This window comes from Parvibaculum sp., from assembly GCF_045863935.1.
Taxonomy (GTDB): domain Bacteria; phylum Pseudomonadota; class Alphaproteobacteria; order Parvibaculales; family Parvibaculaceae; genus Parvibaculum.
The window spans coordinates 1-55,549 of sequence record NZ_BTVP01000024.1; the positions used below are offsets into that span (position 1 = coordinate 1).

At 62.2% G+C, this 55,549-nt stretch carries 59 protein-coding genes (1 of these 59 cut by a window edge); 27 read left to right on the plus strand and 32 right to left on the minus strand.

Annotated features, from left to right (window positions below; all coding sequences use genetic code 11):
* Nucleotides 1-354, minus strand: a 354-nt coding sequence (locus ACKUUH_RS11180) for a thiamine pyrophosphate-dependent enzyme (RefSeq protein ID WP_407950000.1), incomplete at its 3' end; no start/stop codon positions are given.
* Here ACKUUH_RS11180 and ACKUUH_RS11185 point away from each other — a divergent pair.
* Nucleotides 314-520: a hypothetical protein gene (locus ACKUUH_RS11185; protein WP_407950054.1), complete on the plus strand. Its 207-nt coding sequence runs from the start codon at nt 314-316 to the stop codon at nt 518-520. The genes ACKUUH_RS11180 and ACKUUH_RS11185 overlap by 41 nt on opposite strands.
* Here the strand turns inward: ACKUUH_RS11185 and ACKUUH_RS11190 are convergent.
* The 3 genes from ACKUUH_RS11190 to ACKUUH_RS11200 all read right to left on the minus strand — a co-directional run bounded on the left by ACKUUH_RS11190 (nt 517) and on the right by ACKUUH_RS11200 (nt 2,972).
* Entirely contained in the window at nt 517-870 is a 354-nt protein-coding gene (locus tag ACKUUH_RS11190) for an FtsB family cell division protein (protein WP_407950001.1), read from the minus strand. The genes ACKUUH_RS11185 and ACKUUH_RS11190 overlap by 4 nt on opposite strands.
* Nucleotides 871-941: 71 nt before the next feature.
* Nucleotides 942-2,216: a phosphopyruvate hydratase gene (gene eno / locus ACKUUH_RS11195; RefSeq protein WP_407950002.1), complete on the minus strand. Its 1,275-nt coding sequence runs from the start codon at nt 2,214-2,216 to the stop codon at nt 942-944.
* Nucleotides 2,217-2,423: 207 nt separating this feature from the next.
* The gene (locus tag ACKUUH_RS11200) at nt 2,424-2,972 is read right to left on the minus strand and encodes a PadR family transcriptional regulator (protein ID WP_322313101.1); all 549 of its coding nucleotides are present in this window, start codon (nt 2,970-2,972) and stop codon (nt 2,424-2,426) included.
* 386 nt (nt 2,973-3,358) lie between these two features.
* Here ACKUUH_RS11200 and ACKUUH_RS11205 point away from each other — a divergent pair, with 386 nt between their 5' ends.
* The 5 genes from ACKUUH_RS11205 (at nt 3,359) to queF (ending at nt 6,874) form a co-directional block, all read left to right on the plus strand.
* Nucleotides 3,359-4,546, plus strand: a complete 1,188-nt coding sequence (locus tag ACKUUH_RS11205; RefSeq protein WP_407950003.1) for a DUF1302 domain-containing protein — start codon at nt 3,359-3,361, stop codon at nt 4,544-4,546.
* A 119-nt stretch (nt 4,547-4,665) separates the two neighbouring features.
* Nucleotides 4,666-5,379, plus strand: a complete 714-nt coding sequence (queC, locus tag ACKUUH_RS11210) for a 7-cyano-7-deazaguanine synthase QueC (RefSeq protein WP_407950004.1) — start codon at nt 4,666-4,668, stop codon at nt 5,377-5,379.
* A gap of 4 nt (nt 5,380-5,383) precedes the next feature.
* Entirely contained in the window at nt 5,384-6,016 is a 633-nt protein-coding gene (gene queE, locus ACKUUH_RS11215) for a 7-carboxy-7-deazaguanine synthase (RefSeq protein WP_407950005.1), read from the plus strand.
* Entirely contained in the window at nt 6,016-6,384 is a 369-nt protein-coding gene (locus ACKUUH_RS11220; protein ID WP_322313105.1) for a 6-carboxytetrahydropterin synthase, read from the plus strand. Before queE ends, ACKUUH_RS11220 begins: the two co-directional genes overlap by 1 nt.
* 13 nt (nt 6,385-6,397) lie before the next feature.
* Nucleotides 6,398-6,874, plus strand: coding sequence for a preQ(1) synthase (queF, locus tag ACKUUH_RS11225; RefSeq protein WP_407950006.1), 477 nt, complete (start codon nt 6,398-6,400; stop codon nt 6,872-6,874).
* 19 nt (nt 6,875-6,893) lie between these two features.
* Here queF and ACKUUH_RS11230 read toward each other — a convergent pair whose 3' ends face one another.
* Nucleotides 6,894-7,475 (minus strand): TetR/AcrR family transcriptional regulator, encoded by a 582-nt coding sequence (locus ACKUUH_RS11230; RefSeq protein ID WP_407950007.1) that lies wholly within the window; start codon nt 7,473-7,475, stop codon nt 6,894-6,896.
* A gap of 92 nt (nt 7,476-7,567) precedes the next feature.
* Nucleotides 7,568-8,278, minus strand: a complete 711-nt coding sequence (locus tag ACKUUH_RS11235; RefSeq protein WP_407950008.1) for a crotonase/enoyl-CoA hydratase family protein — start codon at nt 8,276-8,278, stop codon at nt 7,568-7,570.
* 188 nt (nt 8,279-8,466) lie between these two features.
* Between ACKUUH_RS11235 and ACKUUH_RS11240 the strand changes: the two genes are divergently transcribed.
* Entirely contained in the window at nt 8,467-8,934 is a 468-nt protein-coding gene (locus ACKUUH_RS11240) for a DUF1348 family protein (RefSeq protein ID WP_407950009.1), read from the plus strand.
* Between the two features lie 9 nt (nt 8,935-8,943).
* A complete protein-coding gene (locus ACKUUH_RS11245) occupies nt 8,944-9,534 on the plus strand; it encodes a TetR/AcrR family transcriptional regulator (RefSeq protein WP_407950010.1) in 591 nt (196 codons plus the stop codon).
* 67 nt (nt 9,535-9,601) lie between these two features.
* Here ACKUUH_RS11245 and ACKUUH_RS11250 read toward each other — a convergent pair whose 3' ends face one another.
* The gene (locus tag ACKUUH_RS11250) at nt 9,602-10,393 is read right to left on the minus strand and encodes a cysteine hydrolase (protein WP_407950011.1); all 792 of its coding nucleotides are present in this window, start codon (nt 10,391-10,393) and stop codon (nt 9,602-9,604) included.
* Nucleotides 10,394-10,550: 157 nt separating this feature from the next.
* Here ACKUUH_RS11250 and ACKUUH_RS11255 point away from each other — a divergent pair, with 157 nt between their 5' ends.
* The 6 genes from ACKUUH_RS11255 (at nt 10,551) to ACKUUH_RS11280 (ending at nt 16,312) form a co-directional block, all read left to right on the plus strand.
* Nucleotides 10,551-11,465 (plus strand): helix-turn-helix domain-containing protein, encoded by a 915-nt coding sequence (locus ACKUUH_RS11255; RefSeq protein WP_407950012.1) that lies wholly within the window; start codon nt 10,551-10,553, stop codon nt 11,463-11,465.
* Between the two features lie 119 nt (nt 11,466-11,584).
* Entirely contained in the window at nt 11,585-12,397 is an 813-nt protein-coding gene (locus ACKUUH_RS11260; protein WP_407950013.1) for a crotonase/enoyl-CoA hydratase family protein, read from the plus strand.
* 68 nt (nt 12,398-12,465) lie between these two features.
* Nucleotides 12,466-13,053, plus strand: a complete 588-nt coding sequence (locus ACKUUH_RS11265) for a TetR/AcrR family transcriptional regulator (protein ID WP_407950014.1) — start codon at nt 12,466-12,468, stop codon at nt 13,051-13,053.
* A 127-nt stretch (nt 13,054-13,180) separates the two neighbouring features.
* Nucleotides 13,181-14,461 (plus strand): cytochrome P450, encoded by a 1,281-nt coding sequence (locus ACKUUH_RS11270; protein ID WP_407950015.1) that lies wholly within the window; start codon nt 13,181-13,183, stop codon nt 14,459-14,461.
* A gap of 327 nt (nt 14,462-14,788) precedes the next feature.
* Nucleotides 14,789-15,400, plus strand: a complete 612-nt coding sequence (locus ACKUUH_RS11275) for a TetR/AcrR family transcriptional regulator (protein WP_407950016.1) — start codon at nt 14,789-14,791, stop codon at nt 15,398-15,400.
* A 3-nt stretch (nt 15,401-15,403) separates the two neighbouring features.
* Nucleotides 15,404-16,312: a phytanoyl-CoA dioxygenase family protein gene (locus ACKUUH_RS11280; protein WP_407950017.1), complete on the plus strand. Its 909-nt coding sequence runs from the start codon at nt 15,404-15,406 to the stop codon at nt 16,310-16,312.
* Between the two features lie 18 nt (nt 16,313-16,330).
* Here the strand turns inward: ACKUUH_RS11280 and ACKUUH_RS11285 are convergent, their stop codons facing one another.
* The 8 genes from ACKUUH_RS11285 to tpiA all read right to left on the minus strand — a co-directional run bounded on the left by ACKUUH_RS11285 (nt 16,331) and on the right by tpiA (nt 21,176).
* The gene (locus tag ACKUUH_RS11285; RefSeq protein ID WP_407950018.1) at nt 16,331-17,959 is read right to left on the minus strand and encodes a CTP synthase; all 1,629 of its coding nucleotides are present in this window, start codon (nt 17,957-17,959) and stop codon (nt 16,331-16,333) included.
* A 115-nt stretch (nt 17,960-18,074) separates the two neighbouring features.
* Entirely contained in the window at nt 18,075-18,479 is a 405-nt protein-coding gene (secG, locus tag ACKUUH_RS11290) for a preprotein translocase subunit SecG (protein WP_407950019.1), read from the minus strand.
* 175 nt (nt 18,480-18,654) lie between these two features.
* A complete protein-coding gene (locus tag ACKUUH_RS11295) occupies nt 18,655-18,843 on the minus strand; it encodes a hypothetical protein (RefSeq protein ID WP_407950020.1) in 189 nt (62 codons plus the stop codon).
* 2 nt (nt 18,844-18,845) lie between these two features.
* Nucleotides 18,846-19,043, minus strand: coding sequence for a hypothetical protein (locus tag ACKUUH_RS11300; RefSeq protein ID WP_322314408.1), 198 nt, complete (start codon nt 19,041-19,043; stop codon nt 18,846-18,848).
* 4 nt (nt 19,044-19,047) lie between these two features.
* Nucleotides 19,048-19,272: a hypothetical protein gene (locus tag ACKUUH_RS11305; protein WP_407950021.1), complete on the minus strand. Its 225-nt coding sequence runs from the start codon at nt 19,270-19,272 to the stop codon at nt 19,048-19,050.
* Nucleotides 19,273-19,322: 50 nt separating this feature from the next.
* A complete protein-coding gene (locus ACKUUH_RS11310; protein ID WP_322314410.1) occupies nt 19,323-19,532 on the minus strand; it encodes a cold-shock protein in 210 nt (69 codons plus the stop codon).
* A 276-nt stretch (nt 19,533-19,808) separates the two neighbouring features.
* Nucleotides 19,809-20,342, minus strand: coding sequence for a PAS domain-containing protein (locus ACKUUH_RS11315; protein WP_407950022.1), 534 nt, complete (start codon nt 20,340-20,342; stop codon nt 19,809-19,811).
* Between the two features lie 78 nt (nt 20,343-20,420).
* Nucleotides 20,421-21,176, minus strand: a complete 756-nt coding sequence (gene tpiA, locus ACKUUH_RS11320) for a triose-phosphate isomerase (RefSeq protein ID WP_407950023.1) — start codon at nt 21,174-21,176, stop codon at nt 20,421-20,423.
* 636 nt (nt 21,177-21,812) lie between these two features.
* Between tpiA and ACKUUH_RS11325 the strand changes: the two genes are divergently transcribed.
* From ACKUUH_RS11325 to lexA, 11 genes are all read left to right on the plus strand, one after another.
* A complete protein-coding gene (locus tag ACKUUH_RS11325) occupies nt 21,813-22,154 on the plus strand; it encodes a hypothetical protein (protein WP_407950024.1) in 342 nt (113 codons plus the stop codon).
* A gap of 168 nt (nt 22,155-22,322) precedes the next feature.
* A complete protein-coding gene (locus ACKUUH_RS11330) occupies nt 22,323-24,224 on the plus strand; it encodes a SurA N-terminal domain-containing protein (RefSeq protein ID WP_407950025.1) in 1,902 nt (633 codons plus the stop codon).
* Complete coding sequence (gene trpE / locus ACKUUH_RS11335; protein ID WP_407950026.1) at nt 24,221-25,732, plus strand: anthranilate synthase component I; 1,512 nt, start codon at nt 24,221-24,223, stop codon at nt 25,730-25,732. The genes ACKUUH_RS11330 and trpE overlap by 4 nt, the downstream gene beginning before the upstream one ends.
* A gap of 217 nt (nt 25,733-25,949) precedes the next feature.
* Entirely contained in the window at nt 25,950-26,543 is a 594-nt protein-coding gene (locus ACKUUH_RS11340) for an anthranilate synthase component II (protein ID WP_407950027.1), read from the plus strand.
* 17 nt (nt 26,544-26,560) lie between these two features.
* Entirely contained in the window at nt 26,561-27,586 is a 1,026-nt protein-coding gene (gene trpD, locus ACKUUH_RS11345) for an anthranilate phosphoribosyltransferase (RefSeq protein WP_407950028.1), read from the plus strand.
* Nucleotides 27,579-28,376 (plus strand): indole-3-glycerol phosphate synthase TrpC, encoded by a 798-nt coding sequence (gene trpC, locus ACKUUH_RS11350; RefSeq protein WP_407950029.1) that lies wholly within the window; start codon nt 27,579-27,581, stop codon nt 28,374-28,376. Before trpD ends, trpC begins: the two co-directional genes overlap by 8 nt.
* Nucleotides 28,377-28,532: 156 nt before the next feature.
* Nucleotides 28,533-29,042 (plus strand): GNAT family N-acetyltransferase, encoded by a 510-nt coding sequence (locus ACKUUH_RS11355; RefSeq protein ID WP_407950030.1) that lies wholly within the window; start codon nt 28,533-28,535, stop codon nt 29,040-29,042.
* A 35-nt stretch (nt 29,043-29,077) separates the two neighbouring features.
* The gene (gene kdsA / locus ACKUUH_RS11360; RefSeq protein WP_407950031.1) at nt 29,078-29,926 is read left to right on the plus strand and encodes a 3-deoxy-8-phosphooctulonate synthase; all 849 of its coding nucleotides are present in this window, start codon (nt 29,078-29,080) and stop codon (nt 29,924-29,926) included.
* A 36-nt stretch (nt 29,927-29,962) separates the two neighbouring features.
* On the plus strand, nt 29,963-30,448 hold the full coding sequence (gene moaC / locus ACKUUH_RS11365; protein ID WP_407950032.1) for a cyclic pyranopterin monophosphate synthase MoaC: 486 nt from the start codon (nt 29,963-29,965) through the stop codon (nt 30,446-30,448).
* A gap of 3 nt (nt 30,449-30,451) precedes the next feature.
* Entirely contained in the window at nt 30,452-31,663 is a 1,212-nt protein-coding gene (glp, locus tag ACKUUH_RS11370) for a gephyrin-like molybdotransferase Glp (protein ID WP_407950033.1), read from the plus strand.
* A 114-nt stretch (nt 31,664-31,777) separates the two neighbouring features.
* Entirely contained in the window at nt 31,778-32,491 is a 714-nt protein-coding gene (gene lexA, locus ACKUUH_RS11375) for a transcriptional repressor LexA (protein ID WP_322314424.1), read from the plus strand.
* On the opposite strand, the gene ACKUUH_RS11380 is transcribed toward lexA, so the two are convergent.
* Nucleotides 32,485-34,641, minus strand: coding sequence for a ComEC/Rec2 family competence protein (locus tag ACKUUH_RS11380; RefSeq protein WP_407950034.1), 2,157 nt, complete (start codon nt 34,639-34,641; stop codon nt 32,485-32,487). The genes lexA and ACKUUH_RS11380 overlap by 7 nt on opposite strands.
* Before the next feature lie 252 nt (nt 34,642-34,893).
* Between ACKUUH_RS11380 and gltX the strand changes: the two genes are divergently transcribed.
* A complete protein-coding gene (gene gltX, locus ACKUUH_RS11385) occupies nt 34,894-36,306 on the plus strand; it encodes a glutamate--tRNA ligase (RefSeq protein ID WP_407950035.1) in 1,413 nt (470 codons plus the stop codon).
* A 111-nt stretch (nt 36,307-36,417) separates the two neighbouring features.
* The gene (gltA, locus tag ACKUUH_RS11390) at nt 36,418-37,734 is read left to right on the plus strand and encodes a citrate synthase (RefSeq protein ID WP_407950036.1); all 1,317 of its coding nucleotides are present in this window, start codon (nt 36,418-36,420) and stop codon (nt 37,732-37,734) included.
* 55 nt (nt 37,735-37,789) lie between these two features.
* Here gltA and lpxB read toward each other — a convergent pair whose 3' ends face one another.
* From lpxB to dnaE, 16 genes are all read right to left on the minus strand, one after another.
* Complete coding sequence (gene lpxB, locus ACKUUH_RS11395) at nt 37,790-38,956, minus strand: lipid-A-disaccharide synthase (RefSeq protein WP_407950037.1); 1,167 nt, start codon at nt 38,954-38,956, stop codon at nt 37,790-37,792.
* On the minus strand, nt 38,953-39,831 hold the full coding sequence (locus ACKUUH_RS11400) for an LpxI family protein (RefSeq protein WP_407950038.1): 879 nt from the start codon (nt 39,829-39,831) through the stop codon (nt 38,953-38,955). The genes lpxB and ACKUUH_RS11400 overlap by 4 nt, the downstream gene beginning before the upstream one ends.
* Before the next feature lie 11 nt (nt 39,832-39,842).
* Nucleotides 39,843-40,643 (minus strand): acyl-ACP--UDP-N-acetylglucosamine O-acyltransferase, encoded by an 801-nt coding sequence (gene lpxA / locus ACKUUH_RS11405; protein ID WP_407950039.1) that lies wholly within the window; start codon nt 40,641-40,643, stop codon nt 39,843-39,845.
* On the minus strand, nt 40,640-41,116 hold the full coding sequence (gene fabZ / locus ACKUUH_RS11410) for a 3-hydroxyacyl-ACP dehydratase FabZ (RefSeq protein ID WP_407950040.1): 477 nt from the start codon (nt 41,114-41,116) through the stop codon (nt 40,640-40,642). Before fabZ ends, lpxA begins: the two co-directional genes overlap by 4 nt.
* Nucleotides 41,117-41,150: 34 nt before the next feature.
* Nucleotides 41,151-42,212, minus strand: coding sequence for a UDP-3-O-(3-hydroxymyristoyl)glucosamine N-acyltransferase (gene lpxD / locus ACKUUH_RS11415; protein ID WP_407950041.1), 1,062 nt, complete (start codon nt 42,210-42,212; stop codon nt 41,151-41,153).
* Nucleotides 42,213-42,260: 48 nt separating this feature from the next.
* On the minus strand, nt 42,261-42,863 hold the full coding sequence (locus ACKUUH_RS11420; protein WP_407950042.1) for an OmpH family outer membrane protein: 603 nt from the start codon (nt 42,861-42,863) through the stop codon (nt 42,261-42,263).
* A gap of 52 nt (nt 42,864-42,915) precedes the next feature.
* Nucleotides 42,916-45,216, minus strand: coding sequence for an outer membrane protein assembly factor BamA (bamA, locus tag ACKUUH_RS11425; RefSeq protein ID WP_407950043.1), 2,301 nt, complete (start codon nt 45,214-45,216; stop codon nt 42,916-42,918).
* Nucleotides 45,217-45,391: 175 nt separating this feature from the next.
* Nucleotides 45,392-46,561 (minus strand): RIP metalloprotease RseP, encoded by a 1,170-nt coding sequence (gene rseP / locus ACKUUH_RS11430; protein WP_407950051.1) that lies wholly within the window; start codon nt 46,559-46,561, stop codon nt 45,392-45,394.
* Nucleotides 46,562-46,688: 127 nt separating this feature from the next.
* A complete protein-coding gene (locus tag ACKUUH_RS11435; protein WP_407950052.1) occupies nt 46,689-47,906 on the minus strand; it encodes a 1-deoxy-D-xylulose-5-phosphate reductoisomerase in 1,218 nt (405 codons plus the stop codon).
* A complete protein-coding gene (locus ACKUUH_RS11440; RefSeq protein WP_407950044.1) occupies nt 47,903-48,700 on the minus strand; it encodes a phosphatidate cytidylyltransferase in 798 nt (265 codons plus the stop codon). The genes ACKUUH_RS11435 and ACKUUH_RS11440 overlap by 4 nt, the downstream gene beginning before the upstream one ends.
* Nucleotides 48,701-48,763: 63 nt before the next feature.
* On the minus strand, nt 48,764-49,519 hold the full coding sequence (locus ACKUUH_RS11445) for an isoprenyl transferase (protein WP_407950045.1): 756 nt from the start codon (nt 49,517-49,519) through the stop codon (nt 48,764-48,766).
* Nucleotides 49,520-49,574: 55 nt separating this feature from the next.
* Complete coding sequence (frr, locus tag ACKUUH_RS11450) at nt 49,575-50,138, minus strand: ribosome recycling factor (RefSeq protein WP_407950046.1); 564 nt, start codon at nt 50,136-50,138, stop codon at nt 49,575-49,577.
* A 25-nt stretch (nt 50,139-50,163) separates the two neighbouring features.
* The gene (gene pyrH, locus ACKUUH_RS11455; protein WP_407950047.1) at nt 50,164-50,889 is read right to left on the minus strand and encodes a UMP kinase; all 726 of its coding nucleotides are present in this window, start codon (nt 50,887-50,889) and stop codon (nt 50,164-50,166) included.
* 136 nt (nt 50,890-51,025) lie between these two features.
* Entirely contained in the window at nt 51,026-51,949 is a 924-nt protein-coding gene (gene tsf, locus ACKUUH_RS11460) for a translation elongation factor Ts (RefSeq protein WP_407950048.1), read from the minus strand.
* 93 nt (nt 51,950-52,042) lie between these two features.
* Nucleotides 52,043-52,810, minus strand: coding sequence for a 30S ribosomal protein S2 (rpsB, locus tag ACKUUH_RS11465; RefSeq protein ID WP_407950049.1), 768 nt, complete (start codon nt 52,808-52,810; stop codon nt 52,043-52,045).
* A 222-nt stretch (nt 52,811-53,032) separates the two neighbouring features.
* Nucleotides 53,033-55,549, minus strand: the 3' portion of a protein-coding gene (gene dnaE / locus ACKUUH_RS11470) for a DNA polymerase III subunit alpha (RefSeq protein WP_407950053.1). Its footprint extends 891 nt past the window's final position; only the last 2,517 of its 3,408 coding nucleotides appear in the window; its start codon lies beyond the right edge, outside the window; the stop codon is at nt 53,033-53,035.

Sequence of the window (55,549 nt, forward strand, 5' to 3'; positions counted from 1 at the left end):
CGAGCGCCCGGTGAGTTCGGCCATGACGCCTTTCGGGTCCATGCCGGTAGCGAGCATGTGCCCATGGTCGCGATAACCGGTGATGACCTGGTCGCCTTCCTTGATCGCGCCCTGCATGCCGACAACGACGGCCTCCTGCCCGATATAGAGGTGGCAGAAGCCGCCAATCAGCCCCATGCCGTACATCTGGCCCGCCTTCTCCTCGAAGCGGCGGATCAGCAGCATGTCGCGATAGGCCTGCAATTCCTCATCCTTCGAGAGTGGCGCAGGACCGCCCCCGGCTTTCTTCGGTTGTTTTTTCTGGGCAGGTTTCGTGGCGGCTTTCGCCGGCCGGGAAGATGATCTGGACGCCATTCAATGGGCCTCGACGCCGGAAATTGAAGACAGGCACGAACATAGTGGCACGAAAAGCCACCCGCACCACACTTTTGAAGTGGCTCATAAATATTTGGTTTCAATGACAAAAAGAGAAATTAACCGGATATCGGTTAAGTGCCGCTGGGGCCACGTCGCCGATTAGCGGGGCGTCTGCACCCGGCCTGGCTGAGGCTCAAGAAAAATCACCACCTCGTTCGGGCCGCCATAGCCCAGCGCCGCACGGGCGCGCTCGTCGAGAAGATCGGGGTCGAGGCTTTCCGGCCGCAGCAGCGCGACCTGCCTGTCGAGCTGCTCGCGCATCCCCTCCACCTCGGAAAGCTGGTGCTCCAGCGTGTCGATGCGGTTCTGGATGTCGAGCCAGGAAATGAATCCGTGCCGGCCATAGACAGCGTGATAGGCGAAATAGCCGAGCACGACGATGCAGACGAACGGGATCAGCGCCTGTCTGAGGCGGAGCGGTTCGGAGGTGCGAATCATCGTGTAGCTGTCCATGACCGGCAGGGAATCACATAGCGATTCCAACGGTCAAGCCGGATTTGCGAAATTCGTGCGCCGGGCGTGACTCAGGCTTTCAGAATGCCCCGGCCGGCATATTCGGCGGAGGCCCCCAGCGCCTCTTCGATGCGGATGAGCTGGTTGTATTTCGCAAGCCGGTCCGAGCGCGCGAGCGATCCCGTCTTGATCTGACCGCAATTCGTCGCAACCGCGAGATCGGCAATCGTCGCGTCTTCCGTTTCGCCGGAGCGATGCGACATGACGGCGGTGTAGCTCGCCTTGTGCGCCATCTCGACGGATTCGAGCGTCTCGGTGAGCGAACCGATCTGGTTCACCTTCACGAGGATCGAATTCGCGACGCCCTTCGCGATACCGTCGGCGAGGCGGCGCTTGTTGGTGACGAAGAGATCGTCGCCGACGAGCTGCACTTGTCCACCGATGCGGTCGGTGAGCGCCTTCCAGCCTTCCCAATCGTCTTCGGCCATGCCGTCTTCGATGGAGATGATCGGATACTTGCCGACGAGGTCGGCCCAATAATCGACCATGCCGCCGGCATCGAGCTTCTTGCCCTCGCCTTTCAGGTCGTAGACGCCGCCCTTGAAGAATTCGGTCGAGGCCGCGTCGAGCGCCAGATAGATGTCGTCGCCCGGCTTGTACCCGGCCTTTTCAATCGCCTTCATGATGAAGCCGATGGCTTCTTCCGTCGAAGCGAGGTTCGGCGCGAAGCCGCCTTCGTCGCCCACATTCGTGTTGTGGCCGGCGGCCTTCAATTCGCCCTTCAGCGTGTGGAAGACTTCCGAGCCCATGCGCACGGCATCGGCAATCGAGCCTGCCGCCACCGGCACGATCATGAATTCCTGAATATCGATCGGATTGTCGGCGTGTTCGCCGCCATTCACGATGTTCATCATCGGTACGGGAAGCACCCGCGCGGCGGGGCCGCCGACATAGCGGAAGAGCGGCTGGCCAAGCGAAGCGGCTTGCGCCTTCGCGACCGCGAGCGACACGCCGAGGATTGCGTTCGCACCGAGACGGGACTTGTTGTCGGTTCCATCGAGCGCGATCAGGGCGCGGTCGATCTGGATTTGCTCGGAGGCGTCCATGCCGCCGATCGCGTCGAATATCTCGCCATTCACCGCGCCGATGGCGTTCAGCACGCCCTTGCCCTTGTAGCGCGCGCCGCCATCCCGGAGTTCCACCGCTTCATGCGCGCCCGTCGACGCACCCGACGGCACGCCCGCGCGGCCAAGCGCTCCGTCTTCCAACAGTACGTCCACCTCGACCGTCGGATTGCCCCGGCTGTCCAGAATTTCGCGACCGATGATGTCGATGATGGCGGCCATGTCGTCCCGTCTCTCGTTTGAAATGATGTGGCAAGCCGGACGTGAACCCGGTGGCGGTTACATAGCGGAGAGGCGCGCGAGACGAAAGGGGCTATTCGCCCGACGCGGCGCCGGGGACCGCTCTTTTCCACCGTTCGGACGTGCGCTTCCTGCGCCCGGCCCGAGCCGGACGAGCGAACCTTACCCGAAGTCAGTGCGGCTGGAAGATCAGCCGTGCAAGGCCATCGCCAGGGGGACGTCCTCCGGGCAACCGCTCAGAAGCTCGGCCCCGTGCTTCAGGATGTAGTCGCGCTGCGCCTCCATCATGACGCGGCCGAAGCCGATGCAGAACTTCTGCCCCACCTGAAGTGCTTCCCGTTCCCGCCTGTCCAGGTCGCGCAACACCTCGTTGGTGTCGGCGAGCCGCTGATCCAGCAGTTCCTTCACCCGCCAACGCGGCAGAAAGGGCGCGAAGCTGAGGATGAAGATGAACTCGGAACGAAGCCGATGCCGGGCGTCGCCGGACATCAAGGCCTTCAGGCAGGCGGTCCGTCCCGCCTCGGTCAGTTCATAGACCTTTTTGTTAGGCCGGCTGTCCTGTTCGACCTTCCGATAGGTCACCAGTCCTTCCGCAGCCAGCTCATTCAGCGCCGGGTAGAGATTCGAGAGACTCACGTCGAGCAACGTCGAGACCTCGTTCTCCATGATCTTCTTGATGTCATAGCCCGTGGCAGGGCCCCCCATGAGGACACTGAGCAACAGTTCCTTCGTATTCAATCCGCTTCCTCCCCCGTCAGCAGATCCAGCACTTGATACCTGTGCTGTTTCATTATAAGGCAACAGTTATTAGGTTTTTTTCACCTATTATAAACAACAACAACAATTAACCTGAAGCGAACTCCCTCCTCGATCCTTCGCAAAAGGCCAGCATCCCTCACCAACTCGTGGCCGGTTCCGGCGGAGTCGGCCGCTACTTCCCAATCCGCCAAAAGTCTAAGGGGCAGACCAAGAATCCATCCACGCGGGGGGGAACCTTCAAAATGATAGTATCGGCAGAACGTACGCCTGTCACGAATGAACGGGCGTATCGACGCATTCGCCGTTCGGGGCGCAACTTTCCTAGCGGCAGCCTTTGCTACCACACTTCTTTTCCGGCTCGGCGAGTGCCGAGCCAGTTCAGCGATCTCGACCTCAGCGTCGACACGACCATCTCGGCCGGCGTGACGTTGCGCGCGAGCGACCGCGACTGCACCAAGATCAGCCCGATCAATGGCGGCTGTGCGAATGGCGACGGCCGGACCACCGGCGTCAACTCCGACAATGGCAATCTCAACTTCGACCAGGGTGACTTCGTCAACCAGACGGTGAAGGCCACGGTCGACACACAGGGCACGTGGGAAAATTACGGCTTCTTCCTCCGGCCCACCGCCTTCTACGACGTCGTCTATGCGGACAACGATCTCGATTTCCGCAATCTCGATTCCGAGGGCAAGGACCAGCTCGACTACGACATCGATATTCTCGACGCTTTCGTCTACGGCAACTGGGATATCGACGGTCACTACACGATGCTTCGCTTCGGCAAGCAGGCGCTGAACTGGGGCGAAAGCCTCTTCATCCAGGGTGGCGTCAATGCCTTCCAGGCGCTCGACGTGACGCGTATCCGCACCCCCGGCGCGGAACTCAAGGACGCGCTGACGCCGATGCCGATGATCTTCGCCTCGACGATGGTCACGCCGAACTTCTCCGTCGAAGCCTTCTGGCAGTTCGCCTATGAGGAGACGGAACTCGATCCGGCGGGCTCGTTCTTCTCGCCCGACATGCCCTTTGGCGTGTCGGACCTCGAGCAGAACGCCTCGCAGCTCTGGGGCACCAGCGATCCGATCCCCGAATTTCTCGGTTCCGACACGGCCGTCTTCGTCGTCAACGCCGGCTTCGTCTATGTGCAGGGGGCCAGCAACCACCCGCTCAATCGCGTGGGACCGGAAGGGGCCATCCGCAATCCTTTTGCGGCGGCCCTTCTCACCAATGGCGTCACGAATGCGGAATATGCCGACGATGTGTCCTACGGCTACCGCCTCGTCTTCGCACCGGCCTACAACAACGCCTTCGGCACGCCGGTCACGCTGACACCGAGCATTTCGTGGCGGCATGACCTGCAGGGCAACTCGCCGGGTCCGAACACGGCGAACTACCTGCAGGGAATGAAGCAGGTCTCCATCGGCATCGACGCCGACTATCAGAGCACCTATCGGGCCAGCCTGAGCTACACCAACATCTTCGGTGCCGGCTTCAACAACCCGACCTTCGACCGCGACTTCGTCATGGCCAGCGTCTCCTACGCCTTCTGACGAAGCCTTAGAACAAGACGATAAGACCCCGGAAAGCCACCGCTTTCCGGGGTTTTTCTTTGTCGGCTTGACGCAGGCCTGCGGCTCCTGTTCAACACGCCCGACGGAGCGTCTCGACGATGACAGAAACGGCAAACGGCAAGGCACTCGTGCTTTTCTCGGGCGGGCAGGATTCAACGGTCTGCCTCGCATGGGCACTTGCGCGCTTTGCGCAGGTGGAGACGGTCGGCTTCGACTACGGTCAGGCCCATGCCGTCGAACTCGAATGCCGCAAGACGCTGCGCGAACGCCTCGCCGCCCTCTTTCCAAATTGGGCCGCGAAGCTCGGTCCCGACCACATGCTCTCCCTGCCTGAACTCGGCCGGATCAGCGAGACCGCGCTCACCCGCGATGTCGAGATCGAGATGGGCGAGAACGGGCTGCCGACCACCTTCGTGCCCGGCCGCAACCTTCTCTTCTTTACCTATGCGGCGGCGCTGGGCTACCGGCGCGGGGCGCAGGTCCTCGTCGGCGGTATGTGCGAGACGGACTATTCAGGCTATCCAGACTGCCGCGCCGGAACGATCTCCGCGCTCGAACAGGCGATCTCGCTCGGCATGGACAAGCCATTCACCCTCGCGACACCGCTCATGCGGATCGACAAGGCGGCGACCTGGAAACTCGCGGAGGAGCTCGGCGGCAAGGCGCTTGTCGACCTCATCGTCGAGGAAAGCCATAGCTGCTATCGCGGCGACCGCTCGAAGCGCCACGACTGGGGCTATGGTTGCGGCGCCTGCCCCGCCTGCGCGTTGCGCGCCCGGGGCTACGCCGCCTATATCTCGGGCGAGGCGTGAACCCATGTATTCGGTGAAGGAAATCTTCTACACGCTGCAGGGCGAAGGTGCGAATGCCGGGCGCCCGGCCGTGTTCTGCCGTTTCGCGGGCTGTAACCTCTGGACCGGCCGCGAGCAGGACCGCGCAAGTGCGGTCTGCACCTTCTGCGATACGGACTTTGTCGGCACGGATGGCGAGGGCGGCGGCAAATTCGCCGATGCCGGGGGGCTGGCGGATGCGGTCGAAGCGGCATGGGCGAGCGGCGCCGGAGACGACCGCTTCGTCGTCTGCACGGGGGGCGAGCCCCTGCTGCAACTCGACGCGGCGCTCATCGCGGCCCTTCATGCTAGAGGTTTCGAGATCGCCGTCGAAACCAACGGCACGATCGCGGCGCCTGAGGGCATCGACTGGGTCTGCGTCAGCCCCAAGGCGGACGCGGACCTGAAACAGCTACGGGGCGACGAACTGAAGCTGGTCTATCCGCAGCCGCAGGCACAGCCGGAGCGTTTCGAAGGTCTCGCTTTCCGGTATTTTTTCCTGCAGCCGATGGACAACGCAGAGCAGGAAGAAAACACACGCGCGGCGACCGCCTATTGTCTCGCGCATCCGAAATGGCGGCTCAGCCTCCAGACGCACAAGCTGATCGGTATTCCCTGATGAGAATCTACAAAGAGTTCTTTTTCGACGCGGCCCACTTCCTGCCTTATGCGGCGGAAGGCCATCCCAACCGGCGGATGCACGGGCATTCCTTCCGCGTCGTCGTCTGGCTCGCGGGCAAGCCCGCGGCGGAGACCGGCCTCGTCCGGCATTTCGAGGATGTCGAGCGCGAGGTCATGGCCGTGCGCGAGAAACTCGATCACCATCTGCTCAACGAAATCGAGGGCCTCGAATTCCCGACGCTTGAACACATCGCGGCGTGGATATGGCGCGCGCTCGAAAAGCCATTGCCGGAGATCGCGCGTGTCGAGGTGCATCGCGCCTCCTGCCGCGAGGGTTGCGTCTACGACGGTCCGGACAGTGAGTAAGGGAGCTTCGCGCATGGCAAGGACACCGAAGAAGACCGGCAGCAAGGGATTGACGCAGCTCGGCTCCGCGACGCCCGTACCCGCCTCTCCCGAGGCAGCGAAACTCGAGCGCGTGCCGAACCCGCATCCGGACACGAATTATGTCGCGCGCTTCACCGTGCCCGAGTTCACCTCGATCTGCCCGGTGACGGGCCAGCCCGACTTCGCGCATCTCGTCATCGACTACGTGCCCGGCAAATGGCTCGTCGAATCCAAGTCGCTGAAACTCTATCTTCAGTCCTTCCGCAATCACGGCGCCTTCCACGAGGATTGCACCGTCGCCATCGGCAAGCGGATCGCTGAACTCCTCGCACCGAAATGGATCAGGATCGGCGGCTACTGGTATCCGCGCGGCGGCATTCCCATCGACGTGTTCTGGCAGAAAGGCAAGCTGCCCGCAGGCGTCTGGGCGCCCGATCAGGCCGTCGCGCCCTATCGCGGACGCGGTTGAGCGCGGAGAAGCCGAAGGGTCACTCGCGCGCGGCAATCATCGCGGACAGCTCGTCGATCAGGGCGGCTTCGCTCGGGAGGTCCAGAATTCCCGCGGCGAAAAGCGAAAGACCGCCATGCATCAATATGAAGTCCTTCATGACGGCTCGCCGGCGCAAGCCGGGGTCCGCGTCCGCCGGCGCGGAGACCCGCATCGCTTCCGAAATCACGAGATGAACGGCGCTCTGAAGCTCCGGTTTGTTCTTCATCGTCGCGTGCGGCCTGCTCGTCATCAGGCCATAGATGTGCCGGTTCTTGAGCGCATAGCGTGCGTAAATCCGGGTGAAGTCGGCCGAGGTGGCGGCGCGCTTCAGCCTGGCTGCGAGTTTTGTGAAAGCTTCGGTCGCCACGGCGTCGAGCAGTGCGTCGCGATCCGCGAAATGATTGTAGAGCGAGCGGTGCGCGATCCCGAGTTCGGTGGCGACCTGCCGAAGGCTCAACTTCTCGTGCCCCTCGCGGGCGACCATTCGATAGGCAGCGTCGACCGCATCGGCACGGACATTGCCGTGCCGATACGTCGCCCGGTTCGAAACCCGGCCGGTCTCTTTTTCCGTCTCGCTCATCGGATTGACACAGATTTGAATCCACTTGCGGCTTCATGTACCGCGCGATGAAAGATACAGCGATCTATGAGCGATGACGAGCGCGGTAACCGTCATTGGCCAAGACGGCGCTTGTAGTTCTCCAGAGTGATTTCGCTGTCGATCGCTCCTCTCACCGCCGCAACGGCCTGCGCCCTCACCCGCCTCTTCGTGGCGGTGAAATGGGTCATGTCTATACCGGTGAAGGAAGCAGCGGCGAACCTTGCCGCCGGCAGCAGATCGTCCGCTGTGATGAGGCGGTCGAAATACCCCGCATCCAGAGCATCGGCTGGCGCAAGAACCTCGCCCGTCACGATCCTGTTGAAATAGGGCGCCGTTAGTCTGTGACGCGCAATCTCGATTGCGAAATGGGGTATCGTCAGGCCGATCATCACTTCGTTCAGGCCGATGCGGAACGGCCCGTCGACGCCGAGGCGCACATCCGAGGTGAGCAGGAGGAAGGCCCCCATCGGCAGGGCATGGCCGCTGCACGCTGAAATGACGGGCCGTGGGTATTCGAGCAGCCGGAACGCCAGTTCCGCACCCTGCTTGAGCATGCCGTAACTTTCCTCCGCGATGTTCTTCGCGAAGACCTTCAGGTCGAAGCCCGCCGAGAAGATGCCCTCGCGTCCGGCGAGAACGACAATCGCCTTGTCGCTCTCCGCCCGGTCGAGCGCGGCATGCAGTGCGCTCAGCATGGCGGGCGACATGACGTTCGCCTTCCCGTCATCGAAGGTGATCTCGGCAACACCCTCCGCAATTTCGTATTTCACCAACTCTGTCATTTCAATCTCCAAAACATCCGGTGGATGGATATAGAGGCGCAGGGCGCGGAGCCGCAACCCGCTTTGAAGCAATGTCCTTTGCAAAAAGAGATATCCGGAACGAACCCTGGTCCGCCGATTGACTCTTTTGGGAAAAATTGTATCGTTCGGTACAGTTTTTACTGTTTGGTACATTTTCTGGAGGTTCCATGTCCGTCCGTCCGCCCTTGCCGCCCTTCACGGAAGACACCGCCGCGCAAAAGGCCCGGATGGCGGAGGACGCATGGAACAGCCGCGACCCTGCGCGCGTCGCCCTCGCCTACACGCCGGACAGCCGCTGGCGAAACCGCTCGACGTTTCTTCGGGGCCGCGAAGCGATTGAGGCCTTCCTGCAGCAGAAATGGGAACGCGAACTCGACTACCGCCTGATCAAGGAAGTGTGGGCGTTCAGCGGCGATCACATCGCGGTTCGCTTCGCTTATGAATGGCGCGATAGCGAGGGAAGCTGGTTCAGGAGCCACGGCAATGAGCAATGGGCCTTCGACGGCACGGGGCTGATGCGGCGGCGGGAGGCAAGCATCAACGACGTGCCCATCCGTGCCGAAGACAGGCTTTTTCACTGGCCTCTCGGGGTTCGTCCGGCCGAACATCCCGGCCTCGAACAACTCGGACTCTGAAAGGACAACATGGCCAGAACGGTTTCCGAAAGATCGGATGTCCTGCCCCTCCTCGCGGAAGCATTTCGCGAGCATGGATATGAAGGCGCGAGCCTCGCGCTCATCGGCGAGGCGACCGGCCTCGGCAGGGGCAGCCTTTACCACTTCTTCCCCGGCGGAAAGGAAGAAATGGCCAGCGCCGTGCTCGGCGAAATCGAAGCCTGGTTCGAGACCAACATCTTCAAAGTCCTGCGCACGGCCGAGCATCCCGAAAGCGCGCTGCTGCAGACGCTCGATGCAACGGAAGAATATTTTCGTTCCGGCCGGCGCATATGCCTTGTCGGCGCCTTCGCGCTCAGCGACACACGCGACCGCTTTTCACGCGCGCTGCGCCACTATTTCAGCGAATGGCGGGCGGCCGTTGCGGCTGCCCTTGCGAAGACGGGACAAACACCGCCGGAGGCGGCTGGGAATGCCGAAGAGATCGTGCTCGGCATTCAGGGCGCGCTCGTTCTGGCGCGCGCGCTCGACGATCCCGGCATCTTCTCCCGCGCCATCGGCCGCATTCGTTCGCGCCTTCCAAAAGTGCGCGCGAAACGGCGCCGAAGCGGGAATGGCTGAGCCTCTGCGGACAGGTTTGGGGCGGGCCGGTTCGGTGTCTCGCGGAACCGGCCCCGCTCCCGTCTTGTTACAGCGCTTCGATGCGGCGGACAGCCTCGTCGGTGGTCCACAGCGCATTGGCGACATAGCGGAAATTCACCAGAGCCGCATGATACCCGTCGCCCTCCGGAATCTTCGCCGCGGCGGTCGCGTCCCGCACCACAGCGACTTCGTAGCCGCGTTCCAGAAGGTTATAGAGATGCGCCTGAACGCAGAGATTGGCAGACATGCCCGCCAGAACCACCTTGTTGACGCCACGCTTGCGCAACTGGAGGTCGAGGTCGTTCGTCTCCGGGCCGTAGACCTTGTGCGGGCTCGTCACGATCGTCTTGCCGTCGAGGATCATGTCCTTGTATTCGGGCATGAAGTCGGCGCCCGATCCCTCGAATCCGGCAAGGTTCAGCGGCCCCGCGCGGTCGAACATGCCGATGGCATGCATGAGCTTTTCGAGCGGGCCGGAAAACTTCCAGCCGTGATCGGTCGGATAGTAATAGTGCGGCGAAACGGCAACGACCAGATCGGCCTTTTTGGACGCTCTGAAGAGCCGCCCTATATTCTCGACGGTCTTTTGCTCCGTCACGCTCTCGCCGACGACACCCCAGGCCACACCCTTCGGGCTGAGAAAGTCGATCAGCGGGTCGACGACGACAAGCGCTGTGTCGTCCCGCCCGAGAACGACGTCCGAAGCAGGAAGCACCGGCTCGGCGGGGTCGGCATAGGGCGAAGCGTCTTGCGCCCGCGCGGCTCCCGCATCGGTGGCAACGGCTGCGGCGGCAATCGAGGCGGCGGCGCCGCCACGGAGAAGGTTGCGCCGGCTCATCTGGCCGCCGGCGGAGTTTTGTTCATGATGGTCGCACATGGTCCGGTCCTGGGGTTGGTTGGATATGCCGCAACCATGCCCTCTCCCTTGTGCCTTATCGTCTGAAAGGCGTGTCGCCCGGCCTCATGCCGTTCAGCGGCTCTCAATCGAAAGACATATGAAACTCATGAACCTGGATCAGGTGCTGGATGCGGTCGACGTTTCCATCGAACCCTTTGCGCTCTGCGAAATCAGGGGCGCGTCGTCGCTCGGACTGGGGCGCAAGCCACATGCGGTCCTGCATTATGTGCTCGGTGGCGAAGGGGTAATAAGCATCGACGGGCAGACGCCAATCCCGGCAAGCGCCGGGTCCGTCATTCTCATCCCCGCATTTGCCGCCCACAGCATTCATGCTTCCGGCACAGGCTTCATCTCTCTTCCCGAATGTCATCCGCTTGAGATTTCAGTCGAGCACATGCAGGCCGGCTCCGGTCAAGGTACCTTCGCCGCTATATGCGGCCGCGTATCGGTCGTCTATCGCGGTCTCAGCGGCACCATGGACCTCCTGAAGGAGCCAATTGTCGAAACCTTCGCACCGGAAGACCGCGTCCGGACCGCACTGGAGGATCTCATCAACGAGCTCGCCAATCCGAATGTCGGCACCCGCGCGCTTGCGAGAGCCCTCCTGCTTCAATGCATCATCCTCCTGTTCCGCCGCAGGTTGCAGATCGGCGACGGGTCGCTCTCATGGATGCGTGGTCTGGCCGACGAGGAATTGTGGGGCGCCCTTCGCATGATGCTCGATCACCCGGATCGCAGCCATACGGTCGACACACTCGCGGAAGTGGCCGGCATGAGCAGAGCGGTCTTCGCGGAACGCTTCAGCGCCGCCTACGGAACCGGACCGATCGACATGCTTCGCTGCATCCGCCTTCGGCGCGCCGCCGAACTGCTGGCCAATTCCCAGATACCAGTGAAGAGGATCGCGCATTTAGTCGGCTACGAAAGCCGGACCTACTTCTCAAGGGCCTTCAAGAGCGAACTTGGCCTTTCGCCCGATCTGTTCAGACGGCGGGTCACGTCGGGAGGCTGACCGGCGGGTACCCCTGACGCCGGGTAATCCGGCCCGTCTACCGGGCAGTCTTGTATTCCTCCGCCGGCCCGCTATGACTCTTGCAACAAGACTTGCAGAACCATTCGGGAGACGGACACATGGAAGAGCGCATCAAAACCACGATTACGGAAGGTGTCGCCGATGTCCGTCTTGTCCGCGCCGACAAGATGAACGCGCTGGACGATGCGATGTTCATGGCGCTGCTCGAAACCGGCGAAAGGTTGAAGTCCGACAAGTCGGTGCGCGCTGTCGTCCTCTCGGGCGAAGGCCGTGCCTTCTGCGCCGGGCTCGACATGAGCAATTTCGGGCGCATGGCGAGCGGCGAGCGCAATGCGAACAAGTCGGAAGTGACGGGCCGCCTCGAACAGCGCACCCATGGCGTCGCCAACCGCGCGCAATATGCCGCGCTCGTCTGGCGCGACGTGCCCGTCCCGGTCATCGCCGCCGTTCACGGCGTTGCCTTCGGCGGCGGCTTTCAGGTCGCGCTCGGCGCCGATATGCGCTTCGTCGCGCCCGGCACGCGCTTCTCCGTCATGGAAATCAAGTGGGGCCTCGTGCCCGACATGGCGGGCATGTACCTGATGCGCGGCCTCGCCCGCGAGGACGTCATCCGCGATCTCACCTATACGGGCCGCATCTTCGAGGCCGACGACGCACTCGCCTATGGCTTCGCCACGCGCCTCTGCAACGATCCCTACGCCGAGGCGCTCGCCACCGCCCGCGAGATCGCCGACAAGAGCCCGTCGGCCATTCGCGCCGCCAAGCGCATTCTCAACGACGCGCCGGACGGCGATGCCGCCACGATCCTTCTTGCCGAGTCCGTCGAGCAGGACAAGCTCATCGGCGGGGCGCACCAGAAGGAAGCGATCATGGCGAACCTCGAAAAGCGCCGGCCGGCCTTCGCGGACTGAGCGCCATCGGGATCGTCCGCCTAGGGCACTCCTGCGCCTCGAACTGCGCCGTTCGACAGGATTGAAGCATGAGCACCGACGTCAAATCCGGTCCAGGGGAAATCGGGAGCCCGAGAGCAAAGGTTCTTTCCGCTGCGATGCAAATTCTGTCCGCACAGGGCGCGGAGAAACTGAGCCTGCGCGCGATAGCGGAGAGCGCGGGGATCGGCATCGCGTCGATCTACCACTACTTCGAGAACAAGGAAGAGCTGCTGCTGAATTTGGCGATTATGGGATTTGGCGAGCTGAGCCGGCACATAATTTCCTTCCAGGAGAAAGGGGAGTACCCCTCCGCCATGCAGGCGAGCGCCCGCGCCTATTTCGACTTCGCCGAGAAAAATTCGGCGCTCTTTTCCCTGATGTTCGGCGAACAATTGATGGCCCGCCACGAAGCCTTGCGCGACGCCGCGTACAAGACATTCCAGGTCTACGAGACCGCGGTGAAGGCAGATGACCGGTTTCCGGCCGAGCACCAGGAAAATGTCGCCCTGGTTTTTTGGGCGCTCGGACGCGGCATGGCCGCGATCACCTCCTCCTATCCAAATGGCGAACTTCCTCCCGAGATGTCCGAAAAGCTATATGCCGGCATTTCCTATCTGATTGTCCGCCCCGAATAGCCCCGAATAGCCGTTGTCCCTTCGCACCTGCAGCAGCGAACGCTGTCCGAGAGGGATTGCAGAACGCCGTTCGAAACCCTCTGATGTAGCCAAAAGCAGGTGAATCAATGCCTTGTGGAGGAACGGGATGAACGCGATAGCTGCGAAATACGTAGAGGCCCAGGAAGCGGCCTATGCAGAGCCCCTGGAAACGCTCAATCCGGCGCAACCGGCGCTTTTCCAGTCGGATACGTTGTGGCCCTATTTCGAGCGCCTGCGCCGCGAGGATCCGGTGCACTACACGCCCGAGAGCGAGTTCGGCCCTTTTTGGTCGATCACCCGCTGGCACGACATCATGGCGGTCGACACCAACCATGAAGCGTTTTCCTCGGCCGACGGCATCACGCTGGCCAATCTGGAGGCAAGGGCGGAGCAGGAGAAGATCATGGGCGTGCGCCGTGGCGGCGCCGGGTTCATCACAATGGACGAGCCCGAGCACACGCCCGCGCGCAAGGCCGTGACCCCCGCGGTCGCGCCCGCGAATTTGCTCAAGATGGCGCCGATCGTCCGCGAGCGCGCCGGCCTGATTCTCGATTCCCTGCCGATCGGCGAGGAATTCGACTGGGTCGATCTGGTGTCGAAGGAGCTGACCGCCATGACGCTGGCGACGCTCTTCGATTTCCCCTTCGAGCAGCGGCGCAAGCTGCCCTACTGGTCGGACATGATCACCAATCTGCCAGGTCACGGGCCGGTGGAAAGCTGGCAGCAAAAAGGCGAGGCGATGTTCGAGTGCTTCGACGCCTTCCAGGAATTGTGGAACCAGCGCGTCAACGCCGAACCCAGCTTCGACATGATCTCGATGCTGGCGCACACGCCGGCAACGCGAAACATGTCGAAGGAAACCTATCAGGGTAACGTGATCCTGCTGATCGTCGGCGGTAACGACACCACGCGCAACACGATCTCGGGCAGCGTCTATGCGCTGAACAAGAATCCGGATCAGTATGCCAAGTTGCGGGCCAATCCCGACCTGATCGTGTCGATGGTTTCCGAGACGATCCGCTGGCAGACGCCGCTGGCGCATATGGCGCGTCTGGCGACGCGCGACGTCGAGATCGGCGGCAAGACCATCAAAGCCGGCGACCGCGTCGCCATGTGGTACGTATCGGGAAATCGCGACGAAGAAGTCATCGAGCGGCCCAACGACTACATCATCGACCGCGAGCGGCCGCGCCAGCACATGTCGTTCGGCTTCGGCATCCATCGCTGCGTCGGCAATCGCGTTGCCGAGCTGCAGCTGACCATCATCTGGGAAGAAATTCTCAAGCGCTTCCCCGAAATCATCCTGGTGGAAGAGCCCAAGCGTACCTTCTCCAGCTTCGTGAAGGGGTACGAGTCGATGAAGGTCGTCATTCCGCACCGCAACTGAGCGGTCGTCAGCCGCCGCGAAAGCTCCCCTTTATATGAGGAGCTTTCGCTGGCGCCCCTCAAATCCCTGGTTCGTGCCCCCGCCCCAAACCGCTTGCAGCGGTTTGACCCTCCCCGAGGGGAGGGTGGGCGGTTGGTTCGGCATTGTGTGGCGACTTCCCGGATTCTCCTGACCGCCCGGTGAGAAAAACAGATAAGGGCGTTTCTTCCCACCCTCCCCTCGGGGAGGGTCGAAATTTGGAAGCGAAGCGCACCAAATTTCGGGGCGGGGGCGAACATGTGATGCCACCCCCTTGCATCCCGAGGTGATTTTTATATAATCACCATTATGCCAAAAAAGATCGACCATGATGAGCGCCGTCGAGACATTGCCCGAGCCGCGATTGCGGTGATCGGCGATCTGGGCATCGACAATACCCGCCTTGTCGATGTCGCCCGCGCCGCGAATGCGACGACAGGCACGATCACCCATTATTTCGAGGACAAGGACGCGGTGCTGCTCGCCGCGCTCGACCATGTCGCGCAGAATATTCTCTTCATGCTGCGGCATCCGGAGAAGCCGGACGACATCGTGGCGCTCGCGGAACTCATCCTGCCCATCGACGAGGACGCCATGCGCGACTGGCGCGTCTGGATGAGCTTCTTCGGCCGCGCCGTGGGCGACCCGGCGCTCGCCCGCATCAACAAGGCCTATTACGACGAATTCCGCGACGGGCTCGCCACGATCATCCGCCGCCATCAGGCGGAGGGAAAACTTGCCTCCCGTATCGCCCCCGACATCACCGCCGACGCGATTATTTCCGTCATTGACGGCTTCTGCATTCGCGCCACGCTCGAACGCGAGGAGTGGCCCGCCGAACGCCAGAAAGCCCAACTCGAAGCCATGCTGCGCCCGCTGCTTCCAAAGCCGGAAAAGCGCCGCGCCGGAAAGGGAGGATAGATCATGCCGAAACTCGTAACGCTGCCCGCAACGGCAAGCACAGACGAAATCCTTGCCGTGCTGAAGCGCGACGGCGCGCTGATCCTGAAAGATGCGCTGACGCCCGCGCAGCTCGAGCAGGTGCGTGCCGAGACCATGCCCTATATCGAGGCGACCGATTTCGGCCGCGACGACTTCACCGGCAACCTGACGACGCGTACCGGCGCCCTTGTCGCGCGCTCGGCCGCCTGCCGCGACATGGTTGCCAACAACACCATTGTCGACGCCGCCAACGCTTTCCTCAAACCCTTCTGCGAACGCATCCAGCTTCACCTGACGCAGGTCATCCGCATCACGCCCGGCCAGAAGAAGCAGCAGATCCATCGCGACCGCTGGGCCTGGGGCACCTATCTCAAGGGGCTTGAGCCGCAGTTCAACACGATCTGGGCGATCACCGATTTCACGAAGGAAAACGGTGCCACGCAGGTCTGCCCCGGCAGCCTCGACTGGCCGGACGATTATCAGCCGACGGACGATCAGATCGGTTATGCCGAAATGAGCGCGGGCTCCGTCCTCGTCTATTCCGGCGGCGTCTTCCATGGCGGCGGCGAGAACGTGTCGAATGGCGACCGCATCGGCATCAACATCACCTACACGCTCGGCTGGCTGCGCCAGGAAGAGAACCAGTATCTCTCCTGCCCGCCCGAAATCGCGAAGACGCTCTCGTCCGAGCTGCAGGCGTTGATCGGCTATTCGATGGGAAGCTATGCGCTCGGCTACTACACGCCGCCCCTGCCCGCCGGTCAGGGACCGGAAGTCGTGCCGCCTGAATACGCGCTCGGGAAAATGGATGCAGGTGCCGCCCAGTTCGGCAATGCCGAACTGCTGGCCGAAGTCTCGGCGTCGATCAGGGGCGAGAAGCAGACGGCGTAAGCCGTCTGCCCTACCCCGTCAAACCAGCCGGCTCTGCTCAACCGCCGCTTCCACGAAGGAGCGGAACAGCGGGTGCGGTTCGAAGGGCTTCGACTTCAGTTCCGGGTGATACTGCACGCCGATGAACCAGGGATGGTCCGGCAGCTCGACGATCTCCGGCAGCAACCCGTCGGGCGAGACGCCGGACATGACGAGCCCGGCTTTCTCGATCTGGTCGCGATAGGTCATGTTCACTTCGTAGCGGTGGCGGTGCCGCTCGCTGATGCGCGTCGAGCCGTAGATCTGCGCGACGCGGCTTCCTTCCTTCAGCACCGCTTCATAGGCGCCAAGGCGCATGGTGCCGCCGAGATCGCCATTCGCCGCACGCGTTACGAGTTCGTTCTCGCGCATCCATTCGGTCATCAGGCCGACGACCGGTTCGTTCGTCGGTCCGAACTCCGTCGAGCTTGCGCCGGTGAGCCCACCGATATTCCGCAGCGCCTCGATCACCGCCATCTGCATGCCGAAGCAGATGCCGAAATAGGGCACGTTGCGCGTGCGCGCGAATTCTGCCGCGCGGATCTTGCCCTGGCTGCCGCGCTCGCCGAAACCGCCCGGCACGAGAATGCCGTCGACATCCTCGAGATAGAACGCGGTGTCCTCGGTGTCGAAGATTTCCGACTCCACCCATTTCACGTTGACGCGAACCTTGTTCGCGATGCCGCCATGAACGAGCGCCTCGGAGAGCGACTTGTAGGCATCTTTCAGCCCGGTGTACTTGCCGACGATGGCGATGGTCACGTCGCCTTCGGGCTCGCGGATATTGTGCGTGATGGTCTGCCAGCTCGCGAGGTTCGGCTCCGGCGCATCCTTGATGCCGAAGACGGAGAGCACTTCCTCGTCCAGCCCTTCGCGGTGATAAGCGTTCGGCACGTCGTAGATCGTGTCGACGTCCATCGCCTGGATCACAGCGCTTTCGCGCACATTGCAGAAGAGTGCGATCTTGCGCCGCTCGTCCTTCGGGATCGGCCGGTCGCAGCGGCACATCAGCACGTCGGGCTGGATGCCGATGGAGCGCAGCTCCTTCACGGAGTGTTGCGTCGGCTTCGTCTTCATTTCGCCCGCAGACGGAATGAAGGGCATCAGCGTCAGGTGGATGTAGCAGGTCTGGCCGCGCTCCAGTTCGTTGCCGAGCTGGCGGATCGCCTCGAAGAAAGGCAGGCCCTCGATGTCGCCCACCGTGCCGCCGATCTCGCAGAGCACGAAGTCGACATCGGCATTGCCCGACAGGACGAATTCCTTGATTGCATCGGTCACATGCGGGATCACCTGCACCGTGCCACCGAGATAATCGCCGCGGCGTTCGCGCGTGATGATCTCCTGATAGATGCGTCCGGTGGTGATGTTGTCGGCGCGGGTCGCGGGCACGCCCGTGAAGCGCTCGTAATGGCCGAGGTCGAGATCGGTCTCCGCCCCGTCGTCGGTCACGTAGACCTCGCCATGCTGGATCGGGGACATGGTCCCCGGGTCCACATTGAGATACGGATCGAGCTTCCGAAGCCGCACGGAATAGCCACGCGCCTGCAGGAGCGCGCCGAGCGCTGCGGATGCGAGACCCTTACCGAGGGAGGAAACCACGCCGCCGGTGATGAAAATGTACCGCGTCATGGGCCCCTAGATTACACCAAGCGAAACGATTCGAAGCGGCAATTGCGGCTCCGGGCAAAAATAGTCCGTCCGGCAAAACCCCGCCCCCAGAGCCGGGTCCGGCCGGAAACTCTCGTTATTGAGCGCGCGGGACGCTCGGTTCGGCGGGTTCGGGCGCGGCCTCGCCTTCCGGGCTGGCCGGCGGGATCGCGTCGGGCGTGCTGAAATCCGAGCCGATCGGGGCCGGAACGCTCACATCGCCCGCGTCTTCCGTCTGGGCCGGCGGCACCACCCCGTCGAGCACGCTGTCGGCCGAGCCGCCGCGCGCCGCGATGATGCCGAGCGCAAGGCTTGTCGTCATGAAAAGGCCGGCGAGAATCGCCGTCGCGCGGGTCAGCGCATTGCCTGCGCCACGGCCGCTCATGAAGCCGTCTCCGCCGCCGCCGATACCGAGAGCACCGCCCTCGGAACGCTGCAGCAGAACGGTCGCGACAAGCGCCACCGCGAGCATCAGATGAATGATCAGAATGATGGTCGCCATGAGGGCCGCCCGAATCCGGAATTTGAACGAAAAAGAGCCTCAGCCGCCATGAAAGCGGCCAGGCCGGTCGCGGCGGGTTGTAGCGCATGAAGCGCCCGGTTTCCAGCCCTGTCGCGAGCCGGGGTGACAAGCACCTTCAGGCGCCCATCTGGCGGCGAACCGCCAGGCCGGGGTGTCAGCCGAGCTGGCCTTCGCGGACCATGCGTTCATGGCCGTCGGAGAGGCTCTTGATGCGGTACTGGTAGCCGTCGCCCTCGGCGGGAAGCTGGCGCACAACGGTATAGTGGCCGCGCGCGGTGGGCGGATAGGAGCCTCCGGCGGTGAACTCCACCGTCTCGCCGATATCGTATTTGTGCTTCTGCATGATCAATCCTCGGGTGTCCCCTCGTCGCTCTCGCCGTCTTCGGGCATCGCGCCATCTTCGGGCACCGTGCCGTCTTCGGGGTCGGCGGTCTTGCGGAGCGCGGCTTTTTCCTCGCGGTCCTTCAGCTTCTGCTGCGCCTTGGCTGCCTTGCTGCGGGCGCGCTCGGAACGCTCGTGACGGTAGTTCGGTTTGAAAGCCATGGGCTCACTTGCGCTTGACGCGTTCGAGGGATTTCACGCGGCCGCGCGGCCTGCCGGATCGTTCGGCAATATCGCGGTCTTGCGCCTCGATGACGGCCTTCGCGCCGGCCGTATCGGCAAGCCCGTCCAGCGCCGAGGTCGGCACCTTCCGGTTGGAGCTCAGCGAGCCGTCCTCATAGATGATGTTGAAGGCGACGAACTCGCCATCCATGGGCTTTTTGCGTGCCATTTCGTGCTCCCAAAAAGCAGAAGGGGCGCCGAAGCGCCCCTTCGAGTTCATCAGGCCGAGCGAAGATTGCCGGCCGAAACCTTGCCGCTGCGCTGGTCGGTCTCGAGGTCATAGGCAATCGCCTGACCTTCGTCGAGGCCGCGCATGCCGGCGCGTTCAACTGCGGAGATATGGACGAAAACGTCCTTGCCGCCGCTTTCCGGCTGAATGAAGCCGAAGCCCTTCTGGGAGTTGAACCACTTGACTGTTCCGTTCGCCATGTATGGCATTCCTTATAACGTGGAGAAGTACCGCCGGTGCTCATGCATACCGGTGGATCAAACTTTTAGGGATCGGGAAAGACAGGTCCGGCGCTCGATCGCGAGCGTGGAGAGCAGCCGAACCAAGAAAATTTGACAGGCGGTATATAGAGGCTAATTCCTCGTTTTACAAGAAGCATCCGCATCAGGGCCTCCAAATCGAGGTCAAAAGCCCCACCAGCCGCCAATCGGCGGCGCCAGGTTCCCTTCAAATACCGATGGCAGCGCCCTCCCGCATCACGTCTTCGGGACACCCGCGCCTATGTCGATCCACTCCCCCTTCCCGATCTCCAGGATCCGGAAGTCGTCGCCGCCGTGCAGCCCCGACACCTCCCGCACGCTCATGAGCGCCATGACGATCCATGTGCCCGTCTTCCCGTTGAAGAGCGGCAGGTCGAGCGCTTCGCATTTCAAGGTGTAGCCGGTCGCCGCCTGAATCGTGATTGGAAAGCGCCCGCCGCAGGGGACTGTGATCAACGGCTCGCTCGCGGCAAAGAACGAACCCATCGCATCCTGTTCCAGCAGGTCGAGATACTTCTTCTTGGTCGGATCGAAGCCCAGCACTTCCGTCAGCTTCGTGCCTGCGAAGCGGAAAGTTGCGGATTCAAGATCGGCATATTCGACCATCACCATCATCGGCATCAGCCGGCGGATCGCCAGCGGATCGAAATGCCTCCGGTCGGGCACAACGCCGTCATCCCTCGGCAGTGCGCGCCAATAGTCGAAGAATTGCAGGCTTTCGTCCGTGCCGAAATGCGGGATAGCGTCCATTGCTATATCCGATACTTGCGCCCCCACAGCACATTTGTCGCAGCGGATTCATCCCATTGCAAGCGCAGGCATGCAGCATCAAAGATAAGCAGAGATAATTCCCCAGAAGTCGTCCGCCTTGAGACTCGCCCCGCCGACCAGCGCGCCGTTCACGTTCGGCACTGCCATCAACTCGGCCGCGTTCGATGGCTTCACCGATCCGCCATAGAGAATGCGCATCTTCGCGCCTTCTGTCCCAAACCGGGACTCGAGCGCCTTGCGGATTGCCGCATGGACCTTCGCCACATCGTCCGGCGTCGGCGTGCGGCCGGTGCCGATGGCCCAGACCGGTTCATAGGCAATGACCGTCGTCTTGGCCGTCGATGCGTCCGGCAGCGAGCCCTTGAGCTGTGTACGGATGACCTTGAGCGTCTCGCCCGCGTCGCGCTCGGCTTCCGTCTCGCCGACGCAGACGATGGCAACCAGCCCCGCGCGATGCGCGGCTTCCGCCTTCGCCCGCACGGCGGCGTCGGTCTCGCCATGGTCGGCGCGGCGTTCGGAGTGCCCGGCGATGACATGAGAGGCGCCCGCGTCCTTCAGCATCTCCGCCGAGATATCGCCCGTATGCGCGCCGCTTTCCTTCGCGTGGCAATCCTGGCCGCCGATGGCGATCTTCGTGCCCTTCGCCGTCTCCTTCAGCGTCGCGATCAAGGTGGCGGGCGGGCAGATGAGAACGTCGCAGGCGGGTTTCGACGTCGCGAGCTTCTTCGCCAGCGCCGTCACTTCCTTCTTCGAGGCTTTCACCCCGTTCATCTTCCAGTTGCCTGCCACCAGCGCCTTCACGCGTGCCGCCATCTTCTTGCTCCGCTCTTCGATCCAGGTGCGTCCGTTTAGCAGATGCCCCCGCACCCGCCAACATACGCGCGGCGCATGGGTCAAATAGACCTGAGTGAAATAGAACACAGTCACCTTGAAATTTTCATTTCGATGACTGATCGATTGGCAAGTAAACGACTCAGGTGTAGCTTGCGCGCCATGGAAAAGCGTTGTCATCAATCGGTCGTGAAGACCTTCGGTTGGAACTACTCGCCTTCGGGGCCGGGTCGCTTGCGCGTGCGCTGAACAAGCCTGCAAAATCGACGTTTAGGAGCCCCATCCACCAGATCGGGGCTCTTGTGTTTTCAGAACTCCGGTCATCGAGCCACCCTCGTGTTCCGGGAGTTCAACATGTTCATCGAATACTTCTGTCCGCCGCATGACGGCGGCGGCCCCCGCGCCTTCCCCTCTGCCGCACCGGCATGGGAAATCCGCGGCCCTCCTGCCTTCCCGCGCTGCTGATCTCACAATCGTCACCGGCCATGGCCATCCGCCATAACGGCTCTTCGTATCGCGAGGGACCGGACGATCAAGTCTTGCCTGCTGTCCGGCGCCACAAATACTCAACGAATATTTTGCCGTTCTCCGCCCCGCGGAGACGGATGGAGGTTTCTCATGCTTGCCGCCACCGCGTCCTGGACCGTCCGCAATGCCCGCACCGCAGGCGTTACCGCCGCCATGGCCGCTTTCACTGTCACCGTCTTCAATACGGAGGCACCCGCCACCCTGCTCGACGGCCTTGCGGTCTTCCTGCCGGCGCTCGAGGCGGCGCTGCCCGCGCTCCTCTTTGCCTATGTGCGTGACGAGGAGCCTCACATGCTGGGGCCGGTCTTCGCCCTCCTGCTCTGGGGAAGCGCCAGCTTCGTCGCCATGTGGGCACTTGCCGCGATGACGCTCGCGGGGATCGACGCCTATGTCCGCTTCGGCGCCCCGCCCGTCTTCCATGTCCCCCTGTGAAGGCGGGCGGCGGCACCGTGCCGTCGGCATTTTCCAAGGAAAATCAAGCCGGAAGCCGCTCCGATCCGCTTGCGGGGGCAAGGTCCCGCACCTATCATGCCGCCCTCCCGCAAGGGGGTGGCGGCCTGTCCGGGCCGCCGGCAGAGGGGCTCCAGACAGAAAGACCGCATGATGCTCGATTCACTCCGTAGAAGCGCCTCCGGCTGGGTAGCCAAGCTTCTGATCGGCCTGCTCGCCGTCAGTTTCGCGGTCTGGGGCATTGCCGACATCTTCTCGGGCTTCGGCGGCAACACGCTGGCCCAGGTGGGCGACGAGGAAATCGACGGCGTCGCCTTCGAGCGCGAGCTCCGCGCCGAGATGGATCGCTTCTCGCAGCGCCTCGGCCAGCCGGTGACGCTCGAACAGGCGCGGCGCTTCGGCATCGACCGGGCGGCGCTCTCCCGCCTCATCAGCGTGGCTGCGCTCGACGGTGCGGCAAAGGATCTGGGGCTCGCCGTCGGCGACGACGCCGTCGGCCAGGCCATCCTGACCGACCCCAACCTGCAGGGCGGTTTCGGCCGCTTCGACCGCGAGCTGTTCCGCCAGACCCTGCGCGCGAACGGCGTCAGCGAGGAGCGCTTCGTCGAGCAGCGCCGCAAGGCCATGGCGCGCGACCAGCTCATCACCTCCCTCTCCCTGGGCGTTGCGGCGCCGGGTGCGCTCGTGAAGGTCGTTGCGAACTATCAGGAAGAAACCCGCACCGCCGGGTACATCATCCTGCCGCCCTCGCTCGCCGGCGAGATCGAGGATCCGGACGCGGAAACGCTGCAGTCCTTCTACGAAGCGGGCGCGGCCGCCTTCACCCTGCCGGAAACGCGCGACATCAGCTTCATGGTTCTCGAACCCGAACACATCACGCAGACCATGACGATTTCCGAGGACGACCTGCGCGAGGCCTATGAGCAGCGGCGCGGCGACTACGACGTGCCGGAACGCCGCGAAGTCCAACAGGTCACCTTCGGCACCGAGGACGCCGCGAAGGAAGCGCTCGAAAAGCTTCGCTCCGGCACGGAGACCGAAACCATCGTGCAGGGTCTCGGCCTCACCATGGAGGATGTCGATCTCGGCAATGTGTCGCGTGGAGAAATGCTGTCGCCTGAGCTCGCGGATGCGGCCTTCTCGATCGAAAGCGGTGCGTGGAGCGAGCCGGTGAAGGGCCCGCTTGGCTGGTCTGTCTTCCATGTCGGTGCGATTTCGGAAGCAAAGCCCAGCACCTATGAAGAGGTGAAGGACAAGCTGCGCCAGACGCTCGAACTCGAGATGGCCCAGGAACAGATCTACGACATCCAGAACAGCATCGAGGATGCGCGCGCGGGCGGCGAACCGCTCGAAAGCATCGCGACGCGTTACAACCTCAACCTGCGCCAGATCAGCGGTGTGACGCAGGACGGAAAGACCCGCAAGGGAGATCCGGTCGAACTGCCGGAGGCGCTGCCCGAACTCCTGGAGACGGCCTACAGCAACGGCGCGGGCGAACAGATTCCACCGCTTGCGACGACCGAGCAGGGCTACTACTGGGTGCAGGTCGACGCGGTGACACCCGCGGCCGTTCAACCGCTCGACGAAGTGCGGGACCGCGTGCTCACCATCTGGAAGCAGAGAGAGCGTTCCACGCGTCTCGAGGCGTTGGCGGAAAAGCTTGCAGCGCGCGGTAATGCGGGGGAGAGCTTCGACAAGATTGCGGCCGAGCTGGATCGCGGCGTTCTCACCATGCCGAAAATTCCCCGCAACGCGCAGAACGATACCTTCTCGCGGACGGCGGTCGCCAAGCTCTTCGCCACACCCGAAGGCGGTTTTGCCTCTGGCCCGGTCGGCCTCGGCGAAAGCCTCCTTCTGATGCAGGTGAAGAAAGTTCACGAGCCGTCGCTCGACAAGGGCTCCGACAAATACGCCGAAATCCAGAATGGTGTCCGGGACTCGATCCAGACGGACATTCTGCAATCCTTCGTCGTCGGCTACCAGAAGGAGCTCGGCGTCGAGGTCAACACGAGCCTCTACGAGCAGATGACTGCGACGGACAGCACAAGATGATCCTGCCCGAGTTCGAGCCCTTCGAAGCTGCGTACAACGCCGGCACGGCGCAGGTTGTCTATACGCGTCTCGTCGCCGACCTGGAGACGCCCGTCTCCGCCATGCTGAAGATCGCCGAGGGCAAGCCCAACAGCTTCCTTCTCGAATCGGTCGAGGGCGGCGATGCGCGCAACCGCTATTCGATCATCGGCCTCAAGCCGGACGTCATCTGGCGAACCCAGGGCGACCACGCAGAGATCAACCGCAAGGCGCGCTTCGACGATGCCGCCTACGAGCCCTGTCCCGGCGGCGCGCTGAAGAGCCTGCGCGATTTCATCGAGGAAAGCCGGATCGAGCTCCCGGAAGAACTGCCACCCATGGCGGCGGGTGTCTTCGGCTATATGAGCTACGACATGGTGCGCCTCATGGAGCACCTGCCGAACCAGAACCCGGACGCGCTCTATCTTCCCGACGGCATCTTCCTGCGCCCGACCATCATCGCCGTGTTCGATTCCGTGAAGGATGAAGTGACGCTGGTGACGCCGGTCAGGCCCGAGCCCGGCGTCGGCGCCCGCGCCGCCTATGCGCGCGCGAGCGAACGGCTTTCGGACGTCATCGCGGATTTCGACCGCGCCCTGCCGCACGGCTCACAGCAGGCAGACATCGCCGCCCTCGAAGAGCCCCAGTCGAACACGCCGCGCGACACCTATTACGGCATGGTGGCCCGCGCGAAGGAATACATCGCCGCAGGCGACATTTTCCAGGTCGTGCTCTCGCAGCGCTTCGAAACGCCATTCGAGCTGCCGCCCTTCGCGCTTTACCGCGCGCTCCGGCGCATCAATCCCTCGCCGTTCCTCTACTTCCTCAACTTCGAGAACTTCTCGATTGTGGGGTCGAGCCCCGAAATCCTCGTCCGTGTCCGGAACAACAGGGTCACGATCCGCCCCATCGCGGGCACGCGCCATCGCGGAAAGAACAAGGCGGAAGACGAGGCGATTGCCGAGGAGCTTCTGGCCGATCCGAAGGAACGCGCCGAGCACCTGATGCTGCTCGACCTCGGCCGCAACGATGTCGGTCGCGTCTCGAAGATCGGCACGGTCGAGGCAACGGAGCGCTTCGCGCTGCAGTTCACCTCGCATCTCATTCACATCGTCTCGAATGTCGAGGGCGATCTCGACCCCGCCTATGACGCGATTTCGGCGCTCGTCGCCGGCTTCCCCGCGGGAACGGTGTCGGGCGCGCCCAAGGTCCGCGCCATGGAAATCATCGACGAACTCGAACTCGAAAAACGCGGACCCTATGCGGGCTGCGTCGGCTATTTCTCGGCGGCCGGCGAAATGGACACCTGCATCGTGCTGCGCACCGCCATCGTCAAGGACGGCAAGATGTACGTTCAGGCGGGCGGCGGCGTGGTCGCCGATTCAAGCCCCGAGGGCGAGCATCAGGAAAGCGTCAACAAGGCAAAGGCGCTCTTCCGCGCGGCCGAGGAAGCGGTGCGCTACGCCTCGCAGGCGGGCAAGCGGCAGTAGACGCCGCCGCCTTCAGAAATTGAAGGCGAAACCCGCCCCCACGGAGACGCCGCTTTCGCCCTGTATGGTTCTCGCAATGTAAACGGCTCTACATTCCTTGCCGGTACATCGCATAGCCCGAATCGGGCATCGCTGCTAAACCTTGCGACCCTCTCGCTCCGGCGCCTATATAGTGGCCTCAAGCGGCCTTTTCGGCTGCAAAACCAAGGTTCGGGCCATGCTGCTCCTTATCGATAACTACGACAGCTTCACCTACAACCTGGTCCATTTCCTGGGCGAGTTGGGGGCTGAGGCGCGCGTCCACCGGAATGACAAGATCACGGTCAACGAGGCTCTTTCGGAACGCCCCCAGGCGATCGTCCTCTCGCCCGGCCCCTGCGACCCCGGCAAGGCGGGCATCTGCCTCGATCTCATCCAGGCCGCTGCCGCGCATCGCATTCCGCTTCTCGGCGTCTGTCTCGGCCATCAGGCCATCGGTCAGTCCTTCGGCGGCAAGGTCGTTCGCGCGCCAACCCTCATGCACGGCAAGTTGAGCGCCATCCATCATGGCGGCAAAGGCATCTTCCAGTATCTGCCGAGCCCCATCGAGGCGACGCGCTATCATTCGCTCATCGTCGAACGCGAAAGCCTGCCGGATTGCCTCGAAATCACGGCCTGGACCAATGACGGCATCATCATGGGCATGCAGCACAAGGAACTGCCCATCCATGGCGTCCAGTTCCACCCGGAAAGCATCGCCTCCGAGCATGGGCACGACATCCTGCGTAATTTCCTGCAGCTCGCGGGCATGAACACGCGCGAACTGGCCTGAAGGGAAAAGCGGGGGCTATGACCGACTTCAAGACCATCATTGCCCGGCTCGCGGAAGGCCGGCCGCTCGACGCCACAATGGCGCGCGCCGCCTTCGAGACCGTCATGTCCGGCGAGGCGACGCCGGCGCAGATCGCGGCCTTCCTGATGGGGCTTCGCGTGCGCGGCGAAACGGTCGAGGAGATCACGGCGGGCGCCATCGTCATGCGGGAGCGCGCGCTTCGCGTCACCGCGCCTGCGGATGCCATCGACATCGTCGGCACGGGCGGTGACGGCATCGGTACATGGAACATTTCCACTGCCGTCGCCATCGTCGTTGCGGCTGCCGGCGTTCCCGTCGCAAAGCACGGCAACCGCAAGGCTTCCTCGCTTTCGGGCACGGCGGACGCGCTGCAGGAGCTCGGCGTCAATCTCGACATCGACCCGGTCACCATCGCGCGCTGTATCGAGCAGGCAGGCATCGGCTTCATGTTCGCGCAGGCGCATCATTCCGCCATGAAGCATGTCGCGCCGGTCCGCGCCGACCTCGGCATCAAGACCGTCTTCAACATGCTGGGGCCGCTTTCCAATCCGGCGCTCGTGAAACGCCAGTTGCTCGGCGTCTTCGCTGCCCAATGGGTCGTACCTTTCGCGGAAGCGCTCCGCAATCTCGGCTCCGACAGCGCCTGGGTCGTCCACGGCTCCGACGGCATGGACGAGATCACGACAACAGGCCCCTCCACTGTTGCCGAGCTCAAGGATGGCGCCATTCGCGTCTTCGAGGTGACACCCGAAGATGCAGGTCTGCCGCGCGCATCCGCCGAAGACCTGAAGGGCGGCAACCCGGCGGAAAATGCCGCCGCCATCCGACGCCTCTTCGATGGCGAAGCGGGTGCCTATCGCGATATCGTGCTGCTCAATACCGCGGCCGCGCTCATCGTCTCGGGCAAGGCATCAAGCCTCAAGGACGGCGCCGTGGCGGCCGCCCGGATCATCGACAGCGGCGCGGCAAAGGCGACGCTCGCGAAGCTCGTCGCGGTCTCGAACGGGAAATCCGATGTCTGACATTCTCGAAAAGATCGGCGCCTACAAGCTTGAGGAGATTGCCGCCGCGAAGCGGGCGCATCCGCTTGCTTCCATAGAGAAGGCAGCCCGCGCAGCGTCGCCTGTGCGTGGTTTCGCCTCCGCGCTTCGGACCCGCATCGCCGATGGCGGCTATGCGCTCATCGCCGAGATCAAGAAAGCGAGCCCGTCCAAGGGGCTCATCCGCGCGGATTTCGATCCGCCCGCGCTTGCACGCGCCTATGAGGCGGGCGGCGCGACCTGTCTTTCCGTCCTGACGGACGCGCCTTCCTTCCAGGGAGCGCCGGACTATCTCGCCGCCGCGCGTGCCGCGACCGCCCTTCCCGTCATCCGCAAGGACTTCATGTACGACCCCTACCAGGTCACCGAAGCGCGTGCGATGGGAGCGGACGCCATTCTCATCATCATGGCGGCTGTTTCCGATGCGCAGGCCGCCGAAATCGAGCAGGCAGCTTTCGGCTGGAAGATGGACGTGCTTGTGGAGGTTCACGATGAAGACGAGCTGACGCGCGCCCTCGCCCTCAAGAGCCCTCTTCTCGGGATCAACAACCGGAACCTGAAGACCTTCGAGACGACACTCGCGACGACGGAGCGGCTCGCCCCCCTCGTTCCGGACGACCGCCTCATCGTCGGCGAGAGCGGTATCTTCAGCCATGCCGATATCCTGCGCCTTTCGGATGTTGGTGTACGGACGTTTCTGGTCGGCGAGAGCCTGATGCGGCAGAAGGATGTGGAGGCAGCGACGCGCGCTTTGCTGTCGCCTCCCGCCTGACCGCGCGCGACATCGCCCGCCGGATGTCCGGAACCGGGGACAAGATTTTTTACCCCCCGTATCGGCATCCCCGTTTATCCCCGCACCGGGGATATCCTGGCGATATGTGACGTTTCGATAACATTTCGATGACAGACGGCCTTTTGGACGCCCAAAATGACCTATGATATCCGCACCTGCGAACCCACGGACGTCGAGCATTTCGCCGCCATCGAGAAGGCCGCGGGGGCCTTGTTCGTGGAAGCGGGCTTGCCTGAAATCGCTTCCCACGAGCCTACCGACAAGGAATTCATCGACGCCTCGGCGCGCGCCGGCGCCGTCTTCGTCGCCACGGCTGACGGCACGCCCGCCGGTTTCATTCTCTCGGCCCCGCTCGACCGCTCCATGCATATCTATGAATTGTCCGTACACCCCTTACATGGGCGCAAGGGTCTTGGTCGCAAGCTTGTCGACGCCGTCTGCGAGCACGCCCGCGACAGCAGCTATCCGGCGGTCACGCTGTCGACGTTCCGCGACTTGCCCTGGAACGGCCCCTTCTATGTATCTTGCGGGTTTCGCGAGCTTGCCCGGCACGAGTGGACGCCTGCCCTGTTCCTCGCGCATTATCACGAGCAGGATATGGGATTGCCCGTCGAGCGGCGCTGCTTCATGCGCAAAGACCTGTAAATTCTTCACTGCCAACAAAGAAAGTGATGCGGATCATGACCGTCCTCAAGCTTCCCAAATGGAACATGGCAATCGGCGATGGCGAGCCGCTTCTCTGCATTGCCGGCCTTAATGTTCTTGAGGACCTCGATCTTACGATTGCAACGGCGGAGCATCTTCAATCGGTGCTCGGCGAGCTGAAACTTCCCTTCGTCTTCAAGGCGAGCTTCGACAAGGCGAACCGTTCCTCGATCAAGAGCTATCGTGGACCGGGCCTCAAGGACGGCCTCGCCATGCTTGCGGAAGTGAAGCAGCGCTTCAATGTTCCGATCTGCACCGACATCCACGAAGAGGCACAGGCCGAAGCCATTGCCGAGGTCGCTGACCTCGTGCAGATACCGGCATTCCTTTGCCGTCAGACGGACCTCGTGGTCGCGGCCGCACGAGCGACGCACAAGGCGGGCGGGCTACTCCATGTGAAGAAGGGTCAGTTCCTCGCGCCCTGGGATTGCCGCAACATCCTTTCCAAGATCGCGGAGGCAGCGGCACCCGACATGACGATCCTCTGCGAGCGCGGCGCATCCTTCGGCTACAACAATCTCATCGTCGACATGCTCGCTTTCGACGAGATGAAAAAGCTCGGCGCGCCGGTAACTATCGATGCGACGCATGCCGTGCAGCTTCCGGGCGCCGATCCGCGCACGCAGGGCGCCTCGACCGGCGGCCGCCGCAGCGGCGTTCCCATCATCGCGAAAGCTGCCGTCGCGGCAGGCGCAAACGGCGTCTTCCTCGAATTCCATCCGGAACCCGACAAGGCGCTTTGCGACGGGCCGAGCTGTCTTCCGCTTGATGGCGCGGCGAAGCTTTTCGCAAGCCTCAAGTCCATTCACGCGGCAGCGAACTGACGAGCGGAACTTCGGCTCCGGGAAAGGAAGACGCGCGTGGCAACGAAAAAGAAGCTGACGCATCTCGACGAGAAAGGCGCGGCCCGCATGGTGGACGTGTCGGAAAAGCCCGTCACGTCGCGCAGCGCAACCGCCAAGGGCCGCGTTACGATGAAAGCGTCGACGCTGAAGCTCATTCTCGATGATGGATTGAAGAAAGGCAACGCGCTCGAAGTCGCGCGGCTTGCAGGCATCATGGCGGCGAAGAAGACGTCGGATCTCATTCCGCTCTGCCATCCGCTCGCCATCTCGAAAGTCGATGTCGATCTCCGGCCCGACAAAAAGACGAACTCGGTCGAGGTGGAGGCAACGGTGAAAGTTGCCGGACAAACGGGTGTCGAAATGGAAGCGCTTACGGCGGTCAGCGTCGCCTGTCTCACGCTTTACGACATGGCGAAAGCCGTCGATCGCGGAATGAAGATCGGCGACATCCGGCTCACGGAAAAATCGGGCGGCAAGTCGGGCGACTACAAGGCGAAATAACCGATGGCACAACAACCTCTTCTGCCGGTCGAGGAAGCGCGGGCGCGCATTCTGGCAATGCTGCACACCACACCTGTCGAGACGGTTCCTCTCTCTCAGGCGCTCGGCCGTGTACTTGCTGAAGAGGCGATAGCACGTCGCACGCAACCGCCCGCAGATCTCTCCGCGATGGATGGCTATGCCGTCAGAGCTTCCGATGTTGTCGCCGTCCCCACGCGCCTCACGGTTGTCGGAGACGTACCCGCCGGCAGCTTTTACTCCAGACAGCTCAACGAGGGTGAGGCCGTTCGCATCTTCACGGGTGCCGCGCTCCCTCGTGGTGCGGATACGATCGTCATCCAGGAAGACACCGACCGCGAAGGCGAGGTTGTCGTCGTGAAGGAAGCTGCGGCTGCCGGGCAGCATGTCCGCGTGTGCGGTCTCGACTTCCGCACGGGCGATGCGGGCATGCCTGCGGGCCGCAAATTATCGCCCGCCGATATCGCCTTCGCCGCTGCGATGAATCTCGCAACGCTCAGCGTTCACAAACGGCCTGTCATTGCCTTCTTCTCGACCGGCGACGAACTCGTGCCGCCGGGAACCGAGCCCGGACCGAACCAGATCGTTTCGTCGAACAATGACGGACTTGCCGCCCTCATCCTCGAAGCGGGCGGCGAACCGCTCGACCTCGGCATTGCGCCCGATCGCACAGGCGCCATTCGCGATGCGGCGGAGCGCGCGCGCGATGCGGACATGCTGGTGACGCTTGGCGGCGCTTCGGTCGGCGAACACGATCTCGTTCGCGAAGCGCTGATGCCGCTCGGTCTCGATATCGATTTCTGGAAGATCGCGATGCGTCCCGGAAAGCCGCTGATGTATGGCTCTCTCAACGGCAAGCCCATGCTCGGCCTACCCGGTAATCCGGTGTCGGCTTATGTCTGTGCGGTACTCTTCCTCAAACCCGCCATACAGCGCATGCAGGGCGGCGACAGCGCGCTTCGCACCACCCTCGCCCGGCTCGGCCGCGACCTGCCCGCCAATGGATCGCGCGAGGACTACGTCCGCGCCGGCCTCGATCACATTCACGGCGAACTTCCCGTGGCGACGCCCTTCGAACTCCAGGACAGCTCCATGCTTTCGATCCTGGCGGATGCCGGCTGCCTCATCATCCGCGCGCCCGGCGCGGAAGCCATGAATGCGGGCGGCATCGTGACCGTGCTACCGCTCCGCGTCTGACTTATCCACAAATGCGCTTGACACACCCACGAGAACCAAACTAGAACAAGCTCAAGTGTTTTTGTTTTGTTCCGAGGGCCGCCGGCCCCGAAGCAGACGGAGGGGCCAGGGCCTATGCTGACGCGGAAACAACACGAACTGCTGATGTTCATCCATGAGCGGATCAAGGAAGGCGGCGTTTCCCCCAGCTTCGACGAGATGAAGGATGCGCTGGATCTCCGTTCTAAATCCGGCATTCACCGGCTCATTACGGCGCTCGAAGAGCGCGGCTTCATCCGCCGGCTTCCGCATCGCGCGCGTGCTCTCGAAATTCTCAAGCTTCCCGAGGCGGCCTCGCCAAGCCTTGCCATATCGCGCGGCAGGGGCTTCTCGCCCAGCGTCATCGAAGGCGGGGCCCGATCGAGGCAGACGAGTCGCGATCTCGCGCCGGCGCGCGAGTCGGGAGATACGATGACGCTTTCGGTGATGGGCCGCATCGCCGCCGGCACGCCGATCGAGGCACTGCAGGAAGAAAGCCATCAAGTCAGCGTACCGCTTACGCTTCTCGGTTCGGGCGAGCACTACGCGCTTGAGGTGAAGGGCGACTCGATGATTGAGGCCGGCATCCTCGACGGCGACACGGTGCTCATCCAGCGTTGTGACACAGCAACGAGCGGCGACATCGTGGTCGCGCTCGTCGATGGCTATGAGGCGACGTTGAAGCGGCTCCGCAAGAAGGGCGACTCGATTGCGCTTGAAGCCGCGAACCCGGCTTACGAAACCCGCATCTTCGGTCCCGATCGCGTCAAGGTTCAGGGCAAGCTTGTCGGCCTTCTACGCCGTTACTGACGCCCGCTGCTTCGCTGGACCCAAGGCCTTGCGCCGCGCACCTCGCGCGCTGTGACGATGTGCGGGGTGCCGTCAGGCGCAAGCGTTACCGTCGTCGCGCCATTCCGCCAGAAGAAGAAATAGTCAAGCAGCAGCCGTGCCGAACACTCGTTTCGAATGCGGCGTGGCACCGGGACCCTGGCGATGACGATGTCGGCTTTGTCGCAATCTTCCACAACTGCTGCGATGTTTGACGAAAATGCGATCGCCGGGCGGCCATCCTCGCGGTAGAGGCATCCCTCTGGATCGCAATCGATGAATTCCGATCTGGCAGCCTCACGCGCCGTTCTTGCGTCTCCCTCGTAGCGCAACCATTGCTCCGCCGCGTAGGAAGGTCGCGGTGCGGTGAGTGCAAGGTTTCCGTCAGCGGTGCGGACGGCAAAAAGTGCCGCGTCGCGATCGATCAGGATGTCGGGCGGCGTAACACTCCCCCAGAGACCAAGCCCGACCGCAAGCGGAACGAGTCCGGCATAACGCCAGTTCGCCCGCCACAGTGTCAGCCACAATGCCCCGAGCACGGCGACCACGAGAGCCGAGAGCGGTGCGGCGGGTACAAGCCGATCCGCCCCCTGCCATGCCGCCACTTCGCGCGCGACGATAAGCATACCATCGACGCCCTTTCCCATCACCCAGAGCGCGGGGCCATCGAGTCCGAAAGGCATCAGCAGCAAGGCAAGAAGCGCCATTGGCATCACAACGATGCCGACGATGGGCATCGCCGCCATGTTGCCCGCAAGGCCATAGATCGCAATGCGGTTGAAATGAAACGCCGCGATGACGCCTGTTGCCGTTCCGGCGACGATACTCGTCGATGCGATACCGAGGATGTAAGCGATACCGCGCGATGCCGCCGCTTCGAGCCCTGCGGCGCGGGGCCTCGACGACCACCTGCGCACCGGCTCGCTTTCATAGAATGCGATGAGCGCAATCACCGCCGCAAATGACATCTGAAAGCTCGCGCCTATCAGACTTTCAGGCCGCCACAATAGAATGACGGTCGCAGCAAGCATCACGTTGCGCATGCTGAGGGCGGGCCTGTCGAGCAGCACGGCGAGGAACATCAGGCAAATCATGATCCAGGCGCGCTGCGTCGCGACAGCCGCTCCGGATATCAGGAGGTAAAAAGTTGCGCCGAGAATGGCCACGGCCGCAGCCCATTTCTTGACGGGATAACGGAGCGCCAGCCCCGGTAGAAGCACGAGAAAGGCCCGCACAGCCCAGAATAGCGAGCCCGCGAACAGGACCATGTGAAGACCCGAAATCGAGAGCACGTGGTAGATGCCCGCCGCCCGCAGATCCGCTGAAATTTCGTCGGGAATACTTGCCCGCTCGCCCGTCACGAGAGCCGCGGCCACGGCACCGCTCGTACCGCCGATCCGCGTACGCATGCGCTCGCCGATTTTCATACGGAGTACCGTCAGCAGCTGCCCAGCGCCTGAAGGCGGTGCTACTTCTTCGGGGGCCGTGTAGGCAAACCCCACGGCCCCTATCGACGAGAACCAGGCCTGCCGCGCGAAGTCGAAACCGTTCGGCAAGACCGGTTCCGGCGGAGGCATGAGGCGCGCCCTCAACCTCACCTCCGCACCCGGCCGCAAGGCTGCACCGCGCAGCCTGACGTTCAATCTCACCTTCGCGGGCAGGCTTTCCGAAGACAGCTTCCCGAACGACACCGGTGCGAGAACGGCCGACAGGGCACCTGTTTCCGTCCTCTCGACAGTGAGCACATGTCCGACGAGATCTCCCGACATCGGCCGCTCAAGAACGGGGGCCGCCACGGCATGAAAACGTAGCACCGCCGCAACGAGGCCGACGGCGACACACAGAAGTGCCATTGAGATGGGCCCGGCAAGAGGCCGGTGCCTCGCGCGCCAGGCGAACCACGCCGCAACCGGAGGCGGCAGAAGCGCCGCCCAGAAAGGGGGCTCAAAACCCAGGCCGAAATAGAGCGCGATACCCGCCCCCATGAAGACGGGTATCCAGAGAAACAGCCGGTCATTGTCGGCCGCATAGGACGCCCGCAGCCAGGACGTGCAGGCGCCCAACGCCTCGCGAATCCCTCCCGCCAGCCTTAAGAGTGCCGGCCGCCAGTGCCCGTCCGCCGCAATCGCCACATAGCCTCCCAGCCGGATTTCCGCCGCCGCTCAAATCTCGTTAGGACTGCCCCCTAACTCCATTGCATCAAACACTTTTTCGTGTTCCTCACCCGGCATATTTCGGACTTACGCTGCGTCGGTGCGATGTGCTAGAAATCCCTGCCCCGCAGCTGACCTTCAAGGCATCATTGCCATAATTCGGGTCGAAGCTTGCCAACATTCATCGGAGTTGCCTAGCCGTGCGGCTGCGGAGCCGGATCGCAGGAGATCATGACGGAACAAAAGAAAGTCATCACCCGTTTCGCGCCGTCGCCCACCGGCTACCTCCATATTGGTGGCGCCCGGACAGCGTTGTTCAACTGGTTGTTCGCCCGCCATCACGGCGGCCGCTTCCTGTTGCGCATCGAAGATACGGATCGGGAGCGCTCGACCGAGAGCGCCATCGCCGCCATTTTCGAAGGCCTGAAATGGCTGGGGTTGGATTGGGACGAGGATCCCATTTTCCAGGCATCCCGCATGGCCCGTCACGCGGAAATCGCGCAGCGGCTGCTGAACGACGGGAATGCCTACCACTGCTATGCCAGTCAGGCGGAGCTCGAAGAGATGCGCGAACGGGCCCGCGCCGAAGGCCGCCCTGTGCGCTACGATGGCCGCTGGCGCGATCGCGACCCTGCCGATGCGCCTCCCGGCGTGAAACCCGTTGTGCGCTTTCGTTCGCCGAACGAGGGCGAAACGATTGTCCGTGACCATGTCATGGGCGAGGTGCGCTTTCCGAACGAACAGCTGGACGATCTCATCATTCTCCGCAGCGACGGCACGCCGACCTATAATCTGTCCGTCGTCGTGGACGACCACGATATGGGCATCACGCATATCGTTCGAGGCGATGACCACCTGACGAATGCGGGCCGTCAGAGCCAGATATATGCTGCGCTCGGCTGGGACGTTCCCGAGTTTGCCCATGTGCCACTCATCCACGGGCCGGATGGCGCGAAGCTCTCCAAGCGTCATGGCGCGCTTGGCGCCGAAGCCTACCGCGATATGGGCTACCTGCCGGAAGCCATGCGCAACTATCTGGTCCGCCTCGGCTGGAGCCATGGCGACGACGAAATTTTTTCGACCGATCAGGCAATCGAGTGGTTCAACCTTGAAAGCATCGGACGATCGCCCGCCCGCTTCGACTTTGCAAAGCTGGAAAGCCTCAACGGCCACTATATCCGCGAGGCCGATGATGAGCGGCTTGCCGACGAGGTGATCGCGCTGATGACGCGGCTCGACGGCTGGCAGGCGGACGATGTCTTCAGATCGAAGCTCGTTGCGCTGATGCCGGGCCTGAAAGAGCGCGCGAAGACGCTGGTCGAACTGGGCCGTGGGGCAGCCTTCCTCCTCGCTCGCCGGCCTCTCGCCTGCGACGAGAAAGCCAGCCAGCTTCTCAACGAAGAATCGCGAGCGCTTCTTTCCCGTCTCGTCCATCGGCTCGAAGCCGGGGACGACTGGGAAATCGCCGAAATCGAGGCAACGATCAGAGCCTTTGCGGAAGAAGAGAACCTGAAGCTCGGCAAGGTGGCGCAACCGCTGCGCGCCGCGGTAACGGGCAGCACCGTATCTCCACCCATATTCGACGTATTGGCGACGCTCGGGCGCGAAGAGTCGATTGGACGGATCAAGGACCAGGCAGCGTAAACCGGCCCTTGCGTCGGCGCCGCTGCGAGACAGAATGATGTTTAACGAACTGCCCGGCATTGCCGCTCCAGAGCGGCTCACCGGCCAGCCCAACAGGACAGGTAGGCAGGCATGACAGAATTCGGAACCAAAGCCGGCGCGAAGTCGACCGCAACCCTCTCGGTAGGCGGCAAATCCTACGATTTGCCGGTATACGGAGGCTCGCTCGGCCCCAGCGTGGTGGACATCTCCGCCTTCTATGGTCAGAGCGGTCACTTCACCTACGACCCCGGCTTCACCTCTACCGCCAGTTGCGAGTCGGACATCACCTATATCGATGGCGAAGAAGGTACCCTTCTTTACCGGGGCTATCCGATCGACCAGCTTGCCGAACGCGGCAACTTCATCGAGACATGCTACCTGCTGTTGAACGGCGAACTCCCGACATCCGAACGATATCGCGAGTTCGAGCGCGCCATCACCATGCACACAATGGTGCATGAGCAGATGCAGTTTTTCCTGCGGGGGTTCCGTCGCGATGCCCATCCGATGGCCATCATGTGCGGCATGGTCGGAGCGTTGTCGGCGTTTTACCACGACTCGACGGACATCAATGATCCGCTGCAGCGGATGATCGCGAGCCGCCGTCTCATCGCGAAGATTCCGACGATCGCGGCAATGGCCTACAAATACTCGGTCGGCCAGCCCGTGGTCTACCCGAAGAACAGCCTCGACTATGCAGAGAACTTCCTGCACATGTGCTTCTCCGTTCCGGCAGAGGACTACAAAGTCGATCCGGTTCTCGCGCGCGCCATGGATCGCATCTTCATTCTGCATGCCGACCATGAGCAGAACGCGTCGACTTCGACCGTTCGCCTTGCCGGCTCATCCGGCGCCAATCCGTTTGCGTGCATCGCAGCTGGCATCGCCTGTCTCTGGGGACCGGCGCATGGCGGCGCGAACGAAGCGGCCCTCAACATGCTGCAGGAGATCGGCACGGTTGACCGCATCCCCGAATTCATCAGGAAGGCAAAGGACAAGAACGATCCCTTCCGCCTGATGGGCTTCGGTCACCGCGTCTACAAGAACTACGACCCGCGCGCCCGGGTGATGCAACAGACCTGCCACGAGGTGTTGAAAGTTCTCGGCATCAAGGACGATCCGCTGCTTGACGTCGCGCTGGAACTCGAGAAGATCGCCCTCAACGACGAATACTTCATCGAGAAGAAACTTTATCCGAACATCGACTTCTATTCGGGTATCACGCTGAAGGCGATGGGTTTCCCTACGACCATGTTCACCGTTCTGTTCGCGCTCGCCCGCACTGTCGGCTGGGTCGCGCAGTGGAACGAGATGATCGAGGATCCGGGCCAGCGCATCGGCCGTCCGCGTCAGCTCTATACGGGTGCAAGCCAGCGCGACTATGTGGACATGGGCAAGCGGAAGTAGTATTCCGCGCCGAAAAGAAAGGGCGTTCCTGCGGGAACGCCCTTTTTTGTTGTCGTCACAGAAGTTCGAGTACCGCCTGCGCTGCACGACGGCTCGGCGGTACGCCGTCGACACCGATGCGTGCTCGAAGTTCATCGAGATCGGCCAGTGCACGGCGTCTTTCCGCCGTATCGCTCATCAAGGGCCGGAGTCCGTTGAGCAGATCGGCTGCCGTGCACCGGCCTTGCAGATATTCGCGCACGGCCGGCCTGTCCAGAATGAGATTCACGAGAACGACAGACGGTATCTTGAGCACGCTGAGGGCAAACCAGCCGACCAGCGCCTCGGCGCGATAGGCGATGACCATCGGCACACGAGCAAGACCGAGCTCCAGCGCAACCGTTCCCGATGCAGCCATTGCGGCCGTCGCCGCATCGAACGCAGCTCGCTTTTCCGATTCTTCCGTCACGATCAGAACGTCGACAGGCCACGAGGTGGCGGCCTGTTCGACGAGGTCGCGGACATGTGGAACCACCGGCAGGACCACGCGCAAATTCGGAATATCTCGTGCGAGTTGTTTCACGACGTCGCCGAAGATGCCGATCAGGTGCTTCACCTCATTCAGACGGCTCCCCGGCAGAACAAGTAGAAGAGGCGCCGTTGGCGCAATACCGTGGGCCTCACGGAAGCGCGCGCCCGCCCCTGCTTCGGGTACCCGCTGGATGGCTGGATGACCGACATAAACGCAATCCACGCCAACCGACCGGAGGAATGCTGGCTCGAATGGCAACAGTGCGAGAACACGGCGAATGTATTTCTTCATCGCCTTTGCGCGACCTTGCCGCCATGCCCAAACGCTCGGGAGAACATAATCCACGATTGGGATGGAGGGCGCGCGGCGTGCGATCCGCTTCGCCACCATATGCGTGAATTCCGGACTGTCGATCACCACCACGATATCCGGCTTCACATCCACGGCATGACGCACGGTTTGCCATATCCTGCAAAAGATGAGCGGTAGACGCGGGATAATTTCCCGCGGCCCCATGACGGCAATATCCGTCATCGGAAAGATGGAGGCGAGCCCCTCTTTTTCCATGTTCTCGCCGCCGACCCCAGAGAACACGAGCGGAAAAGGCGACATATCCTTCAGGGCCGCCATGAGCTCGCCGCCCAGTGTATCGCCGGACGTTTCGCCGGCGACAAGCATGATGTGCCGTGGTCTGCTTTCGTCGCTGATCACGGCGATGCCCGATCGATCCGGCTGCGGGCAAGGCCCACGACGAAAATGCCCTTCCGGTTGGCTGCTTGCGCAACAGCCTCGGCATCGGCGATTAACGCGCCCCCCGCCTCGACCGCAATTCCGGCAAGGCCAGCCGCGGCAACGCGCTCCACTGTTTCGACGCCGATCGTCGGCAGGTCGACACGGCGTTCCTGACCTGGCTTCGAGAGCTTCACCAGCACGCCTTCCCGTTTTTCATCCCGTCCGCGGATATCCAGCGGCAATCCCGCGACACGTTTGAGCATCTCGTCCGTCCCCTCCGCGGCCTCAAGGGCCAGGACAATACCGCGGCAGGCAATAGCTCCTTGCCCTATATCGAGCGCACCGATTGCGAGCGCGGCCGCAACAGCTCTGTCTATGTCGGCTTCATCCTGCGGTGACGGCGCATGGGAAGTTATAACGCCTTCGGGCGCAAGCAGGCTTGCGGCGATTTCGTGGGCACCAACGATCCTGAATCCATGATCCTTCTCCAGGAAATCGGTAAGCCCGCGAAGAAGGCCGTCGTCGCCTTCCCTCATCCATCCTGCCACCCTCGGCAAGAGCTTCACGGCAGTCATGTCGAGACCCAGTTTGCTCAGGTCCGGGCGCGTGATCCCTCCGATCAGCACCAGGTCTTCGCATCCCGCCTGCTTCAAGAGCCGCAGGAATTCGCCCATCGCGCCGATCCTTACCCAGGCGTGTGGAAAATCCTCGATCTCGCTGCGGGCAGCCCCCTCTATGCCGACGATGAACACGTCACGGCCAGCCGCCCTTGCCGCCCTGGCGATTGCCACGGGCAAGGGTCCACCACCTGCCACTATGCCGAGTTTCCGGAAATTCTTCCCTGCGGTGCTCATTCAACCCGGGATCACGTCACGCGATCGAGCCGCGGCAGGCATATCGCCCGATCGGCCTCCGCGCGAATAAAATCCACGATCTCCATGACTTCCGGACTATCCGCAAACTTGTCCGCCACCTCGGCAACCCGCTCTCGTAGCGTGCCTTGCCCCGAGAACAGAAGGTTGTAAGCTTCACGCATGGCATGCATCTGCTCTCGCGAGAAGCCTCGGCGGCGGAGGCCAACAAGATTGAGCCCCATAAGGTTCGCGCGATTGCCTACGACCAGGCCATAAGGAATGACGTCGTTCTCCACGGCGCTCATGCCACCAACAAATGCGTGCTTGCCGACGCGCCCGAACTGATGAAGCGCGGCGCCGCCTCCGAAAATCACATAGTCGTCGATCTTGCAGTGGCCAGCGAGCAAAACGCTGTTCGAAAAGACGACATGGTTGCCCACGATGGAGTCGTGGCCGACGTGAGAACTAGCGAGAAACGCGCAGTGGTTTCCCACTCGAGTGACCATGCCGCCCCCTTCCGTGCCGGGGTTCATGGTCACGTGCTCACGTATGAGATTGTCGGTGCCTATCTCGAGCGTACTGGGTTCACCTTTGTACTTCAGGTCCTGCGGCGCATGTCCGATAGAAGCGAAAGGATATATCTGCGTGCGGGCACCGACGCTTGTATGTCCTTCCACGACGACATGCGAATGAAGAACGACACCTTCGTCCAGGACGACGTGGGGCCCGACCACGCAATAGGGCCCGACCTTCACATCGGGTGCGAGCTGCGCCTTCGGGTCGACGGTGGCTGTTGAATGAATTTGCGTCATTTCTGAGTGGGGCCTGCGATCATCGCACCGAGATCGCATTCGGCGACGATCTTTCCGTCGACCCGTCCCTCGCCATGATACTTCCAGACCGTACCCCTGCTCTGCAGCTTCGTGACGTGAACATGAAGGACATCGCCCGGCAGGACCGGCTTACGAAAGCGCGCGCGATCCACCGTCATGAAGTAAACGAGCTGATTGCTTCCGGAGGTGCCGAGATGATTGATGACAAGCGCGCCAGCGGTCTGCGCCATTGCTTCGACAATCAGGACTCCCGGCATGACGGGATGTCCGGGGAAGTGCCCCTGAAAGAAGGGCTCATTGTTCGTTACATTCTTGACGCCGATTGCCGACTGGTCGCCCTTCATCTCGATGATGCGGTCGATCATCAGCATCGGATATCGATGAGGAAGGAGCTCCAGCACCCTGTTGATATCGGCATAGCCGAGCGTTTCCGATACTTCAGCCTCGCTCATTCCTTCTTCCTTCCAAGACTACCCGCAGGGTCGCTTATTCGTCAGAGCCGCCGGTCTGCTTCTTTCGGCGCCCCAGCTTACGCGTTTCGACAACTTCGCGCCGCCACTCAGCTATAGGTCTGGCGGGCACGCCTCCATATTGCTGCCCCGGTGGCACATCGTGCACCACGGCCCCCCTGGCGGCGATCTGGGCACCGCTATTGATGGTCAGGTGCCCTGCCACGCCAACCTGCGCCGCCAGCACGACAAAATCGCCAAGCTTGGCGCTTCCGGAAACGCCAGTCTGAGCGACCACAATGCAATGTCTGCCGATTTCGGCATTGTGGCCGATCTGTACTAAATTATCGATCTTGGTGCCTTCGCCGATCACTGTATCTGGTCCCGCGCCTCGATCTACCGTCGAATTTGCGCCTATCTCGACATCGTCCTGCACGATGACTCGTCCCAGTTGCGGGACTTTTTCATGACGCGGCAATCCCATGGCAAAGCCGAAACCGTCCTGACCTATGCGGACACCGGGATGCAGTATCACCCGGTCGCCGATATGCGCATGGCTGATCGTCGTATTCGGGCCAATGAAGCAGTTCTTGCCAATCGTGCAGCCCTTGGCGACGGAAGCATTCGCGCCAATTACGGTTTCCCGACCGACTTCCGCACCTGCGCCAATGACGGCGCCCGGCTCCACGGTAACGCCCTGTCCCAGTTTCGCGGTCGGGTGCACAGTCGCCGCGGGGTGCACGAGACCCCTCTCGCCAAAAGTATCTCCGCCCGTAACTTCCTCAGGATAAAACAACTGTGCTGCAAGAGCGTAGGCCCGGTAGGGTTGCTCCGAAATCAGCAACGCGACCCCTTCGGGCGCTCGTTCGGCGAAACGGGGATGAACGATGCATGCGCCGGCACGGGTTCTTTCGAAAGCGCCAGCATATTTTGGATTATCCAGAAAACTGAGATCGCGCGGACCGGCGGCATCGAGCGGAGCCACGCCGTCGAGCGTGGCTCCCTCGTTCGTGCCCGAAGCAAGGCTCGCTCCCACGCGACGGGCGATTTCGCCCAGCGATAGAGGTTCCCTTGATGGAAAAAAGCGGTTGTCAGTCATGGCCGTCGCATCCAGGCGGCCACACTAAAGGCGCGCCTTCCGTTTTGATTATTGGGCGGCCTTCTGTTCCGCCTGCAGTTCCTCGATCGATACGGGCTTGAGCTCGATGGTCGACATGCGCTCATTGAGCCTCTTCAAGACCTCGGCAGAGATATCAAGATCCGCGCCGCCGGCAAGCACCACCGACTGATCGAAGAGAACGGTGCCCCCCTTCTCCTTGAGAACTTCAGCGAAAATCGGTCGAAGCGCGGCTTCCACCTTGCCGTTAGCTCGCTGCAATCCGAGCTGAAGAGACTGGCTCTTCTGCTGCATGGACTGCTGGAATTCGGCTTCGCGCTTCTGCCAGGCCTGCACCTTCTTTTGCAGGTCTTCCTGCGAGAGCAGCGCCCGCTCATCCGAAATCTTCTTCGCGTCGGCCTTGAGGGTGTCCTCCGTCTTCTGGCCTTCGGCACGGAGCTTCTTTGCCTGCTCCTCGAACTGACTGCGGATGTTCTGTCCAACTTTCGACTGGGCGAACACAGCTTCCGTATTGACGATCAGAACGACTGCCGGCCCCGCCGCGAAGGCGGGTGCGGCCGACATGGGCAGCCATGCCCCCAAAGCCAGGCCGAAAGCCACGGCGATACGCTTGAAACTCGACTTGTACTGCATTTCCGAACGTCCCTCTGATCTCTGGTTTCTTCGCCGTCCCCCGAACGGCGATTTAGAACGATGTGCCGGCGCTGAACCGGAAGGCTTCCTGCTCGTCATACGGCTCATCCAGCAGCACCTGCGCGAAGTCCAGGCGAATGGGGCCAAAGGGCGACTGCCAGTAGAGGCTCAGACCAACCGACGCGCGCGGCGCGAAATCGTCGACGATGCCGGGGTAGAGCGTATTATCGTAGTCCGAAAGGCCGATATAACCGCCATCGGCAAAGACCGATGTCTTTATACCCAACGCATCCGGAAGACCGTTTGGAAAGGACAGTTCCGCTGTGCCGAAGATATACGCCGTGGCGCCGACCGCATCGCTGTTCGTCGACGTCAGATCGCGCGGACCGACACCGCCTCTTGCGAAGCCGCGAATCGTATTACCGCCCTTGAAAAAATGATCGCTCAGCGGAATGTCATCACCGATACCATGGATGTACCCGCCATCGAAACGCCAGCTTGTGAGGAAATCATCAGACAACGGAAAGTAATACCGCGCGAGAATCTCGTTGGAGACATACCGCACCGTGCCGCCAAGGCCGGCGAAATTCTGGGTGAACAGGAAATCCCAGCCCCCTGTTGGCTCAACCGGATCGTTTCGATTGTCGTAGTAATAGTCATACCCGACGATTGAACGATACTCGGTTCCTTCGGCATCTTTGATAATCGGAGAAACGCAAAAATTACCCGGTACGAGAGCGGGGTCGCTACACGAGAGATATCGGACGTTGAAAATTTCGTCGAGGCGGAACTGATACCTCGCGAGGAAGCGACTCTTTTCGGATAGCGGGAAGCCAAATCGAAAGCCAAAGCCCTGAGACCGCGAGTCAAATGAGGACTCATTTTGAAAGTCGGTCTCGCTACCGAACAAATCGATACCGCCAACAAGATCCCGGTCCAGGAAATACGGGTCGGTGTAGTGGAATTCGATTAGCTGCCGGCGCGCCGAAATCGAGAGCGATGTGCTGAGTTGCAGACCGCGCCCAAGGAAGTTCCGTTCCGAAAGCTGAATACCGGCGACCGCGTTATCCAGCGTCGAGAAGCCGGCGCTCAGCGACAGCGAACCGGTAGACTGTTCCTGGACGTCCACACCGATGATCGTCTTGTCCGGCGCCGAGCCCGGGTTCTGCGTGATTTCGACCTTGCCGAAATACTGCAACGCACGGATGTTCTTCTCCGACTTGTCGAGAAGCACTTTGTTGAAAGCATCGCCCTCCGACATCCGCATCTGACGGCGGATCACCTTGTCCAGCGTACGGGAATTACCCGTGATATCGATACGTTCAACGTAAACGCGCGGTCCCTCGGCGATCTGGAACGTCAAATCGATCACACGCTCGTCCTGACGGCGCTTGACGCGCGGGCGAACCTCGGCAAATGCGTAACCTTGCGTACCCGCGGCGTATGTCAGTTGGTCGATCGTTTTGTCGATGAGACCGGCGTCATAAACCTCACCGGTCACAGGCAGCAGCAATGCTTCAAGCTCTTCCTGGTTGAGCTTGTCGAGGTCGGTGGCGACAGCGATGTCGCCGAAATGATAAATTTCCCCTTCGTCCACCGTGAAGGTGATGTGGAAGGCCGCGTCGTCACGGCTCAAATCCGCAACGGCAGACACGACGCGGAAGTCAGCATATCCGCGCTGCAGATAGTAACGGCGCAGCAATTCCCGGTCATAGGTCAGGCGGTCGGGATCGTAGCTATCGGACGACGACAGGAACTTCCACCAGGCGGACTCGCTCGTCGAAATCACTTCGCGCAGCGTACCGTCGCTGAACTCCTTGTTGCCGATGAAGTTGATCGACGCGATCTTCGTTTTTGGTCCTTCATTGATCTCGTAAACGAGGTCAACACGGTTCTGCGGAAGCTGAATAACCTTCGGTTCGATCGTCGCCGAGAACCGCCCACCACGCCGATAGAGTTCGATCATCCGGGTTACGTCGGATTGAACCTTGGCGCGCGTATAAATAACGCGTGGCTGCAGCTGAACTTCCTTCTGGAGATCCTCTTCCTTGATCGCGCTATTGCCCTCAAAGGCGACACGATTGATGATCGGGTTCTCCACCACCGAGACAATGAGCTTCGTCCCCTCAAGGCGCATCGTAATGTCGGCAAAGAGGCCCGTGCCGAACAGCTGTTTCAAGGATTGATCGGCGAGTTCGGGGCTATAGATCGCACCGGGTTTGATCAGCGTATAGGACCGCACCGTCTCGGCCTCGATACGCTGGTTGCCGCTGACCTCAACCTCGGTGACGACAAGTTGATCTTCGGCGGCCTCGGCGTGGGTGGCAACGCCAATGCTGCCGACGCAGATCATGGCAAGTCCCCAAGCGAGAACGAATGTCCGCGAAACCATCCCAATGCGTTTCGCAGCTGTCAAACAAGCGGCCAAGTGCCCCATTCCGTCCCCTAATCTCTCACGCCGCACCGCCCGTATACTTCGGTCGCGCGGACTATCCGATACCGTTGCAGGGTTTTCCCGCATCCGGCGATTAACTGAACAAACCACTCAGAAAAGCAAAGACCTGAAGGTGAACCAGATCATTCCAGGTGGCGAAAACCATCAACATCATGACCAGTGCAAGGCCGATCCTGAAACCGTATTCCTGCGCCTGCTCGCCCAGCGGCCGCCCCCGGACAGCTTCGACCGCGTAATACAGCAAATGTCCGCCGTCGAGCATTGGCACAGGGAAGAGGTTCAGGAGCCCAATGCTCACCGACAGCATCGCAACCATGCTGATCAAGGCCGCAAATCCGATCGTTGCCACCTGCCCGGATACTTGCGCTATCCGCAGCGGGCCGCCCAACTGATCGGCGTCCTGCGTGCCGGTAAAGATGCCGCCGATATAGTTCAAGGTCCGCTCGGTAACGAACCAGGTTTCCTCTACGCCGAGCCACACGGCGGTGAAAGGATCGCTGCGAACAAATTCGACGTTCGCACTATCGATCTGCCTTACGATGCCCAACATCGGAATCTTGTGGACGTTGCCGAACCGGTCTGTGACTTCCTGAATCCTGGGCGTCGCGAGAAGCGTGACCCGCTCGCCGTTTCGCATTACCTCGAATGAGAGCTGCTTGCTTCCGCTCGTCGACACGAAGCGCTGCATGTCCTCGAAGCTCGCTATCTGCGATCCGTCGATTGCAACAATCTGGTCGCCGGGCACGAAACCAGCGTCTGCCGCCGCGCTGTCCGGGTTGACCTCGTCCACCACGGCAGTCGCGACCGTCCGTCCGACAAAGGTGAATATCCCGGCGAAAATGAGAATGGCCAGAAGGAAGTTCGCTACCGGTCCCGCGGCGACGACCGCCGCCCGTTGCGGCAAGGGTTTGAAGTAGAAAAGGCCCGCTCGTTCGTCCGCCGGTATATGCGCCAGACGCTCGCGGTCCGGAACGCTTGCGGCATTCTCGTCGCCCGCGAACTTCACATACCCGCCAAGGGGTATCCAGCTAAGCTTCCAGCGCGTGCCGTGCTTGTCGTTCCAGCCGAAGATCTCCTTGCCGAATCCGACGGAGAAAACATCGACCTTCACACCGCACAGGCGTGCGACAGTGAAATGACCGAGTTCGTGAAAAAAGACCACGACGGTCAAAACAAACAGAAAGGGAATGAGATAGCCCCAGAGCGATTCTCCAAAGCCGCCGATACCCGTTAGCAAATCCATCGCGTTCAAGCTGTTATCCCACACATAAAGCGGCACCGTGGCCCCGCAGGACCGCGATCCTCTTCCCCGTCTTCAGTACGTCCCGGCCGACCCCGGCTGCCTGGGCGCGAACGGCTCACAGCCTACGTCACCGCAGGTGATTTTGCACCCATTCCTCTGCGCGAATCCGCGCAATTCGGTCGATTTCGTAAACCGTTTCAAGGTCGGCCGGTGTACCTCCCCCGCCCGTGCCCATTTCCAGAACCGATTGCGATACCGCAACGATATCGAGGAATCCTATCTTTCCGGCCAGAAAGGCCGCAACCGCAACCTCGTTGGCAGCATTCAGCGCGGTCGGCGCGCCTGACCCCGCACATAGGGATTCGCGAGCAACGCCAAGCGCAGGAAACCTTTCAATATCAGGGTTTTGAAAGGTTAACTGAGCAATCTGGGCGAGATCCAGCCGCGTTGCGGGGGTCACCATTCTCTCCGGCCAGGCAAGCGTATAGGCGATCGGCGTGCGCATATCCGGCGAGCCGAGCTGGGCAAGCACCGACCCGTCCACATAGCCGACCATGCTGTGGATGATCGATTCCGGGTGAATGATGACGTCGAGCCGCCCCTCTCCGACGGGAAAGAGGTAGTGGGCCTCGATAAGCTCCAGCCCCTTGTTCATCAGGGTCGCGGAATCGACCGATATCTTCGCGCCCATTTCCCAGCGGGGATGAGCGACGGCCTGGGCGGGCGTTGCCTGCGCCATCGCCTTCAGGGTCCAGGTCCGAAAAGGTCCCCCCGAGGCGGTAAGGATAATCCTGTCGACAGCATCGAGCCTGTTCTGGTCGAGCACCTGGAATATGGCGTTATGTTCGGAATCGACGGGGAGCAGCGTTGCCCCTGCCTTCTCCACCTCTGCCAGAAAGAGCGAACCCGCGGAAACAAGGCATTCCTTGTTGGCCAGAGCAACACAAGCACCGCGTCGAACGGCGGCCAGCGTCGGCGCGAGGCCGGCCGCACCGACGATCCCCGCCATCACCCAGTCGGAGGGCCTTTTCGCCGCTTCCACGACAGCTTCCGCTCCTGCCGCCACTTCGATCCCGCTTCCCGCGAGTTCCGATTTCAGCGTCGCATACAGATTTTCGTCCGCAATAACGGCAAGGCTTGGCTTGAGCCGTCGCGCCTGCTCCACCAGGCCCGCTACGTTTCGGTGTGCGGTCAAGGCGACAAGCTCGAACCTGTCGCGGTTGCGAGCAATGAGATCAAGGGTCGAGCAGCCTATAGACCCTGTAGAGCCCAACACCGTCACTTTTTTCACGTCATTGAACGGCGCCTCGATGACGGTGTCGTCGTTCTGCACGTTGAGGGTCACGGCCAAATCAGAACTCCAGCCGCCGGGTTGGCGGCATTGTGAACGAGACTGAGCAGAGCGGCTCCGAGGACCACCGCGATCAATCCGTCAACGCGGTCCAGAATACCGCCATGCCCCGGAATAAGCGCACCTGAATCCTTCACACCCGCCCGACGCTTCATGGCCGATTCCGCAAAGTCGCCTGCCTGTTCGATAATCGTGAGGCCCAGCGCCACCAATGCGAGAATGATCGCGCTCCCCTCGCCCAACCAGATCGAGAAGCCGAGCGAGAGCACAACCGCGCCCACCATTCCACCGATGAGGCCTGCCCAGGTTTTTTTCGGCGAGATGCTTGGAGCGAGCTTCGGCCCACCGATGAAGCGGCCCGCAAAATAAGCGCAGATGTCGATCGCCCAGACCATCGTGAGCAGCCACAACACGGCAGTAAAGCCATGGTCTGTGTCCTGCCGCAGCCAGATCAGCGCAATGATGGGCAGAACGACATAGGGATAAGCAATGAGAGCCGGCAAAAGCCGTTCCGCTTTCCAGCTCCGCGACGCCAGCGAAAAGGCAAGGCCAGCCGCGCCTGCGGCGAGGGCCGCATCGGGAAGACCTGAGGCCGCAAGAACGATCGCCAGAACGGATGTTACCGCAAGCGGAACAGCGGCGCCGACGCCCCCCGCGAACAGAAGGCGCGCCGTCTCGACGGACATGAGCACGGCGGCAGCGGCCAGAAGAAGGGCGAAAGCCCATCCGCCGAGCCATACGGCCCCCAGCGCAAGCGGTGCGAGGACCAGCGCCGAAAGCACACGCACCCTGAGATCTCCTGTGCGGGCCGACGGGCTGGGTTCCATTGCGCTCGAAGTTTCCGTCATCCCTCAGGCCCCGGCTGCCGGACGGCCACCGAACCGGCGGTCGCGCCGCTGATATTCGGCGATCGCCTCCTGCAACCTGTCCGGCGTGAAATCCGGCCAAAGCGCATCCGAAAAAACGAGTTCGGAATAGGCGCTCTGCCAGATGAGAAAGTTCGACAAGCGCTTCTCTCCGCTCGTGCGGATGATGAGATCGGGATCGGGAACGCCGGCTGTGTCCAGGAAGCGCGCCACTGTTTCCGGGGTAATTGCCTCCGGGTCCAGCCGCCCCTCCTTCACCTCACGGGCAATCCTGCGGACGGCTGAGGCAATCTCATTCTGTCCGCCATAGTTGAATGCGATAAGGAGCTGGAGCCGGGTGTTATTGGCGGTTAGAGCTTCGGCTTCCTCGATAAGCGCGACAATGTCCGGCTCGAGATGATGCCGGTCTCCGATGATACGGATACACACGCCATTCTGATGAAGCTCTGCAAGATCGCGGCGGATGTAGAGCCGAAGAAGGCCCATGAGGTCATTCACCTCTTCGACCGGCCGTTTCCAGTTTTCCGAGCTGAACCCGTAGAGCGTCAGATATTCGATGCCGAGTTCGCCCGCGGCCCGGACGATGACGCGGACCGCTTCCACACCCTGCCGGTGTCCGGCAGCTCGAGGCAGATGCCGCTTGGCGGCCCAACGTCCGTTGCCGTCCATGATAATGGCGACATGCCGGGGAGGCCTCCCCGGCGCAGCATCGCTCATTGTCTGGCCGGAAGAGAGGGTCATCGTCCTGTGTGTTCTTTCCTATAACGCAGATCGCCAAGGCAACTGTTCGCCCAGCTTACACCTGCATGATTTCCGCTTCCTTATGCGCTAGCGCAGCGTCGATCTCACCTATGATCTTGTCGGTCAGCTTCTGGACCTTTTCGCCCCAGGATTTGTGCTCGTCTTGACTCATGTGTGCGTCTTTTTCGAGGCGCTTCAACTCATCCATGGCATCGCGCCGAACATTTCGGACCGCAATGCGCGCCTGCTCGGTGTATTTCGAGGCAATCTTGGTGAGCTCCGTACGCCGCTCCTGGTTCAGCTCGGGTATCGGCAGGCGGATCAACGAGCCATCGACGTTCGGATTGAGGCCGAGGCCGGAGTTCCTGATGGCCTTCTCGACCGCCGAAACCATGCCCTTGTCCCAGACCTGAACCGTGAGCATGCGGGGCTCCGGCACGCCAACCGTTCCGACCTGGTTGATCGGCATGGTTTGACCATAGGCCTCCACGACGAGCGGATCGAGCAGGCTCGCCGATGCGCGCCCGGTCCGCAGACCCGCGAATTCCTGCTTCAGCGATTGCAGCGCACCACGCATCCGGCGTTCGGCGTCGTCGATGTCGAAACTGTCGTCTGCCATTTTCTATCCTTTTTCCTCGTAGGGCTCAGGCGGCGTCCGAGATGACCGTGCAACGTCCGGCCCCGGTCAAGACATCGGCGAAGCCGCCCGGCTCGTCGATCGAATAAACGATGATTGGAATTCCGTTCTCGCGTGCCAGCGCAATGGCAGAAGCATCCATGACCTTCAGGTCGCGCGACAGAACATCCATATAGGTCAACCGGTCGTACCGCTCGGCGTTGGCGACCTTGTGAGGATCGGCGGAATAAACGCCGTCAACCTGCGTTCCCTTCAGCAAGGCATCGCATCCCATCTCGACGGCGCGCAGCGCGGCGGCCGTGTCCGTCGTAAAGAAAGGGTTGCCCGTGCCGGCTGCAAAAATAACCACGCGACCCTTCTCCATGTGGCGTACCGCGCGGCGCCGGATATAGGGCTCGCAGACGGTCATCATGGGGATCGCCGACTGAACGCGCGTCGGCACGCCTATGGCCTCGAGCGCCGTTTGCATGGCAAGTGCGTTCATCACCGTGGCCAGCATGCCCATGTAGTCGGCGCTGGCCCGTTCCATACCCTTCGCAGCGCCGGACAAACCACGGAAGATGTTACCACCGCCAATTACGAGGCAAACCTGAACGCCCACCTCAATCGCCTGCCGGATGTCGCGTGCGATGCGGTCGACAGTATCGATGTCAATGCCGTACTGGCCGGGGCCCATCAAGGCCTCGCCCGAAACCTTCAGAAGTACGCGGGCATAGAGCGGTTTTTGCGGCATGACTTGCTTCCGTGGCGGCTGGCCCAGGGCCTTTTCGTATGGGCCGTGATCCGGGCGAATCCCGGCAGGTCACTGAGACAATAACGCCCCCGACGCCATCTGGCGAAGGGGGCGTCAATTCAACGGAAAGACCGCGTCAGCCGCGGGCGGCCGCCACTTCCGCGGCGAAGTCCGACTCTTCCTTCTCGATACCCTCGCCAAGCGCGAAGCGAACGAACCCGATCACGTTAATCGGGGCGCCGATTCCGGCTTCGGCGGCCTTCACGGCCTTTTCGACCGTCTCGTCAGGATTGACGACGAAGGCCTGGGAGAGGAGGACGACCTCCTCATAGAACTTGCGGATGCGGCCTTCGACCATCTTCTCGATGATGTTGTCGGGGCGGCCGGATTCCTTTGCTTCGGCGATGAGCACATTGCGCTCGCGCTCGACAACGGCCGGGTCCAGATCCTCTTTGCGCGTGGAAAGCGGATTGGTCGCCGCGATGTGCATCGCAATCTGGCGGCCGAGTTCCAGGAGCTTCGCCTTGTCGCCGCTCGACTCGAGACCGACAAGCACGCCGATCTTGCCGAGGCCGGGTGCCACCTGACTGTGCACATAGGCAGCTACGACACCCTCGGAGACCGAGATGTATCCAGCGCGGCGCACATTCATGTTTTCGCCGATGGTGCCGACCATTTCCGTCACGTAGTCCTTCACGGACTTCGAGGCACCGGGATAATTCGTGGCGACGAGCTTGTCGAAATCGCCCTCGTTCGCGAGTGCGACGGAGGCAATATCCGCCACCATTTTCTGGAACTGTTCGTTGCGGGCAACGAAGTCGGTTTCGGAGTTCACTTCGACCACCGCGCCGGCATTGCCGCTCGCGACGACACCGATGAGGCCTTCAGCGGCCACACGGCCGGCCTTCTTCGCCGCCTTGGCGAGGCCTTTGGTGCGGAGCCAATCGACCGCCGCTTCCATGTCTCCGCCGGTTTCGTTCAGCGCGGACTTGCAGTCCATCATACCTGCGCCGGTCTTCTCGCGCAGTTCCTTCACCATGCTCGCGGTGATGTCAGCCATTGTATCCTCGATTGTCTGTCGTAGCGTTGTCCGGCGCGGGAACGTCACGCCTTGAGCGGCCCGGCCGGAGCCGGGCCGTCCTTGAATAGGCGATTACTGGGCTTCCGCCGCAGCAGGAACTTCTTCCGCCACAGGCTCGGCCTGGGCGCCGACATCGACGCCCGATGCGAACTGGCTCTGCGAGATACCGTCGATGACGGCGCGCGAGACCAGGTCGCAATAGAGAGTGATGGCACGAGCCGCGTCGTCGTTGCCCGGAACCGGATAGGCGATGCCGTCCGGGTTCGAATTGGAATCGAGAATGGCGACGACGGGGATGCCGAGCTTGCGGGCTTCCTGGATCGCGATCTCTTCCTTGTTGGTGTCGATGACGAAGATGAGGTCGGGAAGGCCGCCCATGTCCTTGATGCCGCCGATGGCGCGTTCAAGCTTGTCGCGCTCGCGAGTCAGGTTCAGAACTTCCTTCTTGGTCAAGCCCTTAGCTTCACCGGCGAGCATCTCATCGAGCTGACGGAGACGACGGATCGAGTTCGAAATCGTCTTCCAGTTGGTCAGCATGCCACCGAGCCAGCGGTGGTTGATGTAGTACTGGGCGCACTGGCGGGCGGCCTGCGCGACGGGCTCGGACGCCTGACGCTTGGTGCCGACGAAAAGCACGCGGCCGCCGCCGGCGACGGTGTCGCGAACGGTGACGAGAGCTTGATGCAGAAGCGGAACAGTCTGCGCCAAGTCAATGATATGAATGTTGTTTCGGTCGCCGAAGAGGAAGGATTCCATCTTCGGGTTCCAGCGGTGGGTCTGATGACCGAAGTGAACGCCCGCTTCCAGAAGCTGACGCATAGAAAAATCGGGAAGTGCCATTGCACTTTGCTCCTTTTCCGGTTGAACCTCCGCGGGGAGTGAACGACAAATGTCGCACCGGACCGACTAACCCTATGTTTTCCTTCATAAAAAGGAATGTGGGAGAGCCGAACCCCGCGTGTGGAATGGCGCCTCTATAGGCGTAAAACGGGAAAAAGGCAAGAGACACAGACCGTTACCGGCTTATCCCCGGCCGACTGTCATCGAAATGTCATCGAAACGTCATATATCGCGAACCTCGACCACGCCGGGGACCGACTTGATCGCACCGCGGATCTGGGGTGTCACCCGGTAGCGGTCCTTGAGACGGAGCTCGACCTCCCTGCCCCCGCTGCACATGAGGACAAGTGAGACGAGGCCCTTGCCCTTTTCGGCGAGACGAGATTTCACCGCTTCGAGACTCTCCTCCCCCTCGACAAAGACCTTCAGACCCGCGCCCGTGTCCTTCACGGCGTCATCCACGCTGCGGACGGACTGGGCCCGGAGCTTCACCTCCTCGCCGATGCGCTCGATCTCGACGCTGACCACGACGGCGTTGCCCGGCTCCATGAGCTGGCGCGCCTGATTGAGAACCTCGGAGAAGACCACGAGCTCGAACTGGCCGGTGGGGTCGGAGAGACCGAGGAAGGCGAAGGGATTGCCCTTCCTGGACTTGCGCTCCTGACGCGCGGTGACGGTGCCCGCCACTTTCTCGGCGGTGGTGTTGCGCTTCAAAAGCTCCGCGAAGGTGACGACGCCCGCCCGCTTCATATCCGTCTGGTAGTCGTCGAGCGGATGGCCGGAAAGGTAGAAGCCGACGGCGTTGAATTCTTCCGTGAGACGCTCCATTGGAAACCAGGGTTCGACGGCCGGAAGCGAGGGCCGCGCCGCCTCGACACCGCTGTCGCCGCCGAAGAGGCTGTCCTGCTTGCTCTCGCGCTCCTGCACGGCGGCATTCGCCGTGCCGAGCAGGAGATCGGCGGCCGCCAACACCTGCGCGCGGTTCGGGTTCAGCGCGTCGAAGGCGCCGGCGCGGGCGAGATTTTCCAGGGCACGCTTGTTGACCATGCGCGGATTGATGCGCTTGGCGAAATCGAAGAGGTCGCGGAAGGGACCGCCCTCACGGCGAACCTCGACGATGTGCTCCATCGCCTGAAGACCGACATTCTTGATCGCGGAGAGCGCGTAGAGTATCTCGCCATCGGCAACGCCGAAAAGCGCCTCCGACCGGTTGATGCAGGGCGGCCGGACCTTGATGCCGAGACGCTCGGCCTCCTGCTTGAAGACGCCAAGCTTGTCGGTGTTGCCGAGATCGAGGCTCATGGACGCGGCGAGGAACTCGACCGGATGGTTCGCCTTCAGCCAGGCCGTCTGATAGGCGACGAGCGCGTAAGCGGCGGCGTGCGACTTGTTGAAACCGTATCCGGCGAACTTGTCGACCAGTTCGAAAATGGTTGAGGCCTGGCCCTTGCCGATGCCTTTTGCGACCGCGCCGGTGACGAAGCGCTCCTTCTGCGCCTCCATCTCTGCCTTGATCTTCTTGCCCATGGCGCGGCGAAGAAGATCGGCTTCGCCGAGCGAGTAACCGGAGAGGATCTGCGCGATCTGCATCACCTGTTCCTGATAGATGATGACGCCGTGCGTCTCCTTCAGGACGGGTTCGAGCAGCGGATGCAGGTAGTCCGGTTCCTCCTGCTTGTGCTTGCGGCGGACATAGGCCGGGATGTTGTCCATCGGACCCGGACGATAAAGCGCGACGAGAGCGATGATGTCCTCGAAGCGGTCGGCCTCGAGCTTGCGCAGCACGTCGCGCATGCCCGAACTTTCAAGCTGGAACACGCCGACGGTTTCGCCCCGCCCCAGCATGGTGAACGTCTTTTCGTCCTCAAGCGGCAGATGTAGCAGGTCGATCGCGATGTCCCGGCGCGCGATGAGCTTCACTGCGCGGTCGAGAACGGTGAGCGTTTTCAGTCCCAGAAAGTCGAATTTCACGAGGCCCGCAGGCTCCACCCATTTCATGTTGAACTGGGTGACCGGCATGTCGGAGCGCGGATCGCGATAGAGCGGCACCAGCTCGTCGAGCGGCCGGTCGCCGATCACGACACCGGCGGCATGCGTCGACGCATGGCGGTAGAGGCCTTCGAGGCGCTGACCGATTTCGAGGAGCTTCGCCACCGTCTCGTCGTTGCGCTGCTCTTCCTGCAGGCGGGGCTCGCCCTTGATGGCTTCGGGCAGCGTGACCGGCGCGGCCGGGTTGTTCGGCACCATCTTGCAGAGACGGTCGACCTGGCCATAGGGCATTTGCAACACGCGGCCGACGTCGCGCAGCACGGCGCGCGCCTGCAGCTTACCGAAGGTGATGATCTGCGCGACCTTGTCCTCGCCGTAGCGGGCCTGCACGTAGCGGATGACCTCGTCGCGGCGGTCCTGGCAAAAGTCGATATCGAAGTCGGGCATCGACACGCGCTCGGGGTTCAGGAAGCGCTCGAAGAGGAGGCCGAAACGGAGCGGGTCGAGGTCGGTGATGGTGAGCGACCAGGCGACAACGGAACCCGCACCCGAACCGCGGCCCGGCCCGACGGGAATGCCCTGCCCCTTTGCCCATTTGATGAAGTCGGCAACGATGAGGAAGTAGCCCGGGAAATCCATCTTGATGATGACGTCGAGCTCGAAGTCGAGGCGCGCGCGGTATTCCTCGTCCGGCGCGACCGCTTCCTGCGAGGCAAGGCGCGCGGCGAGGCCTTCATGAGCCTGACGGCG

What these genes read in the sequence shown, in the direction of transcription:
- rpsB (WP_407950049.1), bottom strand. Translation starts at nt 52,810, where the DNA reads ATGGCACTTCCCGATTTTTCTATGCGTCAGCTTCTGGAAGCGGGCGTT.
- trpC (WP_407950029.1), top strand. Translation starts at nt 27,579, where the DNA reads ATGTCTGACATTCTCGAAAAGATCGGCGCCTACAAGCTTGAGGAGATT.
- lpxA (WP_407950039.1), bottom strand. Translation starts at nt 40,643, where the DNA reads ATGACGCAAATTCATTCAACAGCCACCGTCGACCCGAAGGCGCAGCTC.
- ACKUUH_RS11330 (WP_407950025.1), top strand. Translation starts at nt 22,323, where the DNA reads ATGATGCTCGATTCACTCCGTAGAAGCGCCTCCGGCTGGGTAGCCAAG.
- queF (WP_407950006.1), top strand. Translation starts at nt 6,398, where the DNA reads ATGGCAAGGACACCGAAGAAGACCGGCAGCAAGGGATTGACGCAGCTC.
- tpiA (WP_407950023.1), bottom strand. Translation starts at nt 21,176, where the DNA reads ATGGCGGCACGCGTGAAGGCGCTGGTGGCAGGCAACTGGAAGATGAAC.
- ACKUUH_RS11190 (WP_407950001.1), bottom strand. Translation starts at nt 870, where the DNA reads ATGGACAGCTACACGATGATTCGCACCTCCGAACCGCTCCGCCTCAGA.
- ACKUUH_RS11250 (WP_407950011.1), bottom strand. Translation starts at nt 10,393, where the DNA reads ATGAGCCGGCGCAACCTTCTCCGTGGCGGCGCCGCCGCCTCGATTGCC.
- ACKUUH_RS11295 (WP_407950020.1), bottom strand. Translation starts at nt 18,843, where the DNA reads ATGCAGAAGCACAAATACGATATCGGCGAGACGGTGGAGTTCACCGCC.
- ACKUUH_RS11240 (WP_407950009.1), top strand. Translation starts at nt 8,467, where the DNA reads ATGTCCGTCCGTCCGCCCTTGCCGCCCTTCACGGAAGACACCGCCGCG.
- ACKUUH_RS11300 (WP_322314408.1), bottom strand. Translation starts at nt 19,043, where the DNA reads ATGGCTTTCAAACCGAACTACCGTCACGAGCGTTCCGAGCGCGCCCGC.
- tsf (WP_407950048.1), bottom strand. Translation starts at nt 51,949, where the DNA reads ATGGCTGACATCACCGCGAGCATGGTGAAGGAACTGCGCGAGAAGACC.
- trpD (WP_407950028.1), top strand. Translation starts at nt 26,561, where the DNA reads ATGACCGACTTCAAGACCATCATTGCCCGGCTCGCGGAAGGCCGGCCG.
- ACKUUH_RS11265 (WP_407950014.1), top strand. Translation starts at nt 12,466, where the DNA reads ATGAGCACCGACGTCAAATCCGGTCCAGGGGAAATCGGGAGCCCGAGA.
- gltA (WP_407950036.1), top strand. Translation starts at nt 36,418, where the DNA reads ATGACAGAATTCGGAACCAAAGCCGGCGCGAAGTCGACCGCAACCCTC.
- ACKUUH_RS11260 (WP_407950013.1), top strand. Translation starts at nt 11,585, where the DNA reads ATGGAAGAGCGCATCAAAACCACGATTACGGAAGGTGTCGCCGATGTC.
- ACKUUH_RS11325 (WP_407950024.1), top strand. Translation starts at nt 21,813, where the DNA reads ATGCTTGCCGCCACCGCGTCCTGGACCGTCCGCAATGCCCGCACCGCA.
- ACKUUH_RS11280 (WP_407950017.1), top strand. Translation starts at nt 15,404, where the DNA reads ATGCCGAAACTCGTAACGCTGCCCGCAACGGCAAGCACAGACGAAATC.
- ACKUUH_RS11220 (WP_322313105.1), top strand. Translation starts at nt 6,016, where the DNA reads ATGAGAATCTACAAAGAGTTCTTTTTCGACGCGGCCCACTTCCTGCCT.
- ACKUUH_RS11245 (WP_407950010.1), top strand. Translation starts at nt 8,944, where the DNA reads ATGGCCAGAACGGTTTCCGAAAGATCGGATGTCCTGCCCCTCCTCGCG.
- ACKUUH_RS11445 (WP_407950045.1), bottom strand. Translation starts at nt 49,519, where the DNA reads ATGACCCTCTCTTCCGGCCAGACAATGAGCGATGCTGCGCCGGGGAGG.
- ACKUUH_RS11255 (WP_407950012.1), top strand. Translation starts at nt 10,551, where the DNA reads ATGAAACTCATGAACCTGGATCAGGTGCTGGATGCGGTCGACGTTTCC.
- fabZ (WP_407950040.1), bottom strand. Translation starts at nt 41,116, where the DNA reads ATGAGCGAGGCTGAAGTATCGGAAACGCTCGGCTATGCCGATATCAAC.
- ACKUUH_RS11315 (WP_407950022.1), bottom strand. Translation starts at nt 20,342, where the DNA reads ATGGACGCTATCCCGCATTTCGGCACGGACGAAAGCCTGCAATTCTTC.
- ACKUUH_RS11355 (WP_407950030.1), top strand. Translation starts at nt 28,533, where the DNA reads ATGACCTATGATATCCGCACCTGCGAACCCACGGACGTCGAGCATTTC.
- ACKUUH_RS11270 (WP_407950015.1), top strand. Translation starts at nt 13,181, where the DNA reads ATGAACGCGATAGCTGCGAAATACGTAGAGGCCCAGGAAGCGGCCTAT.
- ACKUUH_RS11305 (WP_407950021.1), bottom strand. Translation starts at nt 19,272, where the DNA reads ATGGCACGCAAAAAGCCCATGGATGGCGAGTTCGTCGCCTTCAACATC.
- secG (WP_407950019.1), bottom strand. Translation starts at nt 18,479, where the DNA reads ATGGCGACCATCATTCTGATCATTCATCTGATGCTCGCGGTGGCGCTT.
- queC (WP_407950004.1), top strand. Translation starts at nt 4,666, where the DNA reads ATGACAGAAACGGCAAACGGCAAGGCACTCGTGCTTTTCTCGGGCGGG.
- ACKUUH_RS11230 (WP_407950007.1), bottom strand. Translation starts at nt 7,475, where the DNA reads ATGAGCGAGACGGAAAAAGAGACCGGCCGGGTTTCGAACCGGGCGACG.
- ACKUUH_RS11310 (WP_322314410.1), bottom strand. Translation starts at nt 19,532, where the DNA reads ATGGCGAACGGAACAGTCAAGTGGTTCAACTCCCAGAAGGGCTTCGGC.
- ACKUUH_RS11235 (WP_407950008.1), bottom strand. Translation starts at nt 8,278, where the DNA reads ATGACAGAGTTGGTGAAATACGAAATTGCGGAGGGTGTTGCCGAGATC.
- ACKUUH_RS11400 (WP_407950038.1), bottom strand. Translation starts at nt 39,831, where the DNA reads ATGAGCACCGCAGGGAAGAATTTCCGGAAACTCGGCATAGTGGCAGGT.
- lexA (WP_322314424.1), top strand. Translation starts at nt 31,778, where the DNA reads ATGCTGACGCGGAAACAACACGAACTGCTGATGTTCATCCATGAGCGG.
- trpE (WP_407950026.1), top strand. Translation starts at nt 24,221, where the DNA reads ATGATCCTGCCCGAGTTCGAGCCCTTCGAAGCTGCGTACAACGCCGGC.
- gltX (WP_407950035.1), top strand. Translation starts at nt 34,894, where the DNA reads ATGACGGAACAAAAGAAAGTCATCACCCGTTTCGCGCCGTCGCCCACC.
- ACKUUH_RS11285 (WP_407950018.1), bottom strand. Translation starts at nt 17,959, where the DNA reads ATGACGCGGTACATTTTCATCACCGGCGGCGTGGTTTCCTCCCTCGGT.
- rseP (WP_407950051.1), bottom strand. Translation starts at nt 46,561, where the DNA reads ATGGATTTGCTAACGGGTATCGGCGGCTTTGGAGAATCGCTCTGGGGC.
- ACKUUH_RS11420 (WP_407950042.1), bottom strand. Translation starts at nt 42,863, where the DNA reads ATGCAGTACAAGTCGAGTTTCAAGCGTATCGCCGTGGCTTTCGGCCTG.
- glp (WP_407950033.1), top strand. Translation starts at nt 30,452, where the DNA reads ATGGCACAACAACCTCTTCTGCCGGTCGAGGAAGCGCGGGCGCGCATT.
- pyrH (WP_407950047.1), bottom strand. Translation starts at nt 50,889, where the DNA reads ATGCCGCAAAAACCGCTCTATGCCCGCGTACTTCTGAAGGTTTCGGGC.
- ACKUUH_RS11340 (WP_407950027.1), top strand. Translation starts at nt 25,950, where the DNA reads ATGCTGCTCCTTATCGATAACTACGACAGCTTCACCTACAACCTGGTC.
- ACKUUH_RS11275 (WP_407950016.1), top strand. Translation starts at nt 14,789, where the DNA reads ATGCCAAAAAAGATCGACCATGATGAGCGCCGTCGAGACATTGCCCGA.
- frr (WP_407950046.1), bottom strand. Translation starts at nt 50,138, where the DNA reads ATGGCAGACGACAGTTTCGACATCGACGACGCCGAACGCCGGATGCGT.
- bamA (WP_407950043.1), bottom strand. Translation starts at nt 45,216, where the DNA reads ATGATCTGCGTCGGCAGCATTGGCGTTGCCACCCACGCCGAGGCCGCC.
- lpxD (WP_407950041.1), bottom strand. Translation starts at nt 42,212, where the DNA reads ATGACTGACAACCGCTTTTTTCCATCAAGGGAACCTCTATCGCTGGGC.
- queE (WP_407950005.1), top strand. Translation starts at nt 5,384, where the DNA reads ATGTATTCGGTGAAGGAAATCTTCTACACGCTGCAGGGCGAAGGTGCG.
- eno (WP_407950002.1), bottom strand. Translation starts at nt 2,216, where the DNA reads ATGGCCGCCATCATCGACATCATCGGTCGCGAAATTCTGGACAGCCGG.
- kdsA (WP_407950031.1), top strand. Translation starts at nt 29,078, where the DNA reads ATGACCGTCCTCAAGCTTCCCAAATGGAACATGGCAATCGGCGATGGC.